Source organism: Erysipelatoclostridium sp. An173 (genome assembly GCF_002160495.1).
GTDB classification, from domain to species: domain Bacteria; phylum Bacillota_I; class Bacilli_A; order Erysipelotrichales; family Coprobacillaceae; genus Thomasclavelia; species Thomasclavelia merdavium.
Map to the genome: position 1 here is coordinate 1 of NZ_NFKR01000018.1, position 53,931 is coordinate 53,931.

The 53,931-nt window shown below is 30.2% G+C and carries 59 protein-coding genes; 50 read left to right on the forward strand and 9 right to left on the reverse strand.

Going from position 1 to position 53,931, the window contains the following annotated elements; genetic code table 11:
* Window positions 1–21 precede the first annotated feature (21 nt).
* The 16 genes from B5F09_RS15425 to atpC all read left to right on the forward strand — a co-directional run bounded on the left by B5F09_RS15425 (window position 22) and on the right by atpC (window position 10,743).
* Window positions 22–411 (forward strand): group II intron maturase-specific domain-containing protein, encoded by a 390-nt coding sequence (locus B5F09_RS15425; RefSeq protein ID WP_394335298.1) that lies wholly within the window; start codon window positions 22–24, stop codon window positions 409–411.
* A 137-nt stretch (window positions 412–548) separates the two neighbouring features.
* On the forward strand, window positions 549–848 hold the full coding sequence (locus tag B5F09_RS08695; protein WP_087373642.1) for an MGMT family protein: 300 nt from the start codon (window positions 549–551) through the stop codon (window positions 846–848).
* 130 nt (window positions 849–978) lie between these two features.
* Window positions 979–1,584 carry an L-threonylcarbamoyladenylate synthase gene (locus B5F09_RS08700; RefSeq protein ID WP_087373644.1) on the forward strand — a complete coding sequence of 202 codons (606 nt, stop codon included), beginning with the start codon at window positions 979–981 and terminating at the stop codon, window positions 1,582–1,584.
* Window positions 1,581–2,024 carry a ribose 5-phosphate isomerase B gene (gene rpiB / locus B5F09_RS08705; RefSeq protein WP_087301369.1) on the forward strand — a complete coding sequence of 148 codons (444 nt, stop codon included), beginning with the start codon at window positions 1,581–1,583 and terminating at the stop codon, window positions 2,022–2,024. Before B5F09_RS08700 ends, rpiB begins: the two co-directional genes overlap by 4 nt.
* Window position 2,025: 1 nt before the next feature.
* A complete protein-coding gene (gene glyA, locus B5F09_RS08710) occupies window positions 2,026–3,264 on the forward strand; it encodes a serine hydroxymethyltransferase (protein WP_087373646.1) in 1,239 nt (412 codons plus the stop codon).
* Between the two features lie 11 nt (window positions 3,265–3,275).
* Complete coding sequence (gene upp / locus B5F09_RS08715) at window positions 3,276–3,899, forward strand: uracil phosphoribosyltransferase (protein WP_087301373.1); 624 nt, start codon at window positions 3,276–3,278, stop codon at window positions 3,897–3,899.
* An 8-nt stretch (window positions 3,900–3,907) separates the two neighbouring features.
* Window positions 3,908–4,117 carry an AtpZ/AtpI family protein gene (locus tag B5F09_RS08720; protein WP_087301375.1) on the forward strand — a complete coding sequence of 70 codons (210 nt, stop codon included), beginning with the start codon at window positions 3,908–3,910 and terminating at the stop codon, window positions 4,115–4,117.
* Window positions 4,110–4,487 (forward strand): hypothetical protein, encoded by a 378-nt coding sequence (locus B5F09_RS08725; RefSeq protein WP_087301377.1) that lies wholly within the window; start codon window positions 4,110–4,112, stop codon window positions 4,485–4,487. The genes B5F09_RS08720 and B5F09_RS08725 overlap by 8 nt, the downstream gene beginning before the upstream one ends.
* Window positions 4,488–4,511: 24 nt before the next feature.
* Window positions 4,512–5,183 carry a F0F1 ATP synthase subunit A gene (locus B5F09_RS08730; protein WP_087373647.1) on the forward strand — a complete coding sequence of 224 codons (672 nt, stop codon included), beginning with the start codon at window positions 4,512–4,514 and terminating at the stop codon, window positions 5,181–5,183.
* Window positions 5,184–5,233: 50 nt separating this feature from the next.
* Window positions 5,234–5,467, forward strand: coding sequence for an ATP synthase F0 subunit C (gene atpE, locus B5F09_RS08735; RefSeq protein WP_004610792.1), 234 nt, complete (start codon window positions 5,234–5,236; stop codon window positions 5,465–5,467).
* A gap of 30 nt (window positions 5,468–5,497) precedes the next feature.
* The gene (gene atpF / locus B5F09_RS08740) at window positions 5,498–6,001 is read left to right on the forward strand and encodes a F0F1 ATP synthase subunit B (RefSeq protein ID WP_087301381.1); all 504 of its coding nucleotides are present in this window, start codon (window positions 5,498–5,500) and stop codon (window positions 5,999–6,001) included.
* Complete coding sequence (locus tag B5F09_RS08745; RefSeq protein ID WP_087373649.1) at window positions 6,001–6,534, forward strand: F0F1 ATP synthase subunit delta; 534 nt, start codon at window positions 6,001–6,003, stop codon at window positions 6,532–6,534. Before atpF ends, B5F09_RS08745 begins: the two co-directional genes overlap by 1 nt.
* A gap of 9 nt (window positions 6,535–6,543) precedes the next feature.
* Window positions 6,544–8,067, forward strand: coding sequence for a F0F1 ATP synthase subunit alpha (gene atpA, locus B5F09_RS08750; RefSeq protein ID WP_087373651.1), 1,524 nt, complete (start codon window positions 6,544–6,546; stop codon window positions 8,065–8,067).
* A gap of 6 nt (window positions 8,068–8,073) precedes the next feature.
* Window positions 8,074–8,931, forward strand: coding sequence for an ATP synthase F1 subunit gamma (atpG, locus tag B5F09_RS08755; RefSeq protein ID WP_087301387.1), 858 nt, complete (start codon window positions 8,074–8,076; stop codon window positions 8,929–8,931).
* Window positions 8,932–8,942: 11 nt separating this feature from the next.
* On the forward strand, window positions 8,943–10,349 hold the full coding sequence (gene atpD / locus B5F09_RS08760) for a F0F1 ATP synthase subunit beta (RefSeq protein WP_087301388.1): 1,407 nt from the start codon (window positions 8,943–8,945) through the stop codon (window positions 10,347–10,349).
* Window positions 10,342–10,743 (forward strand): ATP synthase F1 subunit epsilon, encoded by a 402-nt coding sequence (atpC, locus tag B5F09_RS08765; RefSeq protein ID WP_087301390.1) that lies wholly within the window; start codon window positions 10,342–10,344, stop codon window positions 10,741–10,743. The genes atpD and atpC overlap by 8 nt, the downstream gene beginning before the upstream one ends.
* Here atpC and B5F09_RS15315 read toward each other — a convergent pair.
* Complete coding sequence (locus B5F09_RS15315) at window positions 10,735–10,866, reverse strand: hypothetical protein (RefSeq protein ID WP_255375794.1); 132 nt, start codon at window positions 10,864–10,866, stop codon at window positions 10,735–10,737. The genes atpC and B5F09_RS15315 overlap by 9 nt on opposite strands.
* Before the next feature lie 211 nt (window positions 10,867–11,077).
* Between B5F09_RS15315 and B5F09_RS08770 the strand changes: the two genes are divergently transcribed.
* From B5F09_RS08770 to nspC, 9 genes are all read left to right on the forward strand, one after another.
* The gene (locus B5F09_RS08770) at window positions 11,078–11,887 is read left to right on the forward strand and encodes an Abi family protein (RefSeq protein ID WP_087373653.1); all 810 of its coding nucleotides are present in this window, start codon (window positions 11,078–11,080) and stop codon (window positions 11,885–11,887) included.
* Between the two features lie 424 nt (window positions 11,888–12,311).
* The gene (locus B5F09_RS08775) at window positions 12,312–12,689 is read left to right on the forward strand and encodes a hypothetical protein (protein WP_087373655.1); all 378 of its coding nucleotides are present in this window, start codon (window positions 12,312–12,314) and stop codon (window positions 12,687–12,689) included.
* A gap of 230 nt (window positions 12,690–12,919) precedes the next feature.
* The gene (locus B5F09_RS08780; protein WP_087373657.1) at window positions 12,920–13,321 is read left to right on the forward strand and encodes a PTS sugar transporter subunit IIB; all 402 of its coding nucleotides are present in this window, start codon (window positions 12,920–12,922) and stop codon (window positions 13,319–13,321) included.
* Window positions 13,322–13,730: 409 nt separating this feature from the next.
* On the forward strand, window positions 13,731–14,501 hold the full coding sequence (speD, locus tag B5F09_RS08785; protein WP_087302849.1) for an adenosylmethionine decarboxylase: 771 nt from the start codon (window positions 13,731–13,733) through the stop codon (window positions 14,499–14,501).
* A 10-nt stretch (window positions 14,502–14,511) separates the two neighbouring features.
* On the forward strand, window positions 14,512–15,969 hold the full coding sequence (locus B5F09_RS08790) for an aminotransferase class I/II-fold pyridoxal phosphate-dependent enzyme (RefSeq protein ID WP_087302851.1): 1,458 nt from the start codon (window positions 14,512–14,514) through the stop codon (window positions 15,967–15,969).
* On the forward strand, window positions 15,969–16,820 hold the full coding sequence (gene speE, locus B5F09_RS08795) for a polyamine aminopropyltransferase (RefSeq protein WP_087373659.1): 852 nt from the start codon (window positions 15,969–15,971) through the stop codon (window positions 16,818–16,820). Before B5F09_RS08790 ends, speE begins: the two co-directional genes overlap by 1 nt.
* Entirely contained in the window at window positions 16,810–17,670 is an 861-nt protein-coding gene (gene speB, locus B5F09_RS08800; protein WP_087373661.1) for an agmatinase, read from the forward strand. The genes speE and speB overlap by 11 nt, the downstream gene beginning before the upstream one ends.
* Entirely contained in the window at window positions 17,671–18,873 is a 1,203-nt protein-coding gene (locus B5F09_RS08805) for a saccharopine dehydrogenase family protein (RefSeq protein WP_087373664.1), read from the forward strand.
* A complete protein-coding gene (nspC, locus tag B5F09_RS08810; RefSeq protein WP_087302859.1) occupies window positions 18,873–19,982 on the forward strand; it encodes a carboxynorspermidine decarboxylase in 1,110 nt (369 codons plus the stop codon). Before B5F09_RS08805 ends, nspC begins: the two co-directional genes overlap by 1 nt.
* A 52-nt stretch (window positions 19,983–20,034) precedes the next feature.
* Here nspC and B5F09_RS08815 read toward each other — a convergent pair whose 3' ends face one another.
* A complete protein-coding gene (locus tag B5F09_RS08815; RefSeq protein WP_087373666.1) occupies window positions 20,035–20,901 on the reverse strand; it encodes a Cof-type HAD-IIB family hydrolase in 867 nt (288 codons plus the stop codon).
* A 139-nt stretch (window positions 20,902–21,040) separates the two neighbouring features.
* Here B5F09_RS08815 and B5F09_RS08820 point away from each other — a divergent pair, with 139 nt between their 5' ends.
* The 3 genes from B5F09_RS08820 (at window position 21,041) to B5F09_RS08830 (ending at window position 23,765) form a co-directional block, all read left to right on the forward strand.
* The gene (locus B5F09_RS08820) at window positions 21,041–21,859 is read left to right on the forward strand and encodes a putative manganese transporter (RefSeq protein ID WP_087373668.1); all 819 of its coding nucleotides are present in this window, start codon (window positions 21,041–21,043) and stop codon (window positions 21,857–21,859) included.
* Window positions 21,860–21,960: 101 nt separating this feature from the next.
* Window positions 21,961–22,926, forward strand: a complete 966-nt coding sequence (locus B5F09_RS08825) for an L-lactate dehydrogenase (RefSeq protein ID WP_087373670.1) — start codon at window positions 21,961–21,963, stop codon at window positions 22,924–22,926.
* A gap of 35 nt (window positions 22,927–22,961) precedes the next feature.
* Window positions 22,962–23,765: an N-acetylmuramoyl-L-alanine amidase gene (locus B5F09_RS08830; RefSeq protein WP_087302875.1), complete on the forward strand. Its 804-nt coding sequence runs from the start codon at window positions 22,962–22,964 to the stop codon at window positions 23,763–23,765.
* A gap of 118 nt (window positions 23,766–23,883) precedes the next feature.
* On the opposite strand, the gene B5F09_RS08835 is transcribed toward B5F09_RS08830, so the two are convergent.
* The 3 genes from B5F09_RS08835 to B5F09_RS08845 all read right to left on the reverse strand — a co-directional run bounded on the left by B5F09_RS08835 (window position 23,884) and on the right by B5F09_RS08845 (window position 26,808).
* Window positions 23,884–25,311 carry a 6-phospho-beta-glucosidase gene (locus B5F09_RS08835; protein ID WP_087373672.1) on the reverse strand — a complete coding sequence of 476 codons (1,428 nt, stop codon included), beginning with the start codon at window positions 25,309–25,311 and terminating at the stop codon, window positions 23,884–23,886.
* 1 nt (window position 25,312) lies between these two features.
* A complete protein-coding gene (locus tag B5F09_RS08840; protein ID WP_087373674.1) occupies window positions 25,313–25,999 on the reverse strand; it encodes a DUF6198 family protein in 687 nt (228 codons plus the stop codon).
* A 68-nt stretch (window positions 26,000–26,067) separates the two neighbouring features.
* Window positions 26,068–26,808, reverse strand: a complete 741-nt coding sequence (locus B5F09_RS08845; protein ID WP_087373676.1) for a MurR/RpiR family transcriptional regulator — start codon at window positions 26,806–26,808, stop codon at window positions 26,068–26,070.
* A 352-nt stretch (window positions 26,809–27,160) separates the two neighbouring features.
* On the opposite strand from B5F09_RS08845, the gene B5F09_RS08850 reads away from it, so the two are divergent.
* From B5F09_RS08850 to B5F09_RS08880, 7 genes are all read left to right on the forward strand, one after another.
* The gene (locus tag B5F09_RS08850) at window positions 27,161–28,636 is read left to right on the forward strand and encodes a S41 family peptidase (protein WP_087373678.1); all 1,476 of its coding nucleotides are present in this window, start codon (window positions 27,161–27,163) and stop codon (window positions 28,634–28,636) included.
* Between the two features lie 145 nt (window positions 28,637–28,781).
* Entirely contained in the window at window positions 28,782–30,755 is a 1,974-nt protein-coding gene (uvrB, locus tag B5F09_RS08855; RefSeq protein WP_087298712.1) for an excinuclease ABC subunit UvrB, read from the forward strand.
* Entirely contained in the window at window positions 30,745–32,100 is a 1,356-nt protein-coding gene (locus B5F09_RS08860) for a CCA tRNA nucleotidyltransferase (RefSeq protein WP_087373680.1), read from the forward strand. Before uvrB ends, B5F09_RS08860 begins: the two co-directional genes overlap by 11 nt.
* A gap of 3 nt (window positions 32,101–32,103) precedes the next feature.
* The gene (gene uvrA / locus B5F09_RS08865; protein ID WP_087373681.1) at window positions 32,104–34,926 is read left to right on the forward strand and encodes an excinuclease ABC subunit UvrA; all 2,823 of its coding nucleotides are present in this window, start codon (window positions 32,104–32,106) and stop codon (window positions 34,924–34,926) included.
* Between the two features lie 12 nt (window positions 34,927–34,938).
* Window positions 34,939–35,874, forward strand: a complete 936-nt coding sequence (gene hprK, locus B5F09_RS08870; RefSeq protein ID WP_087298709.1) for an HPr(Ser) kinase/phosphatase — start codon at window positions 34,939–34,941, stop codon at window positions 35,872–35,874.
* Between the two features lie 3 nt (window positions 35,875–35,877).
* On the forward strand, window positions 35,878–36,687 hold the full coding sequence (lgt, locus tag B5F09_RS08875; RefSeq protein WP_087373682.1) for a prolipoprotein diacylglyceryl transferase: 810 nt from the start codon (window positions 35,878–35,880) through the stop codon (window positions 36,685–36,687).
* 238 nt (window positions 36,688–36,925) lie between these two features.
* Window positions 36,926–38,350, forward strand: coding sequence for an ROK family protein (locus B5F09_RS08880; protein ID WP_158095834.1), 1,425 nt, complete (start codon window positions 36,926–36,928; stop codon window positions 38,348–38,350).
* A gap of 92 nt (window positions 38,351–38,442) precedes the next feature.
* Here B5F09_RS08880 and bilS read toward each other — a convergent pair whose 3' ends face one another.
* On the reverse strand, window positions 38,443–38,949 hold the full coding sequence (gene bilS, locus B5F09_RS08885) for a flavodoxin family protein BilS (protein WP_087373686.1): 507 nt from the start codon (window positions 38,947–38,949) through the stop codon (window positions 38,443–38,445).
* 139 nt (window positions 38,950–39,088) lie between these two features.
* On the opposite strand from bilS, the gene trxB reads away from it, so the two are divergent.
* From trxB to B5F09_RS08920, 7 genes are all read left to right on the forward strand, one after another.
* On the forward strand, window positions 39,089–39,997 hold the full coding sequence (gene trxB / locus B5F09_RS08890; protein ID WP_087298705.1) for a thioredoxin-disulfide reductase: 909 nt from the start codon (window positions 39,089–39,091) through the stop codon (window positions 39,995–39,997).
* A gap of 39 nt (window positions 39,998–40,036) precedes the next feature.
* Window positions 40,037–40,615, forward strand: a complete 579-nt coding sequence (locus B5F09_RS08895) for a uracil-DNA glycosylase family protein (protein ID WP_087373689.1) — start codon at window positions 40,037–40,039, stop codon at window positions 40,613–40,615.
* Window positions 40,616–40,660: 45 nt separating this feature from the next.
* Window positions 40,661–41,584, forward strand: coding sequence for a hypothetical protein (locus B5F09_RS08900; RefSeq protein ID WP_087373691.1), 924 nt, complete (start codon window positions 40,661–40,663; stop codon window positions 41,582–41,584).
* 141 nt (window positions 41,585–41,725) lie between these two features.
* Window positions 41,726–42,574, forward strand: a complete 849-nt coding sequence (gene rapZ / locus B5F09_RS08905; protein ID WP_087373693.1) for an RNase adapter RapZ — start codon at window positions 41,726–41,728, stop codon at window positions 42,572–42,574.
* A 5-nt stretch (window positions 42,575–42,579) separates the two neighbouring features.
* Window positions 42,580–43,527 (forward strand): DNA-binding protein WhiA, encoded by a 948-nt coding sequence (whiA, locus tag B5F09_RS08910; RefSeq protein WP_087298701.1) that lies wholly within the window; start codon window positions 42,580–42,582, stop codon window positions 43,525–43,527.
* Complete coding sequence (locus B5F09_RS08915) at window positions 43,528–43,740, forward strand: helix-turn-helix domain-containing protein (protein WP_087298700.1); 213 nt, start codon at window positions 43,528–43,530, stop codon at window positions 43,738–43,740.
* 38 nt (window positions 43,741–43,778) lie between these two features.
* On the forward strand, window positions 43,779–44,060 hold the full coding sequence (locus B5F09_RS08920; protein ID WP_087298699.1) for a hypothetical protein: 282 nt from the start codon (window positions 43,779–43,781) through the stop codon (window positions 44,058–44,060).
* A 43-nt stretch (window positions 44,061–44,103) separates the two neighbouring features.
* Here the strand turns inward: B5F09_RS08920 and B5F09_RS08925 are convergent, their stop codons facing one another.
* Together B5F09_RS08925 and B5F09_RS08930 are read right to left on the reverse strand one after the other, a co-directional pair.
* On the reverse strand, window positions 44,104–45,441 hold the full coding sequence (locus B5F09_RS08925) for an MATE family efflux transporter (RefSeq protein ID WP_087373695.1): 1,338 nt from the start codon (window positions 45,439–45,441) through the stop codon (window positions 44,104–44,106).
* A gap of 111 nt (window positions 45,442–45,552) precedes the next feature.
* Window positions 45,553–46,461, reverse strand: coding sequence for an HD-GYP domain-containing protein (locus tag B5F09_RS08930; RefSeq protein ID WP_087373697.1), 909 nt, complete (start codon window positions 46,459–46,461; stop codon window positions 45,553–45,555).
* A gap of 184 nt (window positions 46,462–46,645) precedes the next feature.
* Between B5F09_RS08930 and rnmV the strand changes: the two genes are divergently transcribed.
* The 7 genes from rnmV to B5F09_RS08965 all read left to right on the forward strand — a co-directional run bounded on the left by rnmV (window position 46,646) and on the right by B5F09_RS08965 (window position 52,585).
* A complete protein-coding gene (gene rnmV, locus B5F09_RS08935) occupies window positions 46,646–47,182 on the forward strand; it encodes a ribonuclease M5 (RefSeq protein WP_087298696.1) in 537 nt (178 codons plus the stop codon).
* Complete coding sequence (locus tag B5F09_RS08940) at window positions 47,163–47,696, forward strand: hypothetical protein (protein ID WP_087373698.1); 534 nt, start codon at window positions 47,163–47,165, stop codon at window positions 47,694–47,696. Before rnmV ends, B5F09_RS08940 begins: the two co-directional genes overlap by 20 nt.
* Window positions 47,697–47,703: 7 nt before the next feature.
* Window positions 47,704–48,510, forward strand: a complete 807-nt coding sequence (rsmA, locus tag B5F09_RS08945; protein ID WP_087373700.1) for a 16S rRNA (adenine(1518)-N(6)/adenine(1519)-N(6))-dimethyltransferase RsmA — start codon at window positions 47,704–47,706, stop codon at window positions 48,508–48,510.
* Window positions 48,511–48,537: 27 nt separating this feature from the next.
* Window positions 48,538–49,281: a sporulation peptidase YabG gene (locus B5F09_RS08950; protein WP_087373702.1), complete on the forward strand. Its 744-nt coding sequence runs from the start codon at window positions 48,538–48,540 to the stop codon at window positions 49,279–49,281.
* A gap of 4 nt (window positions 49,282–49,285) precedes the next feature.
* Window positions 49,286–50,134 (forward strand): 4-(cytidine 5'-diphospho)-2-C-methyl-D-erythritol kinase, encoded by an 849-nt coding sequence (ispE, locus tag B5F09_RS08955; protein ID WP_087373704.1) that lies wholly within the window; start codon window positions 49,286–49,288, stop codon window positions 50,132–50,134.
* Between the two features lie 105 nt (window positions 50,135–50,239).
* Entirely contained in the window at window positions 50,240–51,619 is a 1,380-nt protein-coding gene (gene glmU / locus B5F09_RS08960; protein ID WP_087373706.1) for a bifunctional UDP-N-acetylglucosamine diphosphorylase/glucosamine-1-phosphate N-acetyltransferase GlmU, read from the forward strand.
* 9 nt (window positions 51,620–51,628) lie between these two features.
* Window positions 51,629–52,585 (forward strand): ribose-phosphate pyrophosphokinase, encoded by a 957-nt coding sequence (locus tag B5F09_RS08965; protein WP_087298690.1) that lies wholly within the window; start codon window positions 51,629–51,631, stop codon window positions 52,583–52,585.
* A 46-nt stretch (window positions 52,586–52,631) separates the two neighbouring features.
* Here B5F09_RS08965 and B5F09_RS08970 read toward each other — a convergent pair whose 3' ends face one another.
* Window positions 52,632–53,288, reverse strand: coding sequence for a hypothetical protein (locus tag B5F09_RS08970; RefSeq protein ID WP_239404299.1), 657 nt, complete (start codon window positions 53,286–53,288; stop codon window positions 52,632–52,634).
* Between the two features lie 415 nt (window positions 53,289–53,703).
* Between B5F09_RS08970 and B5F09_RS08975 the strand changes: the two genes are divergently transcribed.
* Window positions 53,704–53,847, forward strand: a complete 144-nt coding sequence (locus tag B5F09_RS08975) for a helix-turn-helix domain-containing protein (protein ID WP_087373708.1) — start codon at window positions 53,704–53,706, stop codon at window positions 53,845–53,847.
* The last annotated feature ends 84 nt before the right edge of the window (window positions 53,848–53,931 follow it).

Below are 53,931 nucleotides of genomic sequence, written 5' to 3' on the forward strand. Positions count from 1 at the left end.
CATCAAATATCAGTCAATAAACTGAAAGAGAAACTGAAGAAGCTGACGAACAGAAGCTGGTCGGTGTCATGGGAACACAGATGTACAAAACTCAGACAGCTTATCAGAGGATGGATAAACTACTATCGAATTGGGCAATTCAAAACGATATGTCAAAGAATCGACGGATGGATACGGTTCAGAATCAGAATGTATCTATGGAAGAAATGGAAAACAGTCAAGAATAGAGAAAAGCAGTTAAGAAAGCTGGGGGTAAATGCACTGCAAGCAAAGATGTGGTCAAATACTCGCAAATCATACGCAAGATGTGCAAGTACATTTCTCCAAAATAAAGTAACCAAAGAGTTATTAAGAAGAAAAGGGCTGCCATCAATGATAGACCAGTATCAGTTAAAACATATTTCAGCATAGATTTAAACCGCCGAGTGCCGGGCGGCTTGCTCGGTGGTGTGAGAGGACGAGAATACATAATTAATCAATTCTATTTTATCTATTCTCTCCTACTCGATTAATATTAAATTACTTTTAAATAATAAGGGTGAAAATTGATGAATGATGATTTAGCGTATCAAATATTAGAAATAGTTGCTGAAATACCTAAAGGTAAAGTTGCTAGCTATAAACAAATTGCAATTTTAGCAGGTAGAAGCCAAAATGCTCGTTTAGTAGGAAAAATTTTAAGTCATAGTGAACAATATGGTAACTATCCTTGCCATCGGGTTGTTAATAGTGCAGGACGTTTAGTACCTGGCTGGACAAGACAAAGGGAATTGTTATGTCAAGAAGGTGTGGTTTTTAAAAGTAATGGTAACGTAGATATGAAAAAATGCCAATGGCAAATATTGTAATGATGATTGTAGACCAAAAGTCAGTTATTGTTTATTTTTCTACAGATATAAAGCATGTGTTAAAATATCACTAAAATGCTACAAATTTTAGATCTTTTATTGTATAATATAGGTCAAATGAGGTGATTGTATGAATACAGTTTTAGTTGAAAAAGATGCTCTTGATTTAGCCGCTGAATTAGTGGGTAATAATAAGGTAGTAGCTTTTCCTACTGAAACTGTTTTTGGTTTAGGGGTAAAGTTTGGATCAAAAGAGGCTTTAGATGCACTATATCAAATAAAAAAACGTGATAAGGGTAAAGCAATCTCAATGATGATAAGCAAACCTGAAGATATAGAAAAATATGCATATGTTAATGAAAATGCTAAAAAGATAATCAAAGCTTTTATGCCCGGTATGATTACTATCATTTTGAAAAAAAAGCCACATATTGATAAATATTTTACAGCCTCACTTGATACAATCGGAATTAGAATACCTGATGATAAATTTGTTTTATCATTACTAGATAAAACAGGACCAATGTTAGTAACAAGTGCTAATCTATCAGGTAAAGAAAGTCTGGTTGATGATCAAGCAGTTATGGAGGTATTTAAAGGAAAAATCCCTTTAATTGTAAAAGGAGAAAGTATCAGTAAAAAGGCTAGTACAATTGTTGATTTAAGTAAGGGTAATGTTGAGATATTAAGATTAGGAGATATTTCTAAAGAAGAAATAATGGAGGTATTGAAATGAAAATTGCAATGGCATGTGACCATGGTGGATTAAGATTAAAAAATGTATTAAAAGAATATTTATTAGATAATGGTTATGAAGTAGAAGATTTTGGAACAAATAGTGAAGATAGCTGCGATTATCCAGACTATGCTGGTAAAGCCGCTAAGGCAGTAGCTAGTGGTGCATGCGACAAGGGGGTAGTTGTATGCGGTACTGGAATTGGTGTAAGTATTACTGCTAATAAAGTAAATGGTATTAGATGTGCATTATGTCATGATGTATTTAGTGCTAAAGCTACACGTGCTCATAATGATAGTAATATGATTGCAATGGGACAAAGAGTTATTGGTGAAGGTTTAGCATTAGAAATTTTAAAAGCATGGTTATCAACAGAATTTGAAGGTGGACGTCACGTTCAAAGAATTGAAAAAATGATGGCTTATGAAGGAGAAGAATAAAATGAAAGACGTTGCTGTATTTGAAAGTGTTGAACGGGAATTAAATCGGCAAAGAAATAACATTGGGCTAATCGCTTCTGAAAACTTTGTTTCTCCAGAAATTATGCAGTTGGCTGGAAGTGTTCTTACTAATAAATATGCTGAAGGATATCCGGGAAAAAGATATTATGGTGGTTGTCAGTTTGTTGATGAGGTAGAAACTTTAGCTAAAGAAAGATTATGTAAAATCTTTGGTGCCCAGCATGCAAATGTTCAACCTCATAGTGGTGCTCAAGCTAATACAGCAGTATATATGGCTTTATTAGAGCACGGTGATAAAGTTTTAGGAATGTCTTTAGCAGATGGTGGACATTTAACACATGGACATCCATTAAACTATTCTGGAATTAATTATGATTTTTATAGTTATGGTGTCTCTAAAGAAACTGAAACTATTGATTATGAAGAATTTAAAAAGAAGTGTCAGGAAATTAAACCTAAACTAGTAGTAGCTGGAGCAAGCGCATATTCAAGAATTATTGATTTTGAATATATGGCTAAATGTGCGCATGAAGTAGGAGCTTTATTTATGGTCGATATGGCTCATATTGCTGGTTTAGTTGCAGCAGGTGAACATCCATCACCATTTCCTTATGCTGATGTTGTTACAACAACAACTCATAAAACATTAAGGGGACCACGAGGTGGTGCTATTATGTGTAAAAAAGAATTAGCGCCAGCTATCGATCGTGCGGTATTCCCAGGAATGCAAGGTGGACCTTTAATGCACATAATTGCTGCTAAGGCTGCTTGCTTCTATGAGGTAATGCAACCAGAGTTTAAAGAATATGCAAAACAAATTATTAAAAATGCCAAAGCTCTTGAAAAATCTTTAAAAGAAGAAGGATTTAGATTAGTAGCTGGCGGTACTGATAATCATTTGATCTTAATAGATGTTAAATCTAGTTGTGGAATTTCTGGTAAAAAAGCAGAACGTTTATTAGATGAAATTAATATTACTGCTAATAAAAATGCGATTCCTTTTGACACAGAAAAACCATTTAAAGCTAGCGGCATTCGTGTAGGAACACCTGCTATGACAACTAAAGGATTTAAAGAAGAAGATTTCGAAGAAGTCGGAAAAATAATTGCTTATCGTTTAAAAAACGAAGAAACAGATCAAATTAAGGAAGAATGTATTAAAAGAGTTAAAGCTTTAACTGATAAAGTTGAAATGTATAATGATATTAAATATATTTAAGAGGTGAAAAAATGGCAACGACAGTACTTGATCATGCATTAATAAACCATAAATTATCTATTATGCGTGATAAAAATACAAATACAATAGTATTCAAAGAAAATCTTGATGAAATCGCTATGTTAATGGCGTATGAGGTTACTAAAGATTTACCATTAGTAGAATATCCAATTGAAACACCGATTTGTAAGACCGTTGGTAAAAAATTGGCTAAACAAATAATTTTAGTACCAATATTAAGAGCTGGTATTGGGTTGGTAGATGGTTTTAGAAGAATTATTCCTAGTGCTAAAGTTGGTCATATTGGCTTACAGCGTGATGAAGAAACATTACAGCCAATCGAATATTACGCTAAATTTCCTAAAGGTATAGAAGATGCTATTGTTATTGTCGTTGATCCTATGCTAGCAACCGGAGGTAGTGCTAGTGCAACAATAACCAGTCTAAAAAAACGAGGTGCTAAAAACATTCATTTAGTATGTTTGTTAGCAGCACCTGAAGGGGTGGCGGTTATTGAAAAAGAACACCCTGATGTTAATTTGACGTTAGCAGCGCTAGATGATAAGCTAAATAGCAAAGGCTATATTGTTCCTGGATTAGGCGATGCCGGTGATCGTTTGTTTGGGACAGATTAGTTTTAAATATGAAAGAGAATAAAAGAAAGTTATTAAAAGATATTGTCTTTTGTTTATGGTTAGGTTTTGAAGTAATTGGCGTGTTTTTACTAGCTGTAATAGCTGGTTTATGGCTTGATGATTACTTCAATTCTAAACCATGCTGGATATTAGTCTTATTAATAGTGGCTTTTATTTATGTAATAAAGTTATTGTTAGGAGTAGGAAAAGATGAATGAAAAGACAGTAATGAGCCATTCTAAATATGTATTTTTAGTAGCTCTGGCAATAGCTGGTGTAGTTAGTTTGATTGTATCTGACATTTCTTATTTGATAGGAATGATCGTTGGATATATAGTTAGTTTGATTGTATTTAAGATGATAATTAAAATAAGTGATCTTATTTTAGCTTTATCAACAAGTACAATCAGCTTAGTTGTTGTTCTGTTTTTTGCAAAATTGTTTGTATATGGAGCAGGATTTTTTATTGCTATAAAAGTATCCTGGATCAATATTATAACGGTTTTTCTTGGTTATTTTATTATTCAGGCTACTATTTATATTGATGCTTATCGAAATGATAGGTTGGAAAAAACTCAAAATAGCTAATCTAGAAAAAAGGAGGTGAAAGTGATGGGAGATATACATATCGTAATTCAGCCAGAACTGATTTTTTCATTGATTATTATGACAGTTTTGTCAATCTTTTTCATTTTGGCTGGAAGGAAGATCAAAGCAGCAGATTCGACTAAGCGACCCACTGGAATTGTTCTTGTTTGTGAAACAGGGGTAAAAATGATTCAAGATTATATGGCGACACTAATGCCAGCCCAATTTTCAAAGAATTATTATCCTTATTTTGCAATGATGTTTATATATATATTTATATCAAATATAAGTGGATTATTTGGTTTTGAAGCACCAACTTCAAATTATTCAATTACGTTAGCGATTACTATAATCACTTTTACGTTAATTCAGTACAACGCTTTAAAAACAAAAGGAGTATTTACCTATATTAAAGATATTATTTGGCCACCAACTAACATTTTAGGAACATTGGCACCACTTATTTCTTTGTCAATGCGTCTTTTTGGAAATATTGTAGCAGGGTCAATTTTGTTGTCTTTGATATATAGTTTTACGGGATACTTATCAGAGTATGTTATCAATTTTAACTTTTTGGGACCACTTATTGCCCCAATATTCCACGCTTATTTTGATGTTTTTGCAGGATTTATTCAAACCCTAGTATTCGTGACTTTATCTAGTATTTTAATCGCTTTGGAAGTAAATGAAGATTAAGCTAGTTAAAGATATATTAATTTTAAGTAAAAAAATTGGAGGAAAGAAATATGACAGACGTAGGATTAATTGCTATTGCAGCAGGTATTGCAGTATGTGCCGGTTTAGGAACTGGTATTGGAGAAGGAATTTGTGCTAGTAAAGCAGTAGAAGCTATTGGTAGAAATCCAGAAGCGGAAGGAAAAATCCGTACAACAATGATTTTAGGTATTGCCTTAACAGAAACAGTTGCAATTTATGGTTTATTGATTTCATTCCTATTATTATTCGTATACGGTGGATAAAATCAAATTTAATCAAGAGGAGGAATAAGAATGGATATTGATATTGCCTCAAAATTATTCCCCAATATTACGACTTTAATAGTTCAGTTACTGGCAACAGGAGTAATGTTATGCATTTTTAAAAAGTTTTTATGGAAACCAGTACAAGACTATTTTGCTAAACGTGCTGATTACATTGAAGGAACTGTAAATGATGCTAAAAATATGCAGCAAAAGGCTAAAGCTTTAATGGAAGAAAGTGAAGAACAGTCTCGTGCTGCTGCCAAAGAATATCGTAATATTGTTGAAAAAGCAAAGGTTGATGCTGGTAAGACAAGAGATAGTATCATTGAAAAAGCAAATGAAGAAGCGAAAGAAAAACTTGAACGTGCATCAAAAGAAATCGAAGCAGAAAAAATTGCAGCGAAAGCTGAAGTAAAGAATGAAATTGTAAATATTGCAATTGACGTGGCTAGTAAAATAATGAATCAGGAAATGGATCAAAAAGCTAATGAAAAATTAGTTGACGAATTTATTAAGGAAATTGATAAATAATGGAATCTGTAGCACATTGTTATGCTGTTTCATTATTTTCTTTAGCTAAAGAAGAAAATGCGGTTGATAGTTATCAAAAAGATATGCTATTGATTGATGATATCTTCAGTAAAGAGCCTAAATTCTTAACTTTTTTTAGTCATGTTTTGATTGATGATAAAGTTAAATGTGATTTAATAGATCAAAGTTTTAAAGGAACAGTTAACACATATATTGTTAATTTTTTGAAATTATTGGTCAAAAAAAGAAGAATTCGCTATCTTCAAGAAATAATTAAAGAATTTAAAAAATTATGTAATGATTATTTTGGAATAGAAGAGGGTATTTTATATACTGCTTTTGATATTTCACCAGAGTCTTTAAAACAAGTTGAACAAGCAGTAGGAAAAGCAACCAATAAAACAATTAAATTAAAAGTTGTTAAAGACCCAGCTTTAATTGGTGGAATTAAAGTTGAAGTAAATAATCGGGTTTTTGATGGAACAATCAAAAATAAAGTTTCATTATTGAAAAAAGAACTATTAAGAAAGTAGGTGAAAATAGTGGGGCTTAGACCAGATGAGATTAGCACTTTGATCAAAGAACAAATTAAAAACTTTGATGAAGTGATTGAACAAAAAGATGTAGGAACCGTTATGACTGTTGGAGATGGTGTAAGTGTAATCCATGGCTTAGATGATGCCATGTTAGGTGAACTTTTAGCCTTCCCAAACGATGTCTATGGAATGGTGATGAACTTAGATGAAGATAGCGTAGGTGCTGTTTTACTTGGTTCTGAAGATGAAATTAAAGAAGGCGATGAAGTTAAACGTACTGGTAGAATTATGGAAGTTCCAGTAGGTGATGAATTATTAGGACGAGTTGTAAACCCATTAGGACAACCAATTGATGGTAATGGTGAAATTAAAACAACTAAAACACGTCCAATCGAAAGAGTTGCCAGCGGTGTTATGACTAGAAAATCAGTTGATCAGCCTTTACAAACAGGAATTACTTCAATTGATGCAATCATCCCAATTGGACGAGGACAACGTGAGTTGATCATTGGTGACCGTCAAACTGGTAAAACAGCAATCGCTATTGATACAATTTTAAATCAAAAAGGACAAGATATTTATTGTATTTATGTTGCAATTGGACAAAAGAATTCAACAGTTGCACAAATCGTAGAAAAATTACGCCAAGGTGGCGCAATGGAATATACAACAGTTGTTTGTGCTTCTGCTAGTGAATTAGCACCAGTGCAATATATTGCTCCATATGCTGGATGTGCTATTGGAGAAGAATGGTTAGAACAAGGGAAAGACGTATTAATTGTTTATGATGATTTATCAAAACATGCAGTAGCATATCGTACTGTCTCTTTATTGTTAAAAAGACCACCAGGACGTGAAGCATATCCAGGTGATGTCTTCTATCTACATTCAAGATTATTAGAGAGAGCTTGTCGTTTAAATGAAGAAAATGGTGGTGGATCAATCACTGCTTTACCAATCATTGAAACTCAAGCTGGGGATATTTCTGCATATATCCCAACTAACGTAATTTCAATTACTGATGGACAAATTTTCTTGCAGTTAGATTTATTCAACTCAGGATTTAGACCAGCAATTGATACTGGACTTTCAGTAAGCCGTGTTGGTTCATCAGCGCAAATTAAAGCAATGAAACAAGTATCAGGATCTTTAAAATTAGAATTGGCGCAATATACTGAAATGCAAGCATTTGCTCAATTTGGATCTGACTTAGATGCAGCAACTAAAGCAACATTAGACCATGGTGCTAAAGTTCGTGAAGTATTGAAACAAGCTCAATATTCACCACGTTCTGTTGCAACTCAAGTAATTACTTTATTTGCTTTAAAATATGGATTTACTAAATCATTAGAAGTTGAACAAGTTTCTAACTTCATGGATCAATTAGTAGAACATATTGAAATGACTCAAAAAGAAATTATTGATGAAATCAATGATAAAAAAGAAATTTCGCCTGATTTAGAAAAACATATGAAAGATGTTATCGGTGCATTTGTAAATCAATTTGAAAAAACTCAAGCAAAGGGGTAGTTAGCTATGCCTGGAGGAATGCAAGAAATCAAGCGAAGAATTAAATCGGTTGAATCAACCAAAAAAATTACTAAGGCAATGGAACTAGTAGCTACTTCAAAACTTAGAAAAACAAGAAATCAATTGGAACAATCAAAACCATACTATAGTGAAGTAGCTAAAACAGTAGCTGAGCTATTAGCTAATTGTAAAGGAAATAATGATAGTGCTTATTTAAAAGAAAACAAAGATGTAACTAAAGAAGCATATATCGTTATTGCTTCAAGTCTAGGATTATGTGGTGGTTATAATGCAAACGTATTTAAAGAAATCAAAGATGTAATTAAAGCTGATGATTATGTTTATAGTATTGGTTCTAAAGCATCAAGTTACTTAAAAAAGAATCATCAAGGTATAACAGATACTAAATTCGAAGATTTAAATACTACATTTAATTTTAAAGATGTTACTAGATTAGTAACAGAACTAACAAATATGTATTGTAATCAAGAAATTAGTAAAATTAAAATTGTTTATACTGAATTTATAAACAATTTAACTTTCAAACCTAGAATTGTTACTTTATTACCAATTGATGCTGATAGTTTTGAAGATATTGAGCTTTCTAAAAAAGAAACATTATTTGAACCAGGTCCTGAAGAAGTTTTAAATAGCTTAATTCCAATGTATTTACAAGCAGTTATTTATGGTTATATTATTGAATCAGTAACTAGTGAAAATGCATCTAGAAGAACTTCAATGGAAAATGCTACTGATAATGCCGATGAACTTACAGAACAGTTATTATTAAAATATAATCAAGCTCGACAAACTGCGATTACTAATGAAATTAGTGAAATCGTGGCAGGGGCTAATGCACAATAAGGAGGTGCCGTATGTCACAAAATATTGGTAAAATAATTAGTGCTAAAGGGCCAGTAATCGATATCCAATTTAATGGTGATAGTAATCTACCAGCTTTAAATACGGCGATTGAAATTCAAAATGGAGATGAACTACTAGTAGTTGAGGTAGCGCAACATATCGGAGATGATATTGTTCGTTGTATTGCTATGGGACCAACTGATGGTGTCAGAAGAGGTATGGATGCAGTTGATACTAAACACCCAATTACTGTACCAGTAGGAAATCAAACATTAGGAAGAATGTTTAATGTTTTAGGACAACCAATTGATGGAAAAGAAGCATTAGGTGATGACGTTAAAAAAATGCCAATTCATCGTAGTGCCCCATCATATTCTGAACAAAGAACTGAAACTGAAATTTTGGAAACCGGAATTAAAGTTGTCGATTTAATTTGTCCTTTCATTAAAGGGGGAAAAATCGGTTTATTCGGTGGAGCCGGAGTAGGAAAAACAGTATTAATTCAAGAATTTATTAATAATATCGCTACTGAACATGGTGGTCTATCTGTTTTCGCTGGAGTTGGAGAACGTAGTCGTGAAGGAAATGATTTATATTATGAAATGAAAGAAAGTGGTGTACTTTCAAAAACAACACTTGTTTTTGGTCAAATGAACGAACCACCTGGAGCTCGTTTAAGAGTAGGATTAACAGGTCTTACAATGGCTGAAGAATTCCGTGATAGCCAAGGACAAGATGTCTTATTGTTCATTGATAATATTTTCCGTTTCACTCAAGCAGGTTCTGAAGTTTCTGCCTTGTTAGGTCGTGTCCCATCTCAAGCTGGATATCAGCCAACTTTGGCAACAGAAATGGGAGCTTTGCAAGAAAGAATTACTTCAACAAAAAATGGTTCAATTACATCTGTTCAAGCTGTATATGTACCAGCAGATGACTTAACTGACCCTGCACCAGCAACAACTTTCGCTCACTTAGATGCTAAAGTTGTATTAGATCGTTCTATTGCAGCATTAGGAATTTATCCAGCAGTAGATCCATTAAATTCTTCATCAAGAGCTCTTGATCCATTAGTTGTTGGTAAAGAACATTATGAAGTTGCTCATGGTGTGCAACAAATTTTACAACGTTTCCAAGAATTACAAGATATTATTGCAATTTTAGGTATGGACGAATTAGGTGAAGAAGATAAGTTAACAGTAGCAAGAGCTCGTAGAGTGCGTAATTACTTATCACAACCATTTACTGTAGCAAGTCAGTTTACAGGAATGGATGGAAAATATGTTCGCGTTAGTGATACAATAAAAGGATTTAAAGAAATTCTTGAAGGTAAATATGATGATTTACCAGAACAGGCTTTCCACAACGTTGGTACTATTGAAGAAGCAATTGAAAAAGCGAAGACATTAGAAAATGAGTAAATTTAAGCTTAAAATCATAACTCCTAAAGGAGTTTATCAAGAAGTGGAAGTCAATCAGTTAAATCTTCGCTCAACTGGTGGTCAGATTGGAATACTAGCTCATCATATTCCACTTGCAACTGGTGTTGAAATTTCAATGATGAGTTATATTATCGATAATCAGCGTTATGAATTTGCTGTTGGAAATGGCTTTATTTATGTAAATGATAATGAAACCAAATTAATAGTAGATTCAATCGAATCAAAAGAAGAAATTGATTTAAATCGAGCTAAAGAAGCTAAAGCTCGTGCTGAAGAAAGAATCCATCATCCAACTGAACATACTGATTTAATGCGAGCTGAAGTTGCACTAAAGAAAGCAATTAATCGAATTAGAGTTAAAGAACTAAACTAAGTTGATATTATCTTTAAAAAGAGCACTATGTTGTTGCTCTTTTTTTACATTAGATAATTGATTCAAAGATAATGAATTAGTTGAATAGGCTTCTAATAAAGCAAAAACATAATATTTTATCATGAGTAAAGAAAATCTCAAATTCATCTGCTTTATTTGACAAAATAGTAATAAAATATTTTAGAGGTGATTTCATTGCGAAAAAAGTATTCAGTTTACCAACAAATAGAAAATTTAAAAAATAAAACATTAAATTTGAAATTATGGATGAGCATTCAGCATTGCAATATTTAACATATAATACATATTATTTTAAGATAAAATCTTTTGCTAAATCTTTGAATATAATGAATCAAAAAAGCAATATATTCATTTAGATTTTGAATACTTAGTAGAATTATCTAAACTTGATATGTACTTAAGAGAGTATATTATTAAATTATCGTTAGATACAGAGCATTTTTTAAAGGTAAAATTAATCAATGATTTAACAAATAATGATAAAGAAGATGGATATAATATTATTAGTCAGTTTTTTCAAAAATATCCTTATATTAAACGCAATATTGATTTCAAAAAGAATGATTCTGCTTGTGCTGATCTAATTCATAAGTATGAAAATAATTGGGCTGTGTGGAACATTGTAGAAGTGTTATCTTTTGGCGATTTTATTAAATTATTTGAATTATATTATGAACTTTATCCAGAAAATAAATCTCAAACAATAAATAATCTACTATGGCCATTAAAATTTATTAGAAATGCTTCAGCTCATAATAATTGCTTATTAAATACCTTAAGAAAACCATATACGCATACACACTTATTTAACGGTAAGAAAAATATTATAGAACCTAATAAAAAACTAGTATCTTTATTAACAGAAATTCCTAATATTAGTAAAAATACGAGAAAGAAAAAAATTGCTAATCCAATTATACATGATTTTATAGCAACTTTATTTTTATTTAATGAAGTTTGTAGCAGTCCTATATTAAAAGAAAAACAATTGCACATCTTACAAGATTTAATAAATGTAAGATTTGTTAAACATAGTGAATATTTTATTAACGATAATATATTTACATCAAATTATGAATTTGTTAAAAAAATTGTTGACTATTTATGCGAAAAATACATATAATATGATGAAGGACAAAAACGAAAGTTTTATGTAGAGCAACGCCTGCGTTGCTCTACTTTTTCTATATGAAAATTAATTAATAACAATTAAATTATTTAGTAGTTATTATTAAGAATTAATATACACTATATATTTTATTAATACTAAATATTAAAGAGTAAAATTAAAATGTTTATTTCAAATATAAAATGCTAAGCACAGTTAATTTTCATGAATAAATTATATTTTGTGATTAATCCATATAATAGATAAATATTTTATGTTTTAAAAGTATGTTCCTAATTTGAAATTTAAAGAATTTCACAATAAATATACTATTTATTCTTTAGAACAATATTTAAAAATTAAATTTAGTAAAAGTCAGAAAAGGTACAATTGATAAACAATTTTTTGGAATAAACATAAAATAGGGGTAAATGTAAATGTGCCAATTGATGAATATCAACAGCGATTATTAGCAGCAAGTGGTGATAATAACCATTTTGCTATTATTATTTCTTTTCAAGGGCGCGGAATATTAAGCAATATTTTGCCAAAGATTCTTAAAGAGAAACAAACCAAAATGTTATTAATTTCAGCATATGGTTACAATTTTAAAAATTTTGATCCTGATTATCATCTGTTCATTAATAATCATGAAAATCATTATAAAAAAATATCTTCATTTTCAACTCGTTTATCAATTTTATTTATTTTAGATGTTTTATATACATGTTATTTTAAAATGAATTATGATGAAAATGTAAATAAAAAAGTAGCTTATTATGATTTGATCAGCAAATATAATAATACTAATAGTTAGTTTAATACAGTAAAGATGGTGAAAATATGGATTCTTTTTTTCAAGATATTAATATTAGTATTTTTAAATCTTGGATTGAAAATTTAAGCTTTAAAGAAATCTAGATTGAAGAGAAATCAGATGTAATATATTTTAAAAAGAAAGATTTTTTAGGAACAACAGCTTTTTATCGAGATTATTTAATAGAACATGAAATCTTTGATAATTGTAATAAGGAACGCTTATATTATATGCACTACCAATTTATAAATTTTAAGCAGGCTTTAATAATCTTTAATGATTTTATTAATACGTTTAAAGAATATTATCAGCCTAGAGTAATAAAAGTATTGTTATGTTGTAGCGCTGGTTATACTTCTACATATTTTGCTGATGGAATGAAAAGATTTTGCAACCTGGCTAAAATACCAATAGAAATTGAGGCAGCTAGTTATAACAATATTGATAAAATGGCTAGACAATATGACATGATATTATTAGCACCCCAGATAGCTTATTTAGAATCAAAAATACTAACTAAATTTCATGGTGATGTTTATTCAATTCCACCTAAAATGTTTGCTACAAATGATTATAACGAAATAGTTGAATTTATTTTAAAACATAATAAGTTTACTATATTAAACAAATGATTTTATTTTATAAAAAAACTGTTGCAATTTTGATTATTATTATATATAATCTAGATGTTGCAAAAAGAGAATTTATTTTGCAAGAATTTTGACCACTCTTATGAGTTAAAGCCATCCGGACAGCTGGGTCAAAAGCCGAATCGGCAACTTTGTTGCCTTATTGATAGAACGAAAGTTCGCTTTTATAAGTTGATGTTATATTTTTAACATTGAGTTGGTGACTATACAACCGTGTGCTTTGGGCACATCACACTTGTGAAACAATCAATAAGAGTAGTAAAAGTGATTCTTGCTATATAGACTCTGATAAAAATCAAAATGAACACGAAATTTGTTCTATTATGATAATGGATTGATTCTCAAGTTGGATGACCAGCTTGAGTTTTTTGTTTTAAAGGGGGAAAACGAGATGGGCGAAAAGCTAAAATTATATGGGTTTAATAATTTAACTAAATCTTTGAGCTTTAATATCTATGATGTTTGTTATGCAAAAAGTCAACGTGCTCAAAAAGATTATATTGCTTATATTGATGAACAATATAATTCTAAAAGACTAACAGATATTTTATATGAAGTGGCAAATATGATTGGGGCTCAAGTGTTAAATGTTTCTAAACAAGATTATCATCCTCAAGGAGCTAGTGTTACTATGCTTCTAGCTGAAAATGAACGAAAAGGGACTGAAGAAGTTGATGATCGAGTAATTTTGGGACATTTGGATAAAAGTCATATTACGGTACACACTTATCCTGAGTATCATCCAGAAACTAATATTGCTACTTTTAGAGTTGATATTGATGTATCAACATGTGGTGAAATTTCTCCTTTATCAACATTGGATTTTTTAATTGGGAATTTTGATTCAGATATAATTACAATGGATTATCGAGTTCGTGGTTTTACTAGAGATATTAAGGGAAGAAAGCTTTTTATGGATAATCCAATGACGTCAATTCAAGAATATATCGATTCACAAACATTGTTAAAGTATGATGCGGTTGATATTAATATGTATCAAGCTAATTTATTTCATACTAAAATGTTAATTAAAGAAATTGATTTACAAAATTATTTATTTAAAACAGATATTTATGAATTACCACCTAAAGTAAGATTAGAAATTACTAATAATTTACGGCAGGAAATGATAGAAATTTATAGTGGAAGTAATATTTTTTAGGGGGGCGAAAATGAAATTAGATCAAAGCAGAATGCCAATCTATGAAGCATTGCAACAAATGAAACAAGACCGTTTGGTTCCTTTTGATGTACCTGGTCATAAACATGGTAAAGGAAATCCCGAATTAACCGATTTTTTAGGTCAAAAATGTATGAGTGTCGATGTTAATTCAATGAAACCATTAGATAATTTATGTCATCCAGTATCGGTAATAAAAGAAGCTGAAGAATTAGCAGCAGATGCCTTTAATGCTGCTCATGCCTTTTTTATGGTTGGAGGAACTACTTCATCAGTTCAAAGTATGATTATGGCAAGTGTTAAAGCTGGTGAAAAAATAATTTTGCCAAGAAATGTCCATCGCAGTGCTATTAATGCAATGATTTTAACAGGTGCTATTCCTATTTATGTTAATCCTGAAGTTGATAAAAGACTGGGGATTTCTTTAGGAATGTCAGTTAAACAAGTTGAACAGGCAATTATTGATAATCCTGATGCTAAAGCAATTTTAATTAATAATCCAACTTATTATGGAATTTGTTCCAATATTAAAGCGATTGTTGAATTAGCTCATGAACATGGAATGTTAGCACTAGTAGATGAAGCTCATGGGACGCACTTTTACTTTAGTGATGAATTACCGATGTCGGCAATGGAAGCTGGTGCTGATATGGCTAGTGTCAGTATGCATAAATCTGGTGGTAGTTTAACGCAAAGTTCATTTTTGTTATTAGGTCCTAATGTAAATGCTGATTATGTTCGTCAGGTTATTAATTTAACCCAAACAACTAGTGGTTCTTATTTATTAATGGTCAGTCTAGATATGTCACGTAAAAATCTGGCTTTAAATGGTAAAGAGATTTTTAGTAAGGTAAGACGTTTAGCACATTATGCTCGTGAAGAAATCAACCAGATTGGTGATTATTATGCTTATTGCAGGGAATTAATTAACGGTGATAGTGTTTATGATTTTGATGTTACTAAATTATCAATTTTTACCCTTGATGTAGGACTTGCAGGAATTGAAGTATATGATTTATTGCGTGATGAATATGGTATTCAAATTGAATTTGGTGATATTGGTAATGTTCTAGCGTATATTTCTGTTGGGGATAGTGAAGCAAATATTGAACGATTAGTAGGAGCTTTATCCGAAATTAGAAGAAGGTTTAAAAAAGATCGTGCCGGAATGTTAGATCATGAATATATCAATCCCGAAGTTATTGTATCACCACAAGTTGCCTTTTATGGAGATAAGGAATCATTGCCTTTAAAAGAAAGTGCTAATCGTGTTTGTAGCGAATTTGTTATGTGTTATCCACCAGGAATTCCAATTTTAGCACCAGGAGAAAAAATTACGCCAGAAATTCTTGATTATATTGAATATGCAAAAGAAAAAGGGTGCTTTATGACTGGTCCTGAAGATATGGAAATAAATAATTTAAATGTATTAAAGGAAGAGGTGAAATAATGGAGCTATGGTTTACTGAACGCCATACTAATGGTGTAAACTTTTCAATAAAAGTTGATCGGCAATTATTTAGTGGTCAAAGTGAATTTCAAAGAATTGATATATTTGATTCAAAAGAATTTGGTCGTTTTTTAGCTTTGGATGGCTATATGATGTTGACAGAAAAAGATGAATTTATTTATCATGAAATGATTGTTCATGTTCCTATGGCAGTGCATCCAAATGTAAAAAAAGTCTTAGTTATTGGTGCAGGTGATGGTGGTGTAATTCGTGAATTATGCCGTTATGAAACAATTGAAACTATTGATATGGTTGAAATAGATGAACTAGTAGTTGAAGTAAGTAAAAAATACTTACCAACTACCGCGTGTTGTTTTGATGATCCGCGTCTAAATATTTTCTATCAAGATGGATTGCGTTTTGTCCGTACTAAAGAAAATGAATATGATTTAATCATTGTTGATTCTACTGATCCTTTTGGACCAGGCGAAGGATTGTTTACAAAAGAATTTTATGGTAACTGTTTTAAAGCTTTAAATGAAACTGGAATTATGGTTAATCAACATGAAAGTCCTTTTTATCAAACAGATGCAATAGCAATGCAACGGGCTCATAAAAGAATAGTTGAAAGTTTTCCAATTTCTAGAGTATACCAGGCCCATATTCCAACTTATCCATCAGGACATTGGTTGTTTGGCTTTGCCTCAAAAAAATATCATCCTATCAAAGATTTTCAAAAAACAAAATGGAATGCTCGTGGGATGAAAACTAAATATTATAATACTGGTATCCATGTTGGTTCATTTGCCTTACCAAATTATGTAGAGGAGTTACTTAGAGATGTGGAATAAAAATATTGAAACCTTCATTGGATTAGATGCTTCTTTTGAAGAAGCCAGTTGTGTGATCTTTGGGGCACCAATGGATAGTACTACTTCCTATCGGCCTGGAACTAGATTTGCTTCAAGTACAATGCGTAAAGAATCTTTTGGAATCGAAACATATAGTCCTTATCAGGATAAAGATTTAGAAGATATTAAAGTTTTCGATGGTGGTGATCTAGAATTACCATTTGGAAATCCACGTAAAGCTTTAGATATGATTAATGAAACAACTAAAATAATTCTAGATGCTAACAAGCTGCCATGTATGATTGGTGGTGAACATCTAGTTAGTTTGGGAGCTATTGAAGCAGCATATGAAAAATATCCAGATTTACGGATTATTCACTTTGATGCTCATACTGATTTACGTGACGAATATCTAGGTGAAAAATTATCACATGCTTCAGTTATTAAAAGAGCATATGACTTAGTTGGTGATCATAAAATTTATCAATTTGGTATTCGTAGTGGTGAACGGGCAGAATTTTACTGGGCTAAAGAACATACCATTTTAAATAAATTTAATTTTAATGGATTAAAACAAGCTATTGCAGAATGTCAAGGCTATCCGGTTTATTTTACGATTGATCTTGATGTTTTAGATCCGAGTGTTTTTCCTGGAACAGGAACACCAGAAGCTGGAGGGGTAAGCTTCAATGAATTATTAGAAGCTATCATTGCGGTAAGTTCATTAAACGTAGTGGCTATGGATATTAATGAGTTATCACCAGTTTATGATCCTAGCGGGGCTTCAACAGCTTTAGCTTGTAAAATATTAAGAGAATTATTATTAGCAATGAATAAAGGAGAAGAGTAAATGAAAAGAACATTAATTATTGGTTGTGGTGGAGTTGCTTCAGTAGCGATTCACAAATGTTGTCAAAATAGTGATATATTTGAAGAAATTATGATTGCTTCAAGAACAAAAAGTAAATGCGATAAATTAAAAGAAGAATTACAAGACAAAACAAAAACAATTATTCATACAGCTAAGGTAGATGCTAATAACGTTGATGAATTAGTAGCTTTAATGCAAGATTTTAAACCAGAAGTGGTTTTAAACTTAGCATTACCATATCAAGATTTAAAAATTATGGATGCTTGTTTAATTGCTGGATGTCATTATATCGATACTGCCAATTATGAACCAGAAGATACTGCTAAATTTGAATATAGCTGGCAATGGGCATACCGTGAAAAATTTGAACAAGCTGGATTAACTGCGATTTTAGGTTGTGGATTTGACCCAGGTGTTACAGGTGTATTTAGTGCTTATGCTTTAAAACATGAGTTTGATGAAATTAATTATATTGATATTTTAGATTGTAATGGTGGTGACCATGGTTATCCATTTGCAACAAACTTTAATCCAGAAATTAATATTCGTGAAGTTTCAGCTAATGGAAGCTACTTTGAAGATGGTCATTGGGTTGAAACAAAACCAATGGAAATTAAACGTGAATATGATTTTGCTCAAGTTGGTAAAAAAGATATGTATTTATTACATCATGAAGAATTAGAATCATTAGGAATTAATATTCCTGGAATTAAAAGAATTCGTTTCTTCATGACATTTGGTCAAAGTTACTTAACACATTTAAAATGTTTAGAAAATGTTGGAATGACATCAATTGAACCAATTGAATTTGAAGGAAAACAAATTATTCCGTTACAATTTTTAAAAGCAGTTTTACCTGATCCAGCTAGTTTAGGACCACGTACTGTTGGTAAAACAAACATTGGATGTATTTTCCAAGGTAAAAAAGATGGTGAATATAAAAAATACTATTTATATAATGTTTGTGATCATCAAGAATGTTATAAAGAAGTTGGTTCACAAGCAGTTAGCTATACAACTGGAGTACCAGCAATGATTGGAGCTATGTTATTATTGCAAGGTAAATGGAAAAAACCTGGTGTTTACAACGTAGAAGAATTTGATCCTGATCCATTTATGGATGCTTTAAATAAATGGGGATTACCATGGATTGAAGATCGTAATCCAGTATTGGTGGACTAATGAAAACGCCATATTATCTAATTGATGAAGAACTTTTGGAAAAAAATCTAAAAGTTCTTCACTATGTCAAAGAAAAAACAGGATGCAAAATTTTATTAGCCCAAAAATGTTTTTCGATGTTTAGTGTTTATCCTCTAATTGGAAAATATTTAGATGGAACAACAGCAAGTGGTTTGTTTGAAGCAAAATTAGGACATGAAGAAATGAAAAAAGAAAATCATGTTTATAGCGCAGCTTATCGTGATGATGAAATTGAAGAAATTATGAATATATGTGATCATGTTGTTTTCAATTCATTTAATCAATGGCTTAAATATAAAGAACTTGCTAAAACAACAAACACTTCATGTGGTATCCGTATTAATCCTGAATGTTCAACTCAAGTAGGACATGCTATCTATGATCCATGTGCTAAGTATTCAAGAATGGGTGTAACTCTTGATAATTTTAGAGAAGATTTATTAGATGGTATTGAAGGATTGCACTTTCATACATTATGTGAACAAAATAGTGATGATTTACAAACTACTATTGAAGCTATTGAAAATAAATTTGGAAAATATTTGGGTCAAATGAAATGGTTGAATTTTGGTGGTGGTCATCATATCACTCGCGATGATTACGATATTGAGCTTTTAATTAAAATAATTAATGAAATTAAAGAAAAATATCAAGTTCAAGTATATCTAGAACCAGGTGAAGCGATTGCTTTAAATGCAGGATTTTTAGTATCAAGTGTTTTAGACATTATTAATAATGGAATGGATATAGCAATCATGGATACATCAGCAGCTTGTCATATGCCGGATGTTTTAGAAATGCCATATCGTCCAGATATTATTGATAGTGCTAAACCTGAAGTAAAGAAATATACTTATCGATTAGGTGGTCCAACTTGTTTGGCTGGTGATATTATTGGCGATTATTCATTTGATCAGCCATTACAAATTGGTCAGCAATTATGGTTTAAAGATATGGCCATTTATTCAATGGTTAAAAATAATACTTTTAATGGAATGAATTTACCAAGTATTGTTTTAAAACAAAATGATAAGTTAAAATTAATCAAAGAATTTGGTTATCAGGATTTTAAAAATAGATTATCATAAATAATTTGATTATAAATAAAAAAGAAGTCTAGAATTATTATAAAGATAAATTCTAGACTTTTAAATTAGTATCAAATAATTCTTTTAAACAATCAAGCACACCGTCCTGGTTATTTGTTTTATTAGAAATATATTTAGCTTTATTCAATGTTTTAGGCAACGCATTTTTCATTGTTATACCGATCTTGGCTTTTGACAATAATAATTCATCATTACCGCCATCCCCAAATGCCAAAACATTATCAAAAGATAAAGACAACTTTTGACAAATATAATTAATAGCATAGGCTTTATTTACATTTTGTCTTACTATTTCCACACAAAATGGACTAGTATAATATATTTGATAACGTTGATTGTATTGTGAATTTAAATGTTTTACAAATTTATTTAACTTACCAGGTCGAGCAATAAAACATAACTTACCGACTTGTTGCCAATCAATAGCATCATTATAACGATAAAAAACTAAATTAGGATATCTTTTAGCAAAAACTTTAGTAATAATAGGTGCTATGTAATATAAGCATCTAGTTACAATATTTTGATAGCTATTATTGTAATTAGTTCTAATATTTAGTTTGAATGAATAAGCAATTTTTATTAATTCATTAATATCTTCACGTTCTAAATAATCAAATTTATGTATTTTATTAGAAGCTAACTCATATACTGTAAGACCATTACAACAAACTATATAACCATTAAATTTTTTCATCTGCAGTTTTTGGATAAATGGTTCTAATTCATAATAAAAACGCCCAGTTGCTAAAACTAGAATATAACCATTTTGTTGTAAATTAACTAAATAATCGATGGTATTTTTTGTGATATTTTTCTGGTGGTTAAAAAGAGTTCCATCTAAGTCACAAACGATCATTTTTATCTTTTTTATATCTGCTTTTTTAATATTTTTCATAGACTGACCTTCTTTATGAATAAATATTATAGCTAATTTTTTATTAACGAACAAGCTAACAATAATTAAAATATACTAAATCATTTGAAAAAAATCTGGTTTATGATAGACTAGTAAACTAAGAAAGAGAGGAGAATAAATGGAAATCTTAATAGAACCGATTGAAGAATCGCTAATGAGTATACCGGTTTTATTTTTTGCATACTTAATAGTTGAATATATATCTAGTCAAAATGCTCTTAATAAGATTATGGAGTTTGGTAAAGTTGGACCATTTATCGGGGCAATTTTAGGAAGTATTCCTCAATGTGGCTTTTCAGTTGTTGCTGCTAGATTATATGCAATGCGGTACTTGACAATGGGAACATTATTATCAATATTTATGGCTACTAGCGATGAAGCGTTAGCTATATTGATTGCTCATCCTGATTTATGGGTGATGATGATAATTTTAATTGTTTTAAAAATTGTTATCGGAACGGTTACTGGAATAGTGGTTGATGGCTTTCACCACAAAGGCAAAGAAGATTATGAATATCTTCAAGTAGAACCATGTGATTGTGGTTGTCAAGAAAGTATCTGGATGCCGGCAATTAGACATACAATAACAACATTTATCTTTATTTTACTAACGAATATAGTTTTTACTTATTTAGTTGCAGTTATTGGTGAGGATAATCTAACAAATATTTTAAAAACAAACTGGTTATTACAACCAATTATTGCAGGGATAGTTGGATTCATTCCTAATTGTGCTGGTTCAGTAATTTTAACACAGTTATATGTTGCAGGTGGTTTAAGTTTTGGAGCTTTAGTTACTGGACTTACAACTAGTGCAGGAGTCGGGACATTAGCATTAATACGTTATAATGAAGATAAAAAAGATACAGCCAAAGTATTATTGACTTCATATCTTGTTGCGCTTGTAATAGGTTATATAATTGTAATATTGTTTTAAAGAAGAATGGGGAAAACTCATTCTTTTTTTATTGATAAATTATTTTGCATATTTATTATTTTTTTGCCAAAAATAAATAAAAATGCAAAGGAGTAGTGTCAATGATGCAAAATCAAGATGTAAAAAAAGTTGTTTTAATTGGGACTGGATTAGTTGGGATGTCAATGGCTTATTCACTTTTAAATACTGGTGGTATAGATGAATTGGTTTTAATAGATTTAGATGAGGAAAAAGCCAAAGGTGAAGCAATGGATATGAATCATGGTTTACCATATAGTAAAACTAGTATGAAAATCAAAGTAGGAACTTATCAAGACTGTCAGGATGGAGATATCGTAGTTATAACTGCTGGAGCTGCTCAAAAACCTGGTCAGACAAGATTGGAATTAACAGAAATAAACGCTAAAATTGTTAAATCAATTACTAGTCAGGTTATGGCTAGTGGTTTTGATGGAATATTTATTGTTGCCAGCAATCCGGTTGATTTAATGACTTATGTAGTTAAAAAAGTATCTAATTTGCCAGCTAATCGAGTTATTGGCAGTGGAACAATACTTGATACAGCCAGATTAAGATATTTACTAAGTGATTTTTTAAATGTTGCTCCCGGTAATGTCCATGCCTATATTCTAGGTGAACATGGTGATTCATCGTTTGTTCCTTGGATGAATACGTATATTGGCTGTAAAAGTATGATGGAATATATAATTGAAATGAATATTGATATGAATAACTTACATAAAATTTATGTTGATGTTCGTCAGGCGGCTTATGAAATTATTAAGCGTAAAAATGCTACTTATTATGGTATTGGACTTGCTTTAAATCGTTTAATTAGAGCGGTGATTGATGATGAAAATGCCATTTTAACTGTATCAGCATACCAAAACGGGGAATATAAACAAAAAGGATTATATATTGGGGTACCAGCAATTATTAATCGACAAGGTATCGCTAAAGTTATTCCATTACAACTAAATAATGTTGACCAAAGAAAATTTGACCAGAGTTGTCAAACATTAAAAGAAATGATCATTAATCAAATAGATAACATCATAAATGAATAAATTATGTTATAATAGGGGAAAAGTGGGTGAAAAAAATGAAGAAAATACTTAGTGTTTTACTAATTATGTTTATTATAACAGGATGTCAGCAAGGAAATAGTAGTAAACAAGTAAAATCAAAAGTGCGCCAGCAAGAAGCAAATGGTATTGCTATGCAAGAAGGAAAAGCACAAATAACTAGTTCAACCGGTGTTGAGTTACCAGTTGTTGGTGATAATAAACTGATTGTTATTGATGCCGGTCATCAACGCTATGGCAATAGTTCTAAAGAACCAATTGGACCAGGTGCTAGTACAACTAAAGCGAAAGTAACTACTGGAGCAACTGGAGTATCAACTGGAAAATTAGAATCAGAAATTAATCTTGAAGTAGCTTTTAAATTACAGGAAAAATTAGAGGCTTCAGGTTATAAAGTAATCATGGTACGAACAAGTCAAGATGTTGATATCTCTAATAGTGAACGGGCTGCTGTTGCTAATGAAAATAATGCGGCTGCTTTTATTAGACTTCATTGTAATAGTGATGATTCAAGTAGCGTGACGGGAACTTTAACGATGGCACCATCAACATCAAATCCATATTGCAGTGATATAGCAACTGCAAGTCAAAGTTTATCTAAATCGGTAGTTGATCAAATATGTAATTTAACGGGTAGTAAAAATCGCGGGACAATTATTACAGATACGATGAGTGGAATCAACTGGTGTCAAGTACCAGTAACGATCGTGGAAATGGGATTTTTATCAAATCCTGATGAAGAAAGTAAGTTAATTGATAGTTCTTATCAAGATAAAATTGTTGATGGTATTGTTTTAGGAATAAATGATTTTTTAAGTTAAGATTGGCTATGATTATCATCCAATCTTTTTTTTGATAATGGTTTGGCTTTAAATTAAGTTTATTGATAAAAAATAAAATTAGGTAAATATGCCATATAGTGCATATTTACCCTTTTATTTAATTATCTAAATCTTCACCATTAGAAGCAATAACTTTTTTATACCAATAAAAAGATTTTTTCTTTATCCGTCTAAAAGTCCCATTACCATTATTATCCCTATCAACATAAATAAAACCATATCTTTTTTCCATTTCCCCAGTTCCATTTGAAATCAAATCAATACAGCCCCAAGTAGTATAGCCCATTAAATCAACACCATCTTCTTCAACCGCAGCTTTCATCGCTTGGATGTGTTTCTTTAAATAATCAATACGATAATCATCTTGAATAGAACCATCATTTTCAATAATATCTTTAGCGCCTAAACCATTTTCAACAATAAATAATGGTTTTTGGTAACGATCATAAATTTCATTCATCGTAATTCTTAAACCTAATGGGTCAATTTGCCAACCCCAAGCACTAGTTTGTAAATATGGATTAATAACTGAAGCAAAAATATTACTTTCGGTTTGCTTGCCTTTATCTGGATTGGCACTAGAAACACGAGATGAATAATAAGAAAAACTAATAAAATCGACAGTATTTTCACTTAAAATCTGTTTGTCATTAGCTTCAAATGGTACTTTTGCCTTTCTTTTTTCTATCCATTTTAAGGCATAGTTAGGATAATACCCCCGTGATTGAACATCAATAAACATATAGCTTTCGCGATCATCACATATAGATTGCCAATAATCTTCTGGTTTGCAAGTTTCAGGATAATATGAACCGGCTGCCAGCATACAACCGACCATGTTTTCTGAATTAATTTCATGAGCTAATTTAGTAACTAAGGCGCTGGCAACTAGTTCATGATGCGCACAGGTAATCATAGCTTGTGTTTTATTTTCACCTTTTTCAAATCGTAATCCGGCAGCTACAAATGGAAAATGAAGAATCATATTAATTTCATTGAAAGTTAACCAATATTTAACCAAACCATCATATCTTTCAAACAACACTCGGGCCAGTTTTACAAAACAATCAATCATTTTTCTATTTCTCCAACCACCAAATTTTTGGATAAGATACATTGGACAATCGAAATGATTAATTGTTACTAATGGTTCAATACCATATTTTTTACATTCTTTAAAAATATTTTCATAAAATAATAATCCTTCTTCATTGGGTTCTATTTCATCTCCCTTTGGAAAAATCCTTGTCCAGGCTATAGATAATCTAAAAGTCTTAAAGCCCATTTCAGCCATTAAAGCAATATCCTCTTTATAATGATGATAAAAATCAACCGCTTGATGACTTGGAAAATAATGATCATCTATTTGATCGATCCATTTTTCCCCAATTCCAATAGCATAGCGATCTTTTCCATGGGGCATTAAATCCACATTGGCTAAACCGCGCCCACCTTCAAAAACACCTCCTTCAACTTGATTAGCAGCTGTAGCACCACCCCATAAAAATCCTTCTTTAAATCCCATTTTAAAGACCTCCTTCTAAATATATTTTTAATTTTCCAAAATACGGGATACAAATAAAATAACGATCAAAGATCTTTTGAAATTGTTCAATCATCATCCCATTGCAACATGCCATTATAACAGTACCAATACCGATACCAACTAATTCACCAAATAATACATAAGAGATAATGAATGATATAACTAGAAAACTACAATCAAAACAAGTTTTAAAAATTTTAATAGAAATTTGATATTTTTGGGCAACAACTTTAATAAAAAAATCATAAACTTGTGGATATAGATATGTTTTATAAAACAAAGCTACCGCAAGCCCTGATAAAATCATCCCGATAAAATAATACCCTATTTTCATATTCATAGAAATCGTTAAATTTTGATTGAAAATCCGAACTAAAATCTTTATTAGATCAGAAAATAACGCATATAAAATACCAGTAAGATATGATAGTAGATATGAAATCTTAAATCTTTTCATTACTAAACAAAAAATAATAAACACCATGGTTGCAATTAAATATTCAGCTTGTCCATAAGTTAAAAAATCAAACTTTTCACTTATAATATAAGCAGGACAAACAATCATTGACATGCCTAAATTAGCCATGGACATTAAATTAACAGCAAAAGCTAAAATCACAATTGCAAGAACATAAATAATTTCACTAGATATTGCTTTCTTGTTCATCTTCTTCCCTCCAGGAAATATCTTATAAAAATAGACTTAAAAAAACAAAAAAGTTTCCAATTTGGAAACTAGTTTTGTAATTCTAATAAAAGAATATCAATAATATATTTCATGATATACTCACTATATTTTTCTTCAAGGAGAGGAATAACGATTTGATTTTGACATAGGGTAATGTTTTTGTTACATGTCATTAACCATTTATCAACATTCGCTTCTCTTATTCGCTTAATAATTCGTTTATTATAATGAAACGAATAGCCATTTGTGCTTAAGACAATTAAAAGATCATTTTTAAAAAAAAGATAATCTTTATTAAAATCAACATCACAAATAATTGTTTGAATATCATATATTTGTAACTCTCTTTGCATATTATAACAAAGCGATCTAGCATCACCATGAGCATATAAATAAACTTTATTTGCTTTTTTTATATCTTGCATGAGGTTATGAAGTAAGTTTAAATTAATATGATTAATTGTATATTGGATATTATTAATCATAGTTTTTGTAAAATGCATTACATTTGTTGCAAAACTATCCTGTGGATTTATAAACTTTTTTCTTTTTGTAAGGGAATCTAAATACTGCATACATTCATTTCTAAATTCTTCATAATTTTCATAGTCTAATTTTCTAATACACTTTGATATTTGTCCCTTTGAAATAAAGCATTCTTTGGCAATATCATCAATACTTAATTTGGGGATTCGATGAATATTTGCTTTGATATACGAACATAACTCACCTAGAGTTGTATTTGTTGAATTACTATTTAAAATATCATTCATTTTATCAATAATCATATTATTCACCTCATATACAAATTATAACATGGAATATTTGCAACCACTACTGATAGATCAAAATAAAAAATTTAAAGTGGAATTTAACTTTTCACTTTAGATTTTATAATCTTTTTCAATTTTTACTAAAAAATATTTAGATTATATGCTAAAATATAAAGATGTGAGGATAGAATAGGTATAATAAATATTCAATTAAACAGTTAATAAAAGTAAAATATAGACTTTTATTAGGTGTTTTTGGTTAATAATTATTAAATAATACTAATTAATAACATATTATTAAATACGAGGTTAATAAATAGCCTAACAAAGAGAGGAGGGAGTCGTATTTAGACGACTCAATTATTAAATGGATGATTTTATTCGCCCACAAAAAAATCAAAATCTACAACAAAATCAAGTTCCTGTAAAAAAACCTAAAAAAGGACGACATTTAAAAGAAACCGTCTTTATCATTTGTATGATCGTATGTCTAGGAATTGGTTTTGTTTCTGGATATTTAACTAAACAAGTAGTTCCTGAAAGTGGTAGTTCTTCTAGTGAAACTACAGTAATTGATGAGGCGTATCAAGTATTAAATGATAACTGGTACAACGCTAGTGGTAAAGAGGTTGATATTCAAGGGGATACAATTTCAGCATTAGTTGCTTCGTTGGGGGATCAACATAGCGATTATTATACTTTTGAAGAAGCTGAAGCTTTTAATCAAAGTGTTGATGGTAATTATGTAGGGATTGGTGTTGTCCAAAGAACTGTTAGTCAAGGAACGATGATCATTGAGATTTATCAAGATACTCCAGCGATGGAAGCTGGCTTACAAGTCGGAGATATTATTGCCGGTGTTAATGGACAAGATGTAGCTGGGAAAACAGCTACTGAAATTTCTGACTTAGTTCGCGGGGAAGCTAATACTACTGTTACTTTAACAATTATCCGTGGCGGTAAAGAAATGCAGGTAGATGTTACTAGAAATAATATCGATAGTGCAGTTAAAAGTGAAATTCAAACTAATAATGATAAAAAATTTGGTTATGTGCAGATTAATACTTTTGGAACGACAACAGCAAGCGATTTAGAAGCAGCTTTACAATCATTTGCAGAAGCTAATATAGATACATTAGTTATTGATTTACGTGATAATGGTGGTGGTTATTTAGTTGCTGCTCAAGATGTATTGAATTTATTTTTTGACGAAGGAGATTTATTATTCCAAATGGAATATAAAAATGGAACAGTCGAAAAATATGAAGCTGATGATAGCAAAACATATAATTTTATAAATGGTTATATTCTGGTAAATGGAAACACCGCTTCAGCTTCTGAAGTTGTGGCAGGGGCTTTACAAGAGCAATTAGGCTATAAACTAATTGGTGATCAGACATATGGTAAAGGAACAGCCCAGACCCAAAAACAATTAAGTGATGGTTCTGTTTTGAAGTATACTTATGCTAGATGGTTATTACCTAGTGATACTTGGATTGATGGCAAGGGGTTAACACCTGATTATTCAGTAAGTAATATAGATATTAGTGAAATTACATCAGAAAGTTTAGAAAGTGATATGGGCTATGATAGTGTGGGAACTGCTATAGCTTCAATGCAAAAAATGTTAAACTGTTTAGGTTATACTTGTGATCGCAGTGATGGATATTTTTCAAGTCAAACTGTCACAGCCTTACAACAATTTGAACAAGCTAATAATTTAACGGTTGATGGAATTTATAGTGATGCTGATCGCCAAATCTTAGAAGCGACAGTATTAATCTATGCAAATGATGATGCCAATGATTATCAGTATCAAAAGTTAATGGAGTTAGTCAAATAGAGTTAGTTTTTTTCTAACTCTTTTTATTTATTAATGTAATAATTTGGTAAAAAATATTGAAAGCATAGTTAGTCTAGTAATGGGCATAATTCTTTTAAGTTTGCAAGTTTCTTGTTATAATAGAAAGGACATAGGAGGTGTTTTTATGCCAGATTTTAAACTAGTATCACCATTTTCCCCAATGGGTGATCAAATAACTGCAATTGAACAATTGTTAGATGGGATAAAAGCCGGAAAAAAAGAACAGGTTTTACTAGGTGGAACAGGTACTGGTAAGACTTTTACTGTTTCTAATGTAATTGCGGCAGCTAAAAAACCAACATTGGTTTTAGCACATAATAAAACATTAGCCGGACAGTTATATTCAGAATTAAAAGAGTTTTTTCCTGAAAATCGAGTAGAATATTTTATTTCTAACTTCGATTTTTACCAGCCAGAGGCATATATCCCTGGTCGGGATTTATATATTGATAAAAATGCTAAAACTAATTATGAAATTGAAATGCTTCGTAGTGCAGCTATGAATTCATTGATAGAAAGAGATGATGTTATTGTCGTGGCTTCAGTTGCTTCAATTTATGGATTAGGGAATCCGCAACAATATAAAGAAATGATATTTTCATTGCGGGTAGATCAGGATATTGATCGTCGTGAATTATTGACATATTTAGTTGATCGTCAATATCAGCGAAACGATATTGAACAAACAAAAGGAACTTTTAGAGTACGTGGTGACGTAATCGAAATTGTTCCTGGTCATAGTGAAAGTTATTTAATTAGAATTGAACTATTTGGTGATACTGTTGAAAGAATCAGTGAGGTTGATCCTTTGACCGGACATGTTTTAGGTGTATATAAAACATATACGATTTATCCTGCTTATGGTTATGTAACAACTAAAGAACAAACCTTAAAAGCATGTGATACGATTTTAGCGGAATTAGAAGAACGCTTAGAAGTATTTAAAAATGAAAACAAGTTATTGGAATATGAACGTCTTGAACAAAGAACTCGCCACGATGTTGAAATGTTACGTGAAGTTGGTATGTGTCCTGGAATTGAAAACTATTCACGACATATCGATGGTCGAGCACCAGGACAACGTCCTTATACATTAATAGATTATTTTCCTAAAGATTTTTTATTGATCGTTGATGAAAGTCACGTTATGCTACCACAAATCAGAGGAATGTTTAATGGCGATCGCTCTCGTAAAGAAACCCTTGTAGAATACGGTTTCCGGTTACCAAGTGCTTTAGATAATCGGCCATTACAATTTGATGAATTTGAACAATTAATTAATCAGGCTATCTATGTTTCAGCAACACCTGGAGATTATGAATTAGAGCGAGTTGATCATCATGTAGTTGAACAAATTATTCGTCCAACTGGACTATTGGATCCAATTATTGAAGTTCGTCCAACTAAAGATCAAATCGATGATATCATTAATGAAATTAAGTTACGTCAAGAACAAAACGAACGTGTATTGATTACGACTCTTACTAAACGAATGGCTGAAGATTTAAGTGCTTATTTAAAAGAATTGGGTATTAAAGTTGCTTATCTTCATAGTGATACTAAAACACTAGAACGTACTGAGATTTTAAGAGATTTACGATTAGGTAAATATGATGTTTTAGTTGGAATCAACTTATTAAGAGAAGGATTAGATTTACCAGAAGTTAGTTTAGTATGTATTTTGGATGCTGATAAAGAAGGCTTTTTACGAAGTGAACGTTCTTTGATTCAAACAATCGGAAGAGCTGCTCGTAATAGTAATGGTAAAGTAATTATGTATGGTGATAAAATAACTGATTCAATGGCTTATGCTATTGAAGAAACAAATCGTCGCCGTGGTATCCAAAACAAATATAATAAAGAACATAATATTACCCCAACAACAATTCACAAGGAAATTCGTGATGCTATTCATGGTCAAGAAGTTATTGATGATGCTGCAAGTCTTGTTAAAAAAGGACGAAAAGCTAGCAAGAAAGATAAACAGGCAATGATTCATGAGCTTGAAAAACAAATGAAAGATGCCGCTAAAGTTCTTGATTTTGAAAGAGCAATGGAATTAAGAGATATTATTCTGGAGTTACAAGGTGAAAAATAAATACCAATTTGAAGCTTTAGTAAACCAGATATTTAAAGATATTGATTGCTTAGGCGGACGGGTTTTTCTAGTCGGTGGAATTGTTAGGGATATGTTGATGTATGGTCATGTTGACTATCATGATGTTGATGTAGAAATTTATGATTTAAATATCGACGATTTACAACAAATACTAGGTAAATATGGTAAAGTAAATCTGGTAGGAAAATCATTTGGCATTTTAAAACTAGATAAACTACCTAATTACGATTTTGCCTTGCCGCGAATCGAGCGTAAAAATGGCTTAGGTCATCAAGGTTTTGAAGTGACTGTCAATGAACATTTAGATTTAAAAACAGCTTCATCAAGACGTGATTTTACTATCAATACTATTATGTATGAAGTAAAAACAGGAAAGATTTATGATTTTTATCATGGAATTGATGATATTAATAAACGAACAATCAGAATGGTTAATGCTAGTAGTTTTGCTGAAGACCCTTTGCGTGTGTTAAGAGCAGCACAGTTTGCTTCAAGATTTGATTATTATATCGACCCTAATACAAAAGCCATCTGTAAAAAAATGGTACAAGAAAAGTTATTAGATACTTTAAGCAATGAACGCATTTTCCAAGAATATAATAAATTACTGTTAAGTATGCGTCCTTCAATTGGGTTAACTTTTCTAAAAGAAATTAAAGCTTTGTGGCCATGTCTAGATATTTTATCATCAACAATGCAACGATTAGACTTCCATCCTGAAGGTGACGTTTGGAAACATACTTTATTAGTAACAGATTTAGCGGCTTTATGTCGCCATAAAACAAGTAATCCATTAGGTTTTATGTGGAGTGCCTTGCTTCATGATATTGGAAAGCCTGAAGTAACGACGCCAGAAGGAAGGGCACCACGCCATAATGAATCCGGTGTTAAGATTTTTGATAGCCAGGTTACTTGTTATATACCAGATAAAAAATTACAGCGTTACATTAGAACAATGATTTATTATCATATGCATTTAATGAATATGGTAAGAAATGGTGCTCGTGATTATGGCTATTTTAAAATTCTAAAAGGAATAAATGGAATTGTACCGGTAGATGACTTAATTTTAATAACAAAATGTGATAAACTAGGTAGATATAAAGATGAACATGAAAATATTAATCGATTTGATTATGTGATGAAAGAAAAAATGGCTCGATTAGGTAAAGAGGCTAAAGAGCCAGTGATAAATGGTAATGATTTAAAAGGACTTGGCATTGAGCCATCATCCAAATATAAAGAGATATTAGAGTGGGCATATGATCAACAGCTAAAAGGACATGATCGTGTGGCTATATTAAAGATGTTAAAAGGTAGGTAAAATATGGAACATGATAAACTGGTCATTAAAGGGGCTAGAGAAAATAATTTAAAAAATATCGATATCGAGATTCCTAAAAATAAATTAGTAATTATGACGGGATTATCTGGTTCTGGTAAAACTTCGTTAGCGTTTGACACAATTTATGCTGAAGGACAGCGTCGTTATGTTGAATCATTAAGTGCTTATGCCAGACAGTTTTTAGGGAATATGGAAAAGCCGGATGTTGATAGTATCGAAGGATTATCGCCAGCTATTGCAATTGATCAAAAAACGACTTCTAATAACCCTCGTTCAACAGTAGGAACTGTAACAGAAATCTTTGATTATTTGCGATTATTATATGCAAGAATTGGAAAAGCATATTGTCCTAACCATGGTATTGTCATTGAGTCACAAACTATTAAACAAATGGCAGATACAATTGATAAATATCCAGATGGATCAAAATTGCAGGTTTTAGCTCGGGTAGTTAAAAATCGTAAAGGAACTTTCAAAGATTTATTTGAAGATTTGTTGAAAGATGGTTATATCAGAGTACAAGTCGATGGTGAAGTTATGCTTCTTGATGAAGAAATTAAACTTGATAAAAACAAAAAGCATAATATTGATGTTGTAATTGATAGAATTGTAAAAAAAGAAGGCTATCGTAGTCGTTTAATAGATTCTTTAGAAGTCGGTTTGAAATTAACCGGTGGTGAGGTTATTGTTGCCAATTTAAGTGAAGGAACAGAAAATTTATTTTCAGAACATCTTGCATGTCCTGAATGTGGGTTTAGTGTTCCTAAATTAGAACCACGCTTATTTTCTTTCAATAATCCTTTAGGAGCTTGTCCTGACTGTCGTGGGTTAGGAATTAAAAATGAAGTTGATGAGGATTTATTGATTCCTGATTGGAATTTGAGTATTAATCAAGGTGGAATTCGGTTTTTTAAGTCATCAGTAGGAACTGAACGAATTGAATGGCAGCGTTTTTTAGTTTTATGTCGTCATTATAAAATTGATTTAGATAAGCCGTTAAAAGATTTTACTAAAAAAGAATTAAAGATTATTTTTGAAGGTTCAGATAAACCAATTTCATATGAGATTGTTTCAAGTAGCGGTAATGTTTCTAAAACAACTCGTCCAATTGAAGGGGTAAAAAAATTAATTGAACGTCGTTATGAAGAAACAACTTCTTCATGGTCAAAAGAATGGTATGCCTCATTTATGGCTGAACATACTTGCCCAACATGTAAAGGACGTCGTTTAAATGAACAGGTTTTAAGTGTTCGTGTTGGTGGTTTAAATATCAGTGAGTTTACTGATATGTCAATTGAAAAAGCATTAGATTTTGTTAATAATTTAAAATTGAACGAATATGAAGCTAAAATCGCTAATCTGGTTTTAAAAGAAATAAAAGATCGTCTAACATTTTTAAATGATGTTGGTTTAGGGTATTTAACGTTATCAAGAAAAGCTGGTGGTTTATCAGGTGGAGAAGCGCAGCGTATTAGATTAGCAACTCAAATCGGTTCGCGCCTAACTGGGGTATTATATGTATTAGATGAACCATCAATTGGATTGCATCAACGTGATAACGATAAATTGATTGCAACATTGCAAAATATTCGTGATCTTGGTAATAGTGTATTAGTAGTTGAACATGATGAAGATACAATGAAAGCAAGTGATTTTATTGTTGATATTGGTCCTGGAGCCGGGGTTCATGGTGGTCAGGTAATTGTTGCTGGAACGCCACAAGAGGTGATGGACTGTCCTAAATCGATTACTGGTCAATATTTATCAGGACGGCTTAAAATACCAGTACCTAAAAAACGTCGTAAAGGCAATGGTAACTTTATTCAAATTAAAGGTGCTCGTGAAAACAACTTAAAAAATATCAATGTTAAATTCCCGCTAGGAACGTTAACCGTTGTTACAGGTGTTTCTGGTAGTGGTAAAAGTACCCTTGTCAATGAAATTATGGGTAAAGCAATGATGGCTAAAATCTATCATTCTAAAGAAAAACCAGGAAAACATCGTGAAATCTTAGGATTAGAAAATATTGATAAAGTAATTGAAGTTAGTCAAGATCCAATTGGAAGAACACCACGTTCTAATCCAGTTACTTATACAGGTGTTTTTGATGATATTCGTGATTTATTTGCGCAAACTAATGAAGCTAAAATGCGTGGATATGATAAAGGTAGATTTAGTTTCAACGTTAAAGGTGGTCGCTGTGAAGCTTGTCAAGGTGATGGGCTAAAGAGAATTTCAATGCATTTTTTACCTGATGTATATGTTCCATGTGAACAATGTGGTGGAAAACGTTATAACGAAGAAACTTTACAAGTTACATATAAAGATAAAAATATTTATGATGTTTTAGAAATGACAGTCGAGGATGCAGTTGAATTCTTTGGTAATTTACCAAAAATTAAAACTAAGATGAAAACATTAGAAGATGTTGGATTAGGTTATATAAAATTAGGACAAAGTGCAACTACTTTATCAGGTGGAGAAGCACAACGTGTCAAACTAGCAAGTGAATTACAGAAAAAACCAACTGGCAAAACTGTTTATATTTTAGATGAGCCGACTACTGGTTTACATAGTAGTGATGTTGCCAAATTGATTGAAGTTTTACAAAGAATTGTTGATCAGGGTGATACAGTTATAATAATTGAACATAATTTAGATGTTATTAAAGTAGCTGATTATATTGTTGACCTTGGTCCAGAAGGTGGCGATGGTGGTGGAACTGTTGTAGTTTTCGGTACTCCAGAAAAAGTCGCTAAGTGTGAAAAAAGTTATACTGGAATGTTTTTAAAGAAAATGTTATAGGGAGGAAGCATAATGCCAAAGTCAATTACTGTAGGTGAATTATTAAATAATGATCATTATGTTCAAGTAACTGGTGATGAAAAATCTTTAGAACGGCCGATATTTGTAGCTGAAATTAATCGTCCTGGTTTTGAGTTGGCAGGATTTTTTAAACATAGTGATTTTCGAAGAATTATTATTTTTGGTGATAAAGAATCAGCCTTTATTAATGAAATGTCTGAAGAAAGACAACGTGAAATATTTCCATTTTTAATTAATGATGAGGTTCCATGTATTATTGTCGCTAAAGGAAATGAATGTCCAGCTATTTTAATTGAGATCGCTCGTAAGAAAAATTTTCCTATTTTCGTAACTGAGTCAGCTACTGGGCGAGTTTCAATTGAATTAACTAATATTCTTGATGAAGTCTTAGCACCAGAAACACTTATTCATGGAGTTTTCTTAAATATTTATGGTAAGGGTGTAATTATAAAAGGTGATAGTGGAATTGGTAAATCAGAAATCGCTTTAGAGTTAATCAAAAGAGGCCATTTATTAGTTGCTGATGATGCTGTTGAATTATATCACTTAGGACAAAGTATCGTCGGTAAAGCACCTGAAGTTCTAGCAAATTTATTGGAAATTAGAGGAATTGGTGTTATTGATGTATCTAAAATGTTTGGAATTAGCTCAATTTTAGATAAAGATGAAGTTAACTTAATTATTCAATTAGACCGTTGGGTACCATCACGTGAATATACACGGGTTGGTGTTGAAGAAAATGAAGCTACTGAAGAAATTCTAGGTGTTAAAATTCCTAAAGTAGTTGTACCTGTTTCAAGTGGACGTAGTATGTCAGTGATTATTGAAGCTGCAGTTATGAATATGCGTTTACGCGAATACGGTGTTGATTCTAGTAAAGAATTTGTTGATAGAATTTTGAAAAATATTGATAAAAATAAGGGGTAGAATATGACTTTTTTTCCTGATGCAAAAACGTTCGTACAAATAGGATCACTTTCAATTGCCTGGTATGCAGTTTTTATTATCACAGGAGCGTTTATTGCTTATAAACTTGGACAACATAATTTTAAAAAAATAGGCTATGATCCAGAAGTTTTATCAGATTACTTTTTTGGGGTAATGATTACTGGTATCTTAGGAGCCAGGTTATGGTATGTTATTTTTATGTGGGATGAGATTTATGCTCAAAACCCATTAGAAATTATCATGTTCCGTCATGGTGGTCTGGCAATTCAAGGCGGGTTGATAGCTGGAATTGCTTTTAGCTTATGGTATTTTAAAAAACATAATATTGATTATATGGTTGCTGGTGATGCAATTATGCCTGGGGTTTTAATAGCTCAAGCTTTTGGACGTTGGGGAAATTTCTTTAACCAAGAAGCTTATGGAAGTGCTGTAAGTTTAGATTTTCTACAATCACTTCACTTACCAGATTTTATCATTAATGGTATGCATATTAATGGTGTATATTATCAGCCAACGTTTTTGTATGAATCAGTAGCGAATGTTATTGGATTCTTGTTGATATTTTTTGTTATTCGTAAAATTCAAACTAAGCAGGGCGAACAGTTTTTCTCTTATTTTATCTGGTATGGTATTATAAGATTCTTTATTGAAGGTTTACGTACCGATAGTTTATATGTGATGGGATTTAGAACTGCCCAGTTAGTATCAATTGCGTTTGTTATTGTTGGAGTAATTGGCTTTATTTATTGTAAAAAACGAGGCAAACCAGTTATTAAAGAAATGAAAGCTTAAATTAATTACACTCTATAATTTAGAAATGGATTATAGGGTGTATTTTTTTATTTTGAAAAACGTTGAATAAATCTAAATATTTTTATCTTGGAAGATATTTTTCAAAAAAATAATAATACTTTTTTATCAATCAATTAAAAATTATATTTATTTTGATAAAAATAAATATAATAAAAGATATGTGGGAGGCGATATAAATGATAAAAACTAATCTATTAAAAGCTGGGGAAGAATTATGATGGATGAATTTTTAAAAGACATTCATACTGAAATATTTTATTATTGGATATTGAATCAAAAAAATAGGTTATATCGTTGCTTTCAAGATCCTGATAATCATCAGATTATTATTTTAGAAAATGAAGATAGTCAAGGAATTATTACTTTCAATAAATATAATATTATTGAATTAACAGTAGTTAATAAAATAAAGCATAAAACAGAATTTTATCTTCATTTTCAAATGAAAAATCTTCATCACGCAAAACATCTTTTTGAAGAAATGGTAAAAACAATTAAAAAAATTTCAACTACGCCATCAACTAAGATACTTCTTTGTTGTTCAGGAGGATTAACAACAGGTTATTTTGCTGAAAAAATTAATGAAATATCAAGACTATTAGATTTAGATATTGAAGCTAGGGCGACACGATATCTTGATGTCTATGAAAAAGGGCTTAATTATGATTATGTTTTATTAGCACCCCAGATATCATATCTTTGTGCTAATATTCAAAAAGTATTGAAAGAACAAAAGGTTCTTAAAATACCACCTAAAGTTTTTGCTAAATATGATGTATTAAACTTAATCAGATTTATTAGTAATTATAATAATAAAACAAATATAATAAATAAAGATAGTGATCGATTATTAATTAAAAGAAATGTTGAATTAGACACAATGATATTATGCTTATCAGTTTATAAAAATAGTGGCAAAGTATATATTGACTATCGTATTTATGATAAGAATAAAAAAATTATTTATCAAAATGAAATTATAAAACAAACAATTGCTATCGAAGATATTTACGATGTATTAGATATTGTTTTAGTTAATTATGATAAAATTGAAAAGATTGCAATTTCATTACCTGGAGTAGTAGATTCAGGAAAAGTTGTTAGTACATTTGTTGTAAATGCTAATAATATTGATTTAGCAAAAGAGTTAAAGCGAAAGTACCAAAAAGAATTTATTATTGCTAATGATATAAATGCAGCTGCAATTGGATATTATGGTGTACAGGATATTTATGATTCTTTTTGTTTTTTATTTCAGCCAATTGGTTTGGATGCTGGTTTAGGAACAGTAATTAATGGTGAGTTAATTCAAGGTAATTTTCATCTGGCTGGTGAAGTTAAATTTCTGCCACTAGAACTATCTGAGAATAAAGCTGAGTTAAATAAAACCCCTGAAGGAATCAATGAGTTAGTTTATAAAATGATCGTTACAATCTCATGTATAATCGCACCAGAAGTGTTTGTTATTTATAGTGATATGGTTAATGATGTGGATTTAATAAAAACTAAAGTTGAACAAAGATTTAATAAAGATGTTGCAAATTTTACAGTTAAGATCGTTAAAGTGGAACATCTACAAGAGTATATATTAGCTGGCTTGATGATATTAGGGGCAAGAGATTATAATAAACAAAAATTATAGTCTTTTTATTGTTAGTTATATCGATTTTTATCTATATAAAATAGGCACTAGTGTAGTTACAAACACTAATGCCCATTAAGTTTAATATTAAATTAGTTTGTATTTACTTGTTTTAAAATATCTAAAGCATATTTTTTAGCGTTATCTAAATCGCTTTGATCAGGATGACTTAAGGCAGCATCAAAATTATCAAGACTAACTTGTAGCCTTTTATCTTCAGGATGTTCTTGAATCATTTTGACATAACGTTCTCTTGTTGCAAGAGGCATCTTACCTTGGCAGAAAAAATGTCCTAAAATCTGATTGCTAGAATCAACAGTAGTATCAAAACGAGCTGCTAGTTTATCATAATATTCTTGACTACCACCAAATCCAGCGGTTGCAAAAAAAGCAATCTTTTTATTTTTTAATGATTTTAAAATCTCTTGGATTTTATGACTACAATTTCCTTTATCAATCCAGGTACCTAAAAAAATCAAATCAGCATCATCAATACTTTCAATTAATTCTATATTTTGCTCTTGGCATGTTTCTTGAATACATGAGGCAATTTGTTTGGTATTGCCAGTATTACTATCAAAAATAATCGTAACTTTCATAAATTTTCACCTCTTAGATATATAGTATAAACTTAATTGGCTAAATAATAAAGCATATTGTTTATTGCTTTTAAAATGGTATGTTATACTAAAAGGGAAAATAAGGGGTAATATTAAATATAAAATAGGAGTGAATCAAATGGAAGATTTAATTATTATTGGAGCTGGACCGGCAGGAATGAGTGCCTGTTTATATGCTACTAGAGCTGGTGCTAGTGTTTTAATGTTAGATGCTGGAGCACCAGGAGGAAAACTTAACGTTAGTGCTGAAATTGAAAACTATCCAGGTCAAAAAAAGAAAACAGGACCTGAATTAGCTTATGAAATGTACGAACATTCATTATCATTTGGTGGAAAACAAGTTTTTGGAGAAGTAACTAAAATAATAGATCATGGTGACTATAAAGAAGTAGTAACTACTGATAATACTTATCAGGCAAAAGCAGTATTAATTGCTACTGGAACTAAAGAAAGAAAAATGGGAATTGAAAATGAAGAAGAACTGACAGGACATGGTGTTTCTTATTGTGCTGTTTGTGATGGACCATTTTTTAAAGATGAAGAAGTAGCTGTTGTCGGTGGTGGAAACTCAGCGTTAGAAGAAGCCATCTATTTAACAAAGTTTGCTTCTAAAGTTCATTTAATTGTCCGCCGTGATGTATTTAGAGCTGATAAAATTATTCAAGATCATGTAAAAGCTAATGATAAAATTGAAATTCATTTTCTAAAAAAACCACATCATTTAATTGCTAAAGATAACAAAGTTGATAAATTAGCGTTAGAAGATTCTGTTACTGGTGAAATTAGTGAATTAGAAGTTAAGGGAGTTTTCCCATTTGTAGGATTAGATCCTGTAACTGATTTTGTTAAAGACTTAGGAATTACTGATGAAAATGGTTATATTATTACTAATGAATTAATGGAAACTAAAATTGATGGTATTTATGCTGCTGGTGATGTTCGTCAAAAAGTATTGCGTCAGGTTGTTACAGCAACAAATGATGGGGCAATCGTTGGTCAGCAAGTAGGGCAAAAATTAAGCAGATAATCATACACAGGTCTTTTGCGACCTGTGTTTTAGTAAGCTATGAAAGATTTTGATCAGTTAATGCAGGCAATACGCAAATGTCGTTATTGTAAAGATGATTTCAATCATGAATTTCATCCCGTAGTCTGGGGTCATCAAAATGCTAAGATCATGCAAATTGGACAAGCCCCTTCATATAAAGTAAATCAAAGTTTAGTTCCATTTAGCGATTTAAGTGGTAAACGGTTATTGCAATGGTACCAGATTAGTCAAGAAACTTTTTATAATCAAGATATTTTTTATCTAACGTCTTTAGCGCATTGTTATCCAGGAAAAGCAGCTAGTGGTGGTGATCGTCGACCACCAAAATGCTGTTATCAAAAATGGTTACATCAAGAAATGCAACTAGTTAATAATGAGATTTATATTATTATTGGCAGTTATAGTGCTAAACTGTTTTTTCCTGATAAAAAGCTTAGCGACCTGGTTTTTGAAAATCAAAAAACAAATGATAAACTAGCAATTGTTTTACCACATCCATCGCCTTTAAATATGCGTTGGTTTAAAGCAAATCCTGAATTTGAAAATAGGTTGGTAGAAATCCGAAAAATAATCGCTTTTTATTGTAATTGCAATTAATCAAGGTTTCTAGTAAAATAAGTTCAATAGTTTGGAGGGATTTTAATGGTAGATAACGAAATGTTTGCGACATTAAATCAAGATTTAGTGATTAAGGGAAAATTTTATGACAAAGAAAATTTACCTAGTCAAATTAGTAATGCCATTTATAGTTTTGGTAGTTTTGATGTTTTTGAAATATTGGCTTTTATTGATATCAGTGATGAATTAGATGGTAGTAAGGGAATGATAATAACACCAGAGGCTATATATTTTAAGTTTGGTCAAGCTGGATGTTTTAAATATCAAGATATTATTGCACTTTCGTTAGAAAAACATCGTCATGATCCCGTTATAAAAGCGGTTATTAAAACCAATGATAAAAATTATGCTTTTTCTAATAAAACGATCGATCCTGAAATTTTTGTTAATTTGTTATCAAAGATTACTGATTTAGATATAGAAATGATTATGACTAATCATGAAAAGGTTGCTTATTATGTACCAATTGTTTTACAGGATTTAGAAAATGATGAGTATGAAGATATTGAATTAACGTTAATAGAAAAAAATAAAATTCAGGAATTTTATCAGGATTTATCAATGATTGAACAATTAGATGATGAAAATTATCAATATGAGTTAGTGAATTTATGTCATCAAGCCCTTGCTTTTTTTGATGATCTAGGTCTTGATAGTGATGAAATTGATGAACTTGAAAAAGTAGAAGCAGTATTTAATCAAGCTGATCTAGAAGAAGAACAGAAAATTGAAAATGCTAAGAAATTTTATGATGATATGATGGATAAGTATCGTCACGGTGATAGTGAAATGTATGATCGAGTTAAAGGGATAATGAATCAATTTGGTATTGATGAAAATGAGTTGGCTGGTAAATCTACTGAAGAGATTGAAGATATTTTATGTAGTAAATTTGGAATTTCTAAAAGTATGATGGAAAAATTAGTACGTAAATTTAATGGTCAATAATGTTTATAATAAGTTCTAAGAAAATATTTTCTTAGAACTTATTTTTACCAATTAATGTAAATAAGTTGTGAAAATAGTGAAAATAAAATACACTTATAGATGTATTTTTGATAAAATATAAATAGAAAGTGAAGTGATATTATGGATCAAGTTGAAATTGTAATTGTAACTGGGATGTCTGGTGCTGGAAAGACAAGTGCTATGGCTTGTTTTGAAAACTTAGCATATCGCTGTATTGATAATTATCCGGTAGCATTGTTAACGGAGTTTGCAGAATTAGTACAGGACAATTCTAAATATCAAAGAGTTGCCATGGCAGTAAGTCTTGATGATGCTTTAAAAGCAATTCGTTTATTATCTAATATTGATTGGATTCACTTAACTGTAGTATTTTTGGATTGTGATGATGAAGTTTTGGTTAAAAGATATAAGGAAACAAGAAGAACACATCCATTATTAATTTCTAATAAAGCATCTTCTTTAATAGAAGCAATCGAATTTGAAAGAAGATTAGCAGAACCGATTTCTAGATTGGCTAATTTATTAATAGATACTACAAAATTAAAAGGAGCTAGATTCCAGGATTTATTAGAAGATTATTTTAGTAAAGGAAAAGTAGATCCATTTAGAATTACATTTGTTTCTTTCGGGTATAAACATGGAGTACCTAAAGATGCTGATTTATTATTTGATGTTCGTTTTTTACCTAATCCTTTTTATGTAGAAGAATTACGTAATTTAACAGGCAATGATAAAGCAGTTTATGATTATGTAATTGAAAAAGAAGAGACCCAGATATTTATTAAGAAAATGCTGGATTTATTAGATTATTTATTAAATGAATATGATAAAGAAGGAAAAATGCATTTAATTGTTGGAATTGGCTGTACTGGCGGGCAACATCGTTCAGTTTCTTTGACTAACTATTTTGCTGATCATTATAGTAAATATTATCAGGTGCATCGTTTGCATCGCGATGCTGATCATTAATAAAAATGGTATCTTTTTCACGAGTTGTCAAAGAGGAAGTTGTATTTAATGATTTTGAATCGTGTTGTCAAAGGGCAATGCTTTGTGCAGTTATTAAAATAAATGGTGTTTTATCTTTATCAAATAGTGGGCTTTCTTTAACGATTAGAACAGAAAATGCTAAAATTGCTTCAAAAATTCATAAGATGTTAAAAGAAGAATACGATCCGCAAATTGAGTTTTTGGTATCTCGAAAGATGAAACTAAAGAAAAATAATGTTTATATTTTAAGAGTTACTAAAGCAAGGGAGATACTGGATGATTTATCTTTACTACAAGGATTAGGTTTTAGTCAAATACCTAATCCTAAAATAATTAAAAAAGATTGCTGTAAACGAGCATATTTAGCAGGAGCTTTTTTATCATGTGGTAGTGTAAATAACCCTGAAACTTCTAATTATCATCTAGAAATGAGTTTTAATGAAGAAGATTATGCTAAGTTTATTGCTGATTTGATTAATTCCTATGAATTAAACGCAAAGGTTATTAAACGTCGTAATAAGTATGTTGTATATTTAAAATCATCAGAAAAGATTGGAGATTTTTTAAGAGCTATTGGTGCTAGTCAATCAGTAATGAATTTTGAAAGTACTAGAATAGATCGGAATATGTCAAATACAGTAAATCGCTGGAATAATTGTGATATAGCTAATGAGGTAAAAACATTAGCTACGGCTAATCGTCAGTTACAAGATATTGAAATAATTGAGATGTTTTCTGGGTTAGATATGTTAGATGAAAAAACTAGAAATGTAGCAATGATAAGAAAAGAAAATCCGGAGTATTCTTTAAATGAATTAACGGAAGCTTATTATGAAAAAACTGGAGAAACAATTAGTAAATCTGGTTTGCATCATCGATTTAAAAAAATTAGTGATGAAGCCAAAAGGTTGATCCAGATGGAGAGTGATTAAATGGATAAAATAGAAGTAAGATTTGGTCATCGAATCAAAGAATTACGTGTAAAACAAGGAATTTCTCAAGAAGAGTTAGCTTTTCGGTGCGGTTTATCAAAAAACTATATTTCTGATGTTGAGCGTGGTACACGTAATATTTCTTTAAAATCAATTGAAAAAATTTCCAAGGGTTTTTCAGTTAATATCAAAGAATTATTTGATTTTAAATAATAAATATGTATGATATAGATGTAAAGGAGTTGATTTGATTGCCAATATATTATGCGATTTTAATAATTTTGATTATCTTTGTAATATTAAGTTTAATCTTTAATATATTAACTAGTCCGATTACCTGGATAATTATTGCTGCTTTATTAATTTATTCGGCAATAAAAAAGCGTACATATGCTAAAAAAGTTGAAAAATATCAAGAAGAATTAAAAAGAAAAGCTGAAGAACAAGAAAAGGCATATTATAGCCAACAGCAATATCGTCGTGGTAGTGAAGATATTATTGATGTTGACTACAAAGAATTTGAGGATGACTAAGATCATCCTTTTTTATAAACAAAAAATCTACCAATTGGTAGATTTATTGATAACTCTTAAATTCTTTCTTTAATAATAACCAGGCAATTATACTAGCAATCGTTTCAGCGATAACAAAAGTAGCCCATACCCCATTTAAACCAACTAACTGTAATAAAACGTATGATAATGGTAAAGTAATGATAAATTGTCTTAATAGTGAGATAGTTAAAGAATTGCGGCCATTACCTAATGCTTCAAATACCCCAGAAATAACAACGCCAATAGTTGATACAATAAAACTAAATGAAATTATTCTTAAACCACTAATACCAATTTTCAATAATTCATCAGTTGCACTAAACCATGATAAAATTGGTTCTGGGAAAACAAAGAAGAGGACTGTTCCTAAAGATAAAATAATACCATTACAAATAATTGAAACTTTGATAATTTCTTTAACCCGATTAAGGTGATTAGCACCAAAGTTATAACTGATTAGTGGTCGCATTCCTTGAATTAAACCGTTTGCTGGCATATAAATAAATGATTGTAGTTTATAATAAACTCCAAAAAAGGCAATTGCACTTTGAGATACGGTTGCTAAAATACCATTTAATAAAGAAACTAATAATGATGGTAATCCTTGCATTATTCCAGAAGGAATACCAATAGAATAGATTTTAATGATCGTTTGTTTATTTAACTTAAAATTCTTAAATGAAATTTTTAAATCCGATGTTTTAATAAATAAAATAATAGCTAGTAAACAAGCAGTCATTTGACCGATTATTGTAGCAATTGCAGCTCCAGCAACACCCATTTCAAAATAACCATTAATACCAAAAATTAAAATTGGATCAAGAATTATATTAATGATAGCTCCAATTCCTTGAAGAAACATAGGGATAATCATATTACCAGTAGCCTGGAACATCTTTTCAATGGTAATGTGAATTATTGAACCGAAAGTAAAAGTAATAACAATACTTCCATAAGTGATACCATATTGTAAAACTAATGGGTCATTAGTAAATAACATAAAGAACGGTTTCATCAAAAAGATACCCATTAGGACAAATAGTAAAGAATGGAATAAAGCTAAAACAATACCATGATCACAGATATTATTGGCTTCATTATTTTGCTTGGCACCTAGGCTTTTAGCAATCAAGGCATTAATAGCAACTCCAATACCGACTGAACAGGCTAGTGATAGATTTTGCAGGGGATAGGCAAGTGATAAAGCAGTTAAAGCTTCTTCACCTATTTTAGCGACAAAAATACTATCAACAATGTTATACAAAGATTGGATCAGCATGGAAATCATCGGTGGGATTGCCATTTTCATCAATAATGGAAAAACGGGTTTACTCGCCATTTCATTATATGTTTGATTCATAAAATTCCTCCTAAAAAAAGAGCTATAGTTCTCGTTTAATAATCAGAAACGAGAAAATCTATAGCTCTAAAAGTTTTATTCTTTCAATAGCTATCATATATTATCTTAATCTTATTTACTTGTCAATAAGTTATCTTTTTTTAAACAGCTTATTAGTGCGTTTATAATTTGCTTATCATAATGAGTTGATTCAAATTGTTTTAAAATTGTGATAGCTTCATTAACTTCCATACTGCCACAATATGGCCGGCTAGTAACTAAGGCATCATAAGCGTCTGCTACAGCAATAATTTTAGCTCCTAAATTTATTTTATCACCAGCAAGTCCTTGGGGATAACCGCTGCCATCGATTCTTTCATGGTGTTGGAAAACCATTTGACTAGCTTCATTACTAAGAATATCTTTGATCATTTGATATGATATTTGAGGATGTTTTTTAATAATTTCTTTTTCTTGATCGTTTAAGGGACCGGGTTTTAATAAAATTTCAGTTGGAATAGCTATTTTTCCTACGTCATGAAAACAAGCGGCATAAAATAAATCAGATAATAAATTATTATGAATATTTAATTCATCAGCAATTTTCATTGTTAATTGCTGGACTCGTAAACAATGCTCTTTAGTTTTGACATCTTTTTGATGCAGTTTTGTAAGAATATTGGATAATTGTTCTAATTGATCCATTTTTTGATTAAAACCTTGATAATTACAAATAACTAAGATAACAGTATCTTCAATTGCTTTAAAAAGATGATTATTGCTTTTATTTGTTAAAGTTAAAGTATCATTATTAGATAATATTAACGGCTTTTCTTGATAATAATCAACAGCTATTTTACCAGTTAAAATAAAAATATTTTTAACACTTTCTGATTTATAAACAGGTTTAATGATATCAAAAGTATTAGCCTTTAAATTTCCTTTAATAATTTCTAAATTAGGGTTTGAATATAATAGTTCAAAACTATTACCATTAAAAATAGTTTTTTTTGGTTGAATATTATTATTTTTTATTTCCATAATGTGTTCCTCTTAACAGTAAATTGTAACTAATGAATTTTATGATGTCAATTTATAACCTTTTATTTTATGGTTGTTATCGTTATAATTAACAATAGGGACTGTTGTTTTGATGGAACTGTTATTGTATGATAGTCGCATATTTTAAAGTAGTTGAAGGAGGATTAGTAATTTAAATAAAATTATGAAAAAGATAAAAGAAATTGTTGTAGTTGAAGGAAAAACAGATACGGCTTTATTAAAAGAGTTATTTGAAGTTGATACAATTGAAACTCATGGATTAGCTTTAGATGATAAGACAATGGCATTAATTAAAGAAGCTAGTAAAAAAAGAGGGATTATTGTACTTACTGATCCTGATTTTCCTGGTAAAAAGATTCGTGATCAAATTCAAAAAGAAATACCTGAATGTAAACATGCTTTTGTTGCTAAAAAAGATGCTGTAGGTAAAAAGAAGTTAGGGATTGCTGAAGCTAAAAAAGAAGCAGTTATTGCAGCGATTGAAAATGTAGTAACATTTGATGCTAATAAAGAAAGTATTACTTGGAAAGAGTTTATTGATTTAGATATTATTGGTAATAAACAAAGAAGATTAGCAGTATATGATTTGTTTAATTTAGGATATGGGAATGTAAAGACGTTATTTAAAAGGTTAAATATGGTAGGAATTACTAAAGAAGAGATATTAAGGAGATTAGCAGATGAAAATTGCAAGTCATAATGGATTTGATTTTGTTGTTAGTGATGTATTTAAAGGGGAATATTTAAATGCACTTATTGATAACTTAAAAGTTAAATATCAAAATAACTTTGATGACTATAATGAAGTATATCATTGTAATGAGTTAATTCATAAACTACAAAAAGATCCTGATATAAAAGTAGAATATCATCTTATGTATAAAGATAAGCAATGCTTGGGAATAGCAATGATTTCGTCAGGAAAGATTGATTCAATAAAATTTTTTGATCAGGAATTTTTCAAAACTAATGATAATGATATTGTTTTAAATTATTTTCATATATCGCCATTAGGACGTGGAAATGGTACTTATTGGTTAAAAGAAATCATCTTACCATATTATCAAAATAAAGAATATATGTATTTAAAATCATCACATCCTCAGGCTTTTAGTCTATATCAACGTTTAGGACAAGAAATCGGCAGTTATACAACAGTAAGCGATAATGGTGATTTTAAAAGAAATGGTAAAATTTTTAGAATAAGGGTATAAAGTAAAAATGAAAGATATTGCAACTATAGCTACAACAAAAGAAATATTAGAAAAATATCAATTAGGAGCATTAAAGAAATTTGGTCAAAACTTTTTAATCGATATCAATATTATTGATAAGATCATAACAAGTGTGGATATCAATAAAAAAACAGCAGTTATCGAAGTTGGTCCAGGAATAGGGGCATTAACACAAAGATTAGCTTTACAAAGTGGCAAAGTAATTAGCTTTGAAATCGATGAACGTTTTAAACCAGTTTATCGTGATTATTTGAATTTTGATAATTTGAATATTATTTTTGGTGATTTTATGGAACAGGATATTGCCAAAGTTGTTTTAGATTTGAGAGAGGAATTTGACCAAGTATATTTAATTGCTAATTTGCCATATTATATTACTACTCCGATTGTTGAAAAAGTTCTTTTGAGTAATTGTAAAATTGATAGAATTGTTGTAATGATTCAAAAAGAAGTGGCTTTAAAAATGACAGGATCATTAAAAAATCCTCTAATGATGATGATTGAAGATATGGGATCAATTGATTATTTATTTACAGTTAGTAAAAACGTTTTTATCCCGGCACCACACGTTGATTCAGCAGTTATTGCTATTGATATAAAAAAAGAAGCTGATTTAAAGTTGTATGAAGTATTAAAGGTTTGTTTTAAACAAAGAAGAAAGACAATTTTAAATAATTTAAAACAACATTATGATAATGCCCAGGAGATTTTAGATAATGCTAAGATAGAAAGCAGTAAAAGAAGTGAAGAATTAGCGTTGGAAGATTTTAAAAATATCACCAAATTTATTTAATTTCATATAATAAAGTGGTGATTATAGATGAAAATAGGTGATATTGTTTGTCGAAAAAAATATGGAAAAGATATTTGTTTTCGCATTACAGATATAAAAGATGGAATCTATTATTTAACGGGGATTGAATATCGCTTAATAGCTGATAGTGAAGAAAGTGATTTGGAGTTAAGTGATTTTAGTAGTGAGAAAAATGATATTTTAGTTGAAAATAAACCATGTTTAAAAGGTAGTGTTTTACACATTGATGGGGATAAAGATTATTTAAAAATGTGTTTAAAGAAGTATAAAGAATTTAATATTAATGTTCATGGTTATTATATGAAAGAAACTGAAATTAAAGAAAAAATCATTCCTTTACTAGAAAAACATCGCCCTAATTTGTTAGTTATTACTGGACATGATGCGATGAAGAAAAATGGTAATCGTCATGATATTAATTGTTATTTACATTCAAAAGATTTTGTTGAGGCAATTAGACAAGCACGTTTATATGAAGATGATAAAGATAGTTTAATTATTTTTGCAGGTGCTTGTCAGTCATATTATGAATTATTATTAGCTAGCGGTGCCAATTTTGCTTCAAGTCCTAGTCGCAAAAATATTCATGCTTTAGATCCAGTATTTGTTGTTAGTCAAATAGCCAATGCAAGTATAAAAAACTATGTTGATTTAGAAAAAATTGTGGCTAAAACATCTAATAAGCAATTAGGTATTGGTGGTATTGATACTAGAGGAGTGGCACGTAAAATTTATCCAGCAAGTAGGTGAAGTAATGAAAATAAGAGCATATGCAAAAATTAATTTAGCGTTAGATGTAATTAGAAAAAGAGAAGATGGTTATCATGAATTAGAAATGATAATGGCACCAATTACACTACATGATTTAATTTATATTAATATTATTGATAGTGGTATTGAAATAGCTTCAAATAGTAAAATTATGCCAACTGATAATCGGAATATTATGTATAAAGTGGCCGCTTTGATGAAAGAACGTTATCAGATAAAAAAAGGTGTTAAGATTTTTGTTTATAAACATATTCCAACTCAAGCCGGATTGGCTGGAGGAAGCAGTGATGGCGCAGCAGTAATTAAAGCGATGAATCAATTATTTCATTTAAATTTAACATTGGAGCAAATGGCATCATTAGGTAAAGAAGTAGGGGCTGATATTCCATTTTGTATTTATCAAAAAATTGCTTTTGTTCAAGGAATTGGAGAGCGATTAGAATTTATAGAACATCCATTTAATTGTAAAGTATTATTAGTAAAACCTAAACGAGGTGTTTCTACTAAAAAATGTTTTAATAGTCTTGATTTAACAAAAGCCAGCCACCAAGATTGTCGGTTGATGATCAAAGGAATTGAAGAAAATGATTATCAGACAGTAATTGATAATCTTCAAAATACATTAGAGGCTCCTTCAATTGATATGGTGCCAGAAATTGAACAAATAAAAAAAGAATTAATGGAATTAGGTTTTGATGGAGCTTTAATGTCGGGAAGCGGATCGACTGTTTTTGGTTTAACTCGTGATGAAGAAATACTGGAAAATGGCTATAATTTTTTTAGAGGAAAGTATTATTTTGTCAGAAAAACTGAAATATTAAATGAATTATAAACTAAATATTAGAAAAGAGATACAATTTATCGCTAGTTTTTAGCTTTTTTCCTTTAACTAATGTTAATTTTTTGTTATTATGTTGTTGAAAAAAGAGGTGTGAAAATGAGAATATATGCGGTAGTAATGGCAGCTGGTAAAGGAACCAGAATGAAATCTGATAAACCTAAAGTTGTTCATGAGGTTTTGTATAAGCCAATGATCAATCATATTGTTGATGAATTGAAACAGGTTGGCGTAGATGAGATTTATGTTATCGTTGGTCATAAAGCAAATGAAGTTGAAAAATTATTAGATGATGTCAATATTGTTTATCAACATCAGCAGTTAGGAACTGGACATGCATTAATGCAATGCAAAGAAGCTTTAGCCAATAAAGAAGGAACTACAGTTGTTTTAAATGGAGATGCTCCACTTATTACTAGTAAAACATTACAAGATTTAATTGCTTATCATAATGATAATCATTTAAAGGGAACTATTATGACTTGTGATTGTGATTTAGATAAAAAATTTGGTCGTGTAATTCGTGAAAACGATCAGGTTAAAGGTATTGTAGAATTTAAAGATTGTACTCCTGAACAAATTCAAATTAGTGAGATGAATTGTGGAGAATACTGTTTTGACAACCAGGCTTTATTCCAGGCATTAGAAAAAGTTACTAACAACAATGCTCAAAACGAATATTATATTACTGATGTTATCGAAATTATGAATAACGACAACTTAAAAGTTGGTGGTTATAAAATTGCTGATTTAGCTGAAGTCGGTGGTATTAATGATCGCGTTGAATTAGCTGAGGCTACTAAAACATTACAGTTAAAAGTAAACAAACAGCATTTATTAAATGGTGTTAATATTATCGATATTAATAATACTTATATTGGTGTTGATGTTGAAATCGGTAGTGATACAACAATTGAACCAGGATGTATTATTAAAGGTAAAACAAAGATTGGCAATAATTGTCATATAGGTCCTTATTGTGAATTTGATAATGTTGAAATCAAAGATAATGTAGAAATTAAATTCTCAGTTATTTCTGATTCTATTATTGAAAATGGCGTTGATATTGGACCATTTGCAAGACTTAGAACAAATTGTCATATTATGGAAAATGCTCATATGGGTAACTTTGTAGAAATGAAAAAAGCTGTTTTTGGAAAAGGAAGCAAGGCTTCACATTTAACATATGTTGGCGATGCAACAGTTGGAAGCAACGTTAACATGGGTTGTGGAACTATAACATCTAATTATGATGGTAAAAATAAATATCAAACTATTATCGGTGATAATGCATTTATTGGATGTAATAGTAATCTAGTGGCACCAGTATCAGTTGGTGCAAATGCTTATGTCGCTGCTGGATCAACAATTACTGATCAAGTTAATGACGACGCTATGGCAATCGCTAGAGCAAGACAAGTAAATAAAGAAGGTTACGCTAAGGTATTAGAAGAAAAGAGAAATCAAAAAGGAAAATAGGAGAATAAGATGAAGAACAAAATTACTGTTTTTTCGTTATCAGCTAGTAAAGAATTAGCTAATGATATTGCAGAAAAATTAGGAACTAAAGTAGGAAAAAGTAAAGTACATCATTTTGCAGATGGTGAAATTTTGGTTGAAATTGATGAATCAGTACGTGGAAAAGATGTTTTTATTGTTCAATCAACTTCAAATCCAGTTACTGAAAATTTAATGGAAATCTTAGTTTTAGTTGATGCTTTAAAAAGAGCTTCAGCTAAAGAAATTACAGCTATTATTCCATATTTTGGATATGCAAGACAAGATCGTAAAGCTAAACCAAGACAACCAATTACTTCAAAATTAGTTGCTGATTTATTAACGGTAGCAGGGGTAACACGTGTTGTTACTGTTGACTTACATGCAGCTCAAATTCAGGGATTCTTTGATATTCCTGTTGATGAAATGCAAGCATTACCATTAATTTCTAATTATTTTAAAAGAAAAAATATGGAAGATATTTGTGTTGTTTCTCCAGATCATGGTGGAGCAACTCGCGCTCGTAAATTAGCAGTAGCTTTAGATGCACCAGTAGCTATTATTGATAAAAGAAGACCTAAACCAAATGTAGCAGAAATCATGGGGGTATTAGGTGATGTATCAGGTAAAAACTGTATCATGATTGATGATATGATTGATACAGGTGGTACAATTGTTGCGGGAATTGAAATGTTAAAAGAAAAAGGTGCTAAATCAATTTCTGTAGCTTGTACGCATCCAGTTTTCTCTGGACCAGCAGTTGAAAGACTACAAAACTCATCTGCTGATGAAGTAGTTGTTACAGATACAATTAAATTACCAGAAGAAAAAATGTTTTCTAAATTAAAAATCGTTTCTGTAGCTGGGTTACTAGCTAAAACAATCGAAAATATTGAAAACTGCTTACCGGTTTCTGATGTTTTCCAAATGTTTGATTTTGATAAATAAAAAAAATTAGCTATTATTTAATCATTGATTAAATAATAGCTTTTTTCTACAATTTACTAAATGTTTCAATATTTTTGTTATAGAAACGCTGTACCATATTGATAACCCAGTTTTGCTTATCTTTACGATAATAAGAAATAACATATCCAAGGACAATTAACCCACCCAAGAAAGCACAGATCATATCAGTTAAAGAATCATGAACTCCAGTAGAATAATGATTGATACAATCATTATTAAAGAAAATTAACATTCCATATTCATAGAATTCCCATATAACAGCAACAGATAAATTAACAGCAACAATAAAAATTAAAAAGATAATGTAATCCTGTTTATTGCTAATATGTGTTTGCTTTTTAATAAGAGTAAAAATAAAAACAGCAAAAATACTAGCAAGAATACCGCTGAAAAAATGAACAATTTTATCAAAATATGCGACATGATAGCCACCTAAACAGCTACCAATTAAAGATGCAAAATAGATAAAGACTACGTTCAATATTTTGACTTCATCGGTCATTTTGATTTTTAAAATGTGCATAAGCGCTGGGAAAAGCCACGGTGTTAAACAAGCAACGATTCCCATATAAAAAGCCTGTTGATTACCATTTAGATAATTATAAATAAATGATCCTGCTAAAGTAATAATATAAATACCGGTCATTAAATAAAATACTAATTTGCTACTTGTTTTTTTCATCTGCCCATCTCCTCGTATAATATGTTTTTAATGATGGATTTTCAACTTATTTAAATAGATAATGTATGGTTTATATCATCTTTGATGATTTTGCAAGGTATTAATTATGGTAAGTCATTAACCTATTTTAACAGCTATGATAGCTTTTTTGGTTTAATTTAGTTGAAATAATAAATGGATTATTTTATTGTTCTCTTTTAAGGATAACATACTTTTTAATGTTTATCACGTTAATTATTAATGTTTTAAAGTTGTTATATACGCTAATCATATCTATTTTGCTAAAAAAGTTTATATTTAATTGAAAAAAATTATCTCTTTTGTTTAGTTGAAACAATTTATTATTGCAATATTAAACTAATAAGGGTAATATAGTTAGCGTAAACTAACTATAATTTATATAAAGGAGCATGACATGCAATTAACAAAAGAAAAACTAACATACTTACTTTTTTTATACGATTATAAGGATAAAGGCTATACGATTACTAGAATTGCTCAGGAAATGAATATATCCAAATCAACAATTAGTCGTGTTATAAAAGTCAAGATAATTTGACCAATTTGTTGCAATTAAGTGTTCTCAGTTTTTTTAGGATTTAATTTATCTTTGATTCGATAAGATGGACCTGTGATATTAAAT

What these genes read in the sequence shown, in the direction of transcription:
- B5F09_RS08895 (WP_087373689.1), top strand. Translation starts at nt 40,037, where the DNA reads ATGAAAGATTTTGATCAGTTAATGCAGGCAATACGCAAATGTCGTTAT.
- B5F09_RS08825 (WP_087373670.1), top strand. Translation starts at nt 21,961, where the DNA reads ATGATGCAAAATCAAGATGTAAAAAAAGTTGTTTTAATTGGGACTGGA.
- B5F09_RS08845 (WP_087373676.1), bottom strand. Translation starts at nt 26,808, where the DNA reads ATGATTATTGATAAAATGAATGATATTTTAAATAGTAATTCAACAAAT.
- atpG (WP_087301387.1), top strand. Translation starts at nt 8,074, where the DNA reads ATGCCTGGAGGAATGCAAGAAATCAAGCGAAGAATTAAATCGGTTGAA.
- B5F09_RS08850 (WP_087373678.1), top strand. Translation starts at nt 27,161, where the DNA reads ATGGATGATTTTATTCGCCCACAAAAAAATCAAAATCTACAACAAAAT.
- B5F09_RS08950 (WP_087373702.1), top strand. Translation starts at nt 48,538, where the DNA reads ATGAAAATAGGTGATATTGTTTGTCGAAAAAAATATGGAAAAGATATT.
- B5F09_RS08940 (WP_087373698.1), top strand. Translation starts at nt 47,163, where the DNA reads ATGAAAATTGCAAGTCATAATGGATTTGATTTTGTTGTTAGTGATGTA.
- rapZ (WP_087373693.1), top strand. Translation starts at nt 41,726, where the DNA reads ATGGATCAAGTTGAAATTGTAATTGTAACTGGGATGTCTGGTGCTGGA.
- B5F09_RS08780 (WP_087373657.1), top strand. Translation starts at nt 12,920, where the DNA reads ATGCACTACCAATTTATAAATTTTAAGCAGGCTTTAATAATCTTTAAT.
- B5F09_RS08835 (WP_087373672.1), bottom strand. Translation starts at nt 25,311, where the DNA reads ATGGGATTTAAAGAAGGATTTTTATGGGGTGGTGCTACAGCTGCTAAT.
- B5F09_RS08965 (WP_087298690.1), top strand. Translation starts at nt 51,629, where the DNA reads ATGAAGAACAAAATTACTGTTTTTTCGTTATCAGCTAGTAAAGAATTA.
- B5F09_RS08720 (WP_087301375.1), top strand. Translation starts at nt 3,908, where the DNA reads ATGAAAGAGAATAAAAGAAAGTTATTAAAAGATATTGTCTTTTGTTTA.
- B5F09_RS08730 (WP_087373647.1), top strand. Translation starts at nt 4,512, where the DNA reads ATGGGAGATATACATATCGTAATTCAGCCAGAACTGATTTTTTCATTG.
- speB (WP_087373661.1), top strand. Translation starts at nt 16,810, where the DNA reads ATGTGGAATAAAAATATTGAAACCTTCATTGGATTAGATGCTTCTTTT.
- B5F09_RS08970 (WP_239404299.1), bottom strand. Translation starts at nt 53,288, where the DNA reads ATGAAAAAAACAAGTAGCAAATTAGTATTTTATTTAATGACCGGTATT.
- upp (WP_087301373.1), top strand. Translation starts at nt 3,276, where the DNA reads ATGGCAACGACAGTACTTGATCATGCATTAATAAACCATAAATTATCT.
- B5F09_RS08790 (WP_087302851.1), top strand. Translation starts at nt 14,512, where the DNA reads ATGAAATTAGATCAAAGCAGAATGCCAATCTATGAAGCATTGCAACAA.
- atpF (WP_087301381.1), top strand. Translation starts at nt 5,498, where the DNA reads ATGGATATTGATATTGCCTCAAAATTATTCCCCAATATTACGACTTTA.
- B5F09_RS08840 (WP_087373674.1), bottom strand. Translation starts at nt 25,999, where the DNA reads ATGAACAAGAAAGCAATATCTAGTGAAATTATTTATGTTCTTGCAATT.
- whiA (WP_087298701.1), top strand. Translation starts at nt 42,580, where the DNA reads ATGGTATCTTTTTCACGAGTTGTCAAAGAGGAAGTTGTATTTAATGAT.
- rpiB (WP_087301369.1), top strand. Translation starts at nt 1,581, where the DNA reads ATGAAAATTGCAATGGCATGTGACCATGGTGGATTAAGATTAAAAAAT.
- B5F09_RS08820 (WP_087373668.1), top strand. Translation starts at nt 21,041, where the DNA reads ATGGAAATCTTAATAGAACCGATTGAAGAATCGCTAATGAGTATACCG.
- bilS (WP_087373686.1), bottom strand. Translation starts at nt 38,949, where the DNA reads ATGAAAGTTACGATTATTTTTGATAGTAATACTGGCAATACCAAACAA.
- rnmV (WP_087298696.1), top strand. Translation starts at nt 46,646, where the DNA reads ATGAAAAAGATAAAAGAAATTGTTGTAGTTGAAGGAAAAACAGATACG.
- B5F09_RS08900 (WP_087373691.1), top strand. Translation starts at nt 40,661, where the DNA reads ATGGTAGATAACGAAATGTTTGCGACATTAAATCAAGATTTAGTGATT.
- glmU (WP_087373706.1), top strand. Translation starts at nt 50,240, where the DNA reads ATGAGAATATATGCGGTAGTAATGGCAGCTGGTAAAGGAACCAGAATG.
- B5F09_RS08930 (WP_087373697.1), bottom strand. Translation starts at nt 46,461, where the DNA reads ATGGAAATAAAAAATAATAATATTCAACCAAAAAAAACTATTTTTAAT.
- nspC (WP_087302859.1), top strand. Translation starts at nt 18,873, where the DNA reads ATGAAAACGCCATATTATCTAATTGATGAAGAACTTTTGGAAAAAAAT.
- speD (WP_087302849.1), top strand. Translation starts at nt 13,731, where the DNA reads ATGGGCGAAAAGCTAAAATTATATGGGTTTAATAATTTAACTAAATCT.
- lgt (WP_087373682.1), top strand. Translation starts at nt 35,878, where the DNA reads ATGACTTTTTTTCCTGATGCAAAAACGTTCGTACAAATAGGATCACTT.
- rsmA (WP_087373700.1), top strand. Translation starts at nt 47,704, where the DNA reads ATGAAAGATATTGCAACTATAGCTACAACAAAAGAAATATTAGAAAAA.
- speE (WP_087373659.1), top strand. Translation starts at nt 15,969, where the DNA reads ATGGAGCTATGGTTTACTGAACGCCATACTAATGGTGTAAACTTTTCA.
- B5F09_RS08830 (WP_087302875.1), top strand. Translation starts at nt 22,962, where the DNA reads ATGAAGAAAATACTTAGTGTTTTACTAATTATGTTTATTATAACAGGA.
- B5F09_RS08725 (WP_087301377.1), top strand. Translation starts at nt 4,110, where the DNA reads ATGAATGAAAAGACAGTAATGAGCCATTCTAAATATGTATTTTTAGTA.
- glyA (WP_087373646.1), top strand. Translation starts at nt 2,026, where the DNA reads ATGAAAGACGTTGCTGTATTTGAAAGTGTTGAACGGGAATTAAATCGG.
- B5F09_RS15315 (WP_255375794.1), bottom strand. Translation starts at nt 10,866, where the DNA reads ATGATAAAATATTATGTTTTTGCTTTATTAGAAGCCTATTCAACTAAT.
- uvrA (WP_087373681.1), top strand. Translation starts at nt 32,104, where the DNA reads ATGGAACATGATAAACTGGTCATTAAAGGGGCTAGAGAAAATAATTTA.
- atpD (WP_087301388.1), top strand. Translation starts at nt 8,943, where the DNA reads ATGTCACAAAATATTGGTAAAATAATTAGTGCTAAAGGGCCAGTAATC.
- trxB (WP_087298705.1), top strand. Translation starts at nt 39,089, where the DNA reads ATGGAAGATTTAATTATTATTGGAGCTGGACCGGCAGGAATGAGTGCC.
- B5F09_RS08695 (WP_087373642.1), top strand. Translation starts at nt 549, where the DNA reads ATGAATGATGATTTAGCGTATCAAATATTAGAAATAGTTGCTGAAATA.
- atpC (WP_087301390.1), top strand. Translation starts at nt 10,342, where the DNA reads ATGAGTAAATTTAAGCTTAAAATCATAACTCCTAAAGGAGTTTATCAA.
- B5F09_RS08975 (WP_087373708.1), top strand. Translation starts at nt 53,704, where the DNA reads ATGCAATTAACAAAAGAAAAACTAACATACTTACTTTTTTTATACGAT.
- B5F09_RS08915 (WP_087298700.1), top strand. Translation starts at nt 43,528, where the DNA reads ATGGATAAAATAGAAGTAAGATTTGGTCATCGAATCAAAGAATTACGT.
- hprK (WP_087298709.1), top strand. Translation starts at nt 34,939, where the DNA reads ATGCCAAAGTCAATTACTGTAGGTGAATTATTAAATAATGATCATTAT.
- B5F09_RS08815 (WP_087373666.1), bottom strand. Translation starts at nt 20,901, where the DNA reads ATGAAAAATATTAAAAAAGCAGATATAAAAAAGATAAAAATGATCGTT.
- B5F09_RS08745 (WP_087373649.1), top strand. Translation starts at nt 6,001, where the DNA reads ATGGAATCTGTAGCACATTGTTATGCTGTTTCATTATTTTCTTTAGCT.
- B5F09_RS08925 (WP_087373695.1), bottom strand. Translation starts at nt 45,441, where the DNA reads ATGAATCAAACATATAATGAAATGGCGAGTAAACCCGTTTTTCCATTA.
- B5F09_RS08805 (WP_087373664.1), top strand. Translation starts at nt 17,671, where the DNA reads ATGAAAAGAACATTAATTATTGGTTGTGGTGGAGTTGCTTCAGTAGCG.
- atpE (WP_004610792.1), top strand. Translation starts at nt 5,234, where the DNA reads ATGACAGACGTAGGATTAATTGCTATTGCAGCAGGTATTGCAGTATGT.
- uvrB (WP_087298712.1), top strand. Translation starts at nt 28,782, where the DNA reads ATGCCAGATTTTAAACTAGTATCACCATTTTCCCCAATGGGTGATCAA.
- B5F09_RS08700 (WP_087373644.1), top strand. Translation starts at nt 979, where the DNA reads ATGAATACAGTTTTAGTTGAAAAAGATGCTCTTGATTTAGCCGCTGAA.
- B5F09_RS08880 (WP_158095834.1), top strand. Translation starts at nt 36,926, where the DNA reads ATGGATGAATTTTTAAAAGACATTCATACTGAAATATTTTATTATTGG.
- ispE (WP_087373704.1), top strand. Translation starts at nt 49,286, where the DNA reads ATGAAAATAAGAGCATATGCAAAAATTAATTTAGCGTTAGATGTAATT.